The 57,671-nt window shown below is 47.2% G+C and carries 44 protein-coding genes and 1 pseudogene; 26 read left to right on the top strand and 19 right to left on the bottom strand.

Translation table 11 applies throughout. The annotated features are described in order from the left end of the window. Positions 1-39: 39 nt before the first annotated feature. Both B5F91_RS08530 and B5F91_RS08525 read right to left on the bottom strand, forming a co-directional pair. Positions 40-1,317 (bottom strand): peptidoglycan DD-metalloendopeptidase family protein, encoded by a 1,278-nt coding sequence (locus B5F91_RS08530; protein WP_087428669.1) that lies wholly within the window; start codon positions 1,315-1,317, stop codon positions 40-42. 12 nt (positions 1,318-1,329) lie between these two features. Further along, a complete protein-coding gene (locus B5F91_RS08525) occupies positions 1,330-2,997 on the bottom strand; it encodes a formate--tetrahydrofolate ligase (RefSeq protein ID WP_087428668.1) in 1,668 nt (555 codons plus the stop codon). A gap of 98 nt (positions 2,998-3,095) precedes the next feature. Here B5F91_RS08525 and B5F91_RS08520 point away from each other — a divergent pair, with 98 nt between their 5' ends. Together B5F91_RS08520 and B5F91_RS08515 are read left to right on the top strand one after the other, a co-directional pair. Next, the gene (locus B5F91_RS08520) at positions 3,096-3,959 is read left to right on the top strand and encodes a hypothetical protein (RefSeq protein WP_087428667.1); all 864 of its coding nucleotides are present in this window, start codon (positions 3,096-3,098) and stop codon (positions 3,957-3,959) included. After that, a complete protein-coding gene (locus B5F91_RS08515) occupies positions 3,956-4,858 on the top strand; it encodes a transglutaminase-like domain-containing protein (RefSeq protein ID WP_087428666.1) in 903 nt (300 codons plus the stop codon). The genes B5F91_RS08520 and B5F91_RS08515 overlap by 4 nt, the downstream gene beginning before the upstream one ends. Positions 4,859-5,018: 160 nt before the next feature. Here B5F91_RS08515 and B5F91_RS08510 read toward each other — a convergent pair whose 3' ends face one another. Next, a complete protein-coding gene (locus B5F91_RS08510) occupies positions 5,019-6,161 on the bottom strand; it encodes a M50 family metallopeptidase (protein ID WP_239416384.1) in 1,143 nt (380 codons plus the stop codon). Between the two features lie 148 nt (positions 6,162-6,309). Here B5F91_RS08510 and trxB point away from each other — a divergent pair, with 148 nt between their 5' ends. The 11 genes from trxB (at position 6,310) to B5F91_RS08455 (ending at position 19,659) form a co-directional block, all read left to right on the top strand. After that, positions 6,310-7,257, top strand: coding sequence for a thioredoxin-disulfide reductase (gene trxB, locus B5F91_RS08505; protein WP_087428697.1), 948 nt, complete (start codon positions 6,310-6,312; stop codon positions 7,255-7,257). A 17-nt stretch (positions 7,258-7,274) separates the two neighbouring features. Next, entirely contained in the window at positions 7,275-10,091 is a 2,817-nt protein-coding gene (locus tag B5F91_RS08500; RefSeq protein ID WP_087428665.1) for an insulinase family protein, read from the top strand. 15 nt (positions 10,092-10,106) lie between these two features. Beyond that, a complete protein-coding gene (locus B5F91_RS08495) occupies positions 10,107-11,594 on the top strand; it encodes a DUF5687 family protein (RefSeq protein WP_087428664.1) in 1,488 nt (495 codons plus the stop codon). Positions 11,595-11,677: 83 nt separating this feature from the next. Then, on the top strand, positions 11,678-12,391 hold the full coding sequence (locus B5F91_RS08490) for an ABC transporter ATP-binding protein (protein WP_087428663.1): 714 nt from the start codon (positions 11,678-11,680) through the stop codon (positions 12,389-12,391). A gap of 155 nt (positions 12,392-12,546) precedes the next feature. Further along, positions 12,547-13,053 (top strand): NlpC/P60 family protein, encoded by a 507-nt coding sequence (locus tag B5F91_RS08485; protein WP_087428662.1) that lies wholly within the window; start codon positions 12,547-12,549, stop codon positions 13,051-13,053. A 351-nt stretch (positions 13,054-13,404) separates the two neighbouring features. After that, positions 13,405-14,295: a DUF4858 domain-containing protein gene (locus B5F91_RS08480; RefSeq protein ID WP_087428661.1), complete on the top strand. Its 891-nt coding sequence runs from the start codon at positions 13,405-13,407 to the stop codon at positions 14,293-14,295. A gap of 61 nt (positions 14,296-14,356) precedes the next feature. Further along, positions 14,357-15,532 (top strand): iron-containing alcohol dehydrogenase, encoded by a 1,176-nt coding sequence (locus B5F91_RS08475; protein WP_087428660.1) that lies wholly within the window; start codon positions 14,357-14,359, stop codon positions 15,530-15,532. An 89-nt stretch (positions 15,533-15,621) separates the two neighbouring features. Beyond that, on the top strand, positions 15,622-16,104 hold the full coding sequence (locus B5F91_RS08470) for a pyridoxamine 5'-phosphate oxidase family protein (RefSeq protein ID WP_087428659.1): 483 nt from the start codon (positions 15,622-15,624) through the stop codon (positions 16,102-16,104). Positions 16,105-16,282: 178 nt separating this feature from the next. Next, the gene (locus tag B5F91_RS08465; RefSeq protein WP_087428658.1) at positions 16,283-16,714 is read left to right on the top strand and encodes a hypothetical protein; all 432 of its coding nucleotides are present in this window, start codon (positions 16,283-16,285) and stop codon (positions 16,712-16,714) included. Positions 16,715-16,819: 105 nt separating this feature from the next. Next, positions 16,820-18,931: a S9 family peptidase gene (locus B5F91_RS08460; protein ID WP_087428657.1), complete on the top strand. Its 2,112-nt coding sequence runs from the start codon at positions 16,820-16,822 to the stop codon at positions 18,929-18,931. A 95-nt stretch (positions 18,932-19,026) separates the two neighbouring features. Next, complete coding sequence (locus B5F91_RS08455) at positions 19,027-19,659, top strand: HAD family phosphatase (RefSeq protein WP_087428656.1); 633 nt, start codon at positions 19,027-19,029, stop codon at positions 19,657-19,659. A gap of 86 nt (positions 19,660-19,745) precedes the next feature. On the opposite strand, the gene B5F91_RS08450 is transcribed toward B5F91_RS08455, so the two are convergent. Then, on the bottom strand, positions 19,746-21,422 hold the full coding sequence (locus B5F91_RS08450; protein ID WP_087428655.1) for a putative transporter: 1,677 nt from the start codon (positions 21,420-21,422) through the stop codon (positions 19,746-19,748). 211 nt (positions 21,423-21,633) lie between these two features. Between B5F91_RS08450 and mutA the strand changes: the two genes are divergently transcribed. The 3 genes from mutA to scpA all read left to right on the top strand — a co-directional run bounded on the left by mutA (position 21,634) and on the right by scpA (position 26,183). Then, positions 21,634-23,505 (top strand): methylmalonyl-CoA mutase small subunit, encoded by a 1,872-nt coding sequence (mutA, locus tag B5F91_RS08445; RefSeq protein ID WP_087428654.1) that lies wholly within the window; start codon positions 21,634-21,636, stop codon positions 23,503-23,505. Positions 23,506-23,557: 52 nt separating this feature from the next. Next, entirely contained in the window at positions 23,558-23,950 is a 393-nt protein-coding gene (locus B5F91_RS08440; protein ID WP_087428653.1) for a GxxExxY protein, read from the top strand. Between the two features lie 79 nt (positions 23,951-24,029). Next, positions 24,030-26,183: a methylmalonyl-CoA mutase gene (gene scpA / locus B5F91_RS08435; protein ID WP_087428652.1), complete on the top strand. Its 2,154-nt coding sequence runs from the start codon at positions 24,030-24,032 to the stop codon at positions 26,181-26,183. Between the two features lie 63 nt (positions 26,184-26,246). Here the strand turns inward: scpA and B5F91_RS08430 are convergent, their stop codons facing one another. The 5 genes from B5F91_RS08430 to B5F91_RS08410 form a co-directional block, all read right to left on the bottom strand. Further along, on the bottom strand, positions 26,247-27,260 hold the full coding sequence (locus tag B5F91_RS08430) for a pyridoxamine kinase (protein ID WP_087428651.1): 1,014 nt from the start codon (positions 27,258-27,260) through the stop codon (positions 26,247-26,249). Positions 27,261-27,514: 254 nt separating this feature from the next. Next, positions 27,515-30,133, bottom strand: a complete 2,619-nt coding sequence (locus B5F91_RS08425) for a UvrD-helicase domain-containing protein (protein ID WP_087428650.1) — start codon at positions 30,131-30,133, stop codon at positions 27,515-27,517. Positions 30,134-30,143: 10 nt separating this feature from the next. Next, entirely contained in the window at positions 30,144-30,731 is a 588-nt protein-coding gene (locus B5F91_RS08420) for a hypothetical protein (RefSeq protein ID WP_087428649.1), read from the bottom strand. Between the two features lie 36 nt (positions 30,732-30,767). After that, on the bottom strand, positions 30,768-31,226 hold the full coding sequence (locus B5F91_RS08415; protein ID WP_239416383.1) for a hypothetical protein: 459 nt from the start codon (positions 31,224-31,226) through the stop codon (positions 30,768-30,770). 354 nt (positions 31,227-31,580) lie between these two features. Beyond that, a complete protein-coding gene (locus B5F91_RS08410) occupies positions 31,581-31,808 on the bottom strand; it encodes a hypothetical protein (RefSeq protein WP_087428648.1) in 228 nt (75 codons plus the stop codon). 181 nt (positions 31,809-31,989) lie between these two features. Between B5F91_RS08410 and B5F91_RS08405 the strand changes: the two genes are divergently transcribed. Then, positions 31,990-33,177, top strand: a complete 1,188-nt coding sequence (locus B5F91_RS08405; RefSeq protein ID WP_087428647.1) for a DUF418 domain-containing protein — start codon at positions 31,990-31,992, stop codon at positions 33,175-33,177. Here the strand turns inward: B5F91_RS08405 and B5F91_RS15520 are convergent. Then, complete coding sequence (locus B5F91_RS15520) at positions 33,171-33,293, bottom strand: hypothetical protein (protein WP_255376663.1); 123 nt, start codon at positions 33,291-33,293, stop codon at positions 33,171-33,173. The two genes, B5F91_RS08405 and B5F91_RS15520, sit on opposite strands and share 7 nt — an antisense overlap. Before the next feature lie 127 nt (positions 33,294-33,420). Between B5F91_RS15520 and B5F91_RS08400 the strand changes: the two genes are divergently transcribed. The 3 genes from B5F91_RS08400 to B5F91_RS08390 are packed head-to-tail and all read left to right on the top strand — an operon-like array spanning position 33,421 to position 39,931. After that, positions 33,421-37,950: a translocation/assembly module TamB gene (locus tag B5F91_RS08400; protein ID WP_087428646.1), complete on the top strand. Its 4,530-nt coding sequence runs from the start codon at positions 33,421-33,423 to the stop codon at positions 37,948-37,950. Between the two features lie 7 nt (positions 37,951-37,957). After that, complete coding sequence (locus tag B5F91_RS08395) at positions 37,958-38,986, top strand: agmatine deiminase family protein (RefSeq protein WP_087428645.1); 1,029 nt, start codon at positions 37,958-37,960, stop codon at positions 38,984-38,986. 57 nt (positions 38,987-39,043) lie between these two features. Beyond that, positions 39,044-39,931: a carbon-nitrogen hydrolase gene (locus B5F91_RS08390; RefSeq protein WP_087428644.1), complete on the top strand. Its 888-nt coding sequence runs from the start codon at positions 39,044-39,046 to the stop codon at positions 39,929-39,931. Positions 39,932-40,107: 176 nt separating this feature from the next. Here B5F91_RS08390 and B5F91_RS08385 read toward each other — a convergent pair whose 3' ends face one another. Together B5F91_RS08385 and B5F91_RS08380 are read right to left on the bottom strand one after the other, a co-directional pair. Further along, the gene (locus tag B5F91_RS08385; RefSeq protein ID WP_087428643.1) at positions 40,108-40,320 is read right to left on the bottom strand and encodes a hypothetical protein; all 213 of its coding nucleotides are present in this window, start codon (positions 40,318-40,320) and stop codon (positions 40,108-40,110) included. 67 nt (positions 40,321-40,387) lie between these two features. Continuing rightward, positions 40,388-40,948, bottom strand: coding sequence for a sigma-70 family RNA polymerase sigma factor (locus tag B5F91_RS08380; RefSeq protein ID WP_087428642.1), 561 nt, complete (start codon positions 40,946-40,948; stop codon positions 40,388-40,390). A gap of 146 nt (positions 40,949-41,094) precedes the next feature. Here B5F91_RS08380 and B5F91_RS08375 point away from each other — a divergent pair, with 146 nt between their 5' ends. Genes B5F91_RS08375 through B5F91_RS08350 form a run of 6 tightly spaced genes read left to right on the top strand, consistent with a single transcriptional unit; the run spans position 41,095 to position 50,730 of the window. After that, the gene (locus tag B5F91_RS08375; RefSeq protein WP_158099905.1) at positions 41,095-42,285 is read left to right on the top strand and encodes a FecR domain-containing protein; all 1,191 of its coding nucleotides are present in this window, start codon (positions 41,095-41,097) and stop codon (positions 42,283-42,285) included. Between the two features lie 2 nt (positions 42,286-42,287). Next, on the top strand, positions 42,288-45,632 hold the full coding sequence (locus B5F91_RS08370; RefSeq protein WP_087428640.1) for a SusC/RagA family TonB-linked outer membrane protein: 3,345 nt from the start codon (positions 42,288-42,290) through the stop codon (positions 45,630-45,632). Between the two features lie 23 nt (positions 45,633-45,655). Next, complete coding sequence (locus B5F91_RS08365; RefSeq protein ID WP_087428639.1) at positions 45,656-47,188, top strand: RagB/SusD family nutrient uptake outer membrane protein; 1,533 nt, start codon at positions 45,656-45,658, stop codon at positions 47,186-47,188. Positions 47,189-47,193: 5 nt separating this feature from the next. Continuing rightward, complete coding sequence (locus B5F91_RS08360; protein ID WP_087428638.1) at positions 47,194-48,030, top strand: DUF4843 domain-containing protein; 837 nt, start codon at positions 47,194-47,196, stop codon at positions 48,028-48,030. Positions 48,031-48,058: 28 nt separating this feature from the next. Then, the gene (locus B5F91_RS08355; protein ID WP_087428637.1) at positions 48,059-49,597 is read left to right on the top strand and encodes a PKD-like family lipoprotein; all 1,539 of its coding nucleotides are present in this window, start codon (positions 48,059-48,061) and stop codon (positions 49,595-49,597) included. Positions 49,598-49,632: 35 nt separating this feature from the next. Continuing rightward, complete coding sequence (locus B5F91_RS08350; RefSeq protein WP_087428636.1) at positions 49,633-50,730, top strand: thioredoxin family protein; 1,098 nt, start codon at positions 49,633-49,635, stop codon at positions 50,728-50,730. A gap of 101 nt (positions 50,731-50,831) precedes the next feature. On the opposite strand, the gene ilvC is transcribed toward B5F91_RS08350, so the two are convergent. From ilvC to B5F91_RS15565, 7 genes and pseudogenes are all read right to left on the bottom strand, one after another. Next, entirely contained in the window at positions 50,832-51,875 is a 1,044-nt protein-coding gene (ilvC, locus tag B5F91_RS08345) for a ketol-acid reductoisomerase (protein ID WP_087428635.1), read from the bottom strand. Between the two features lie 54 nt (positions 51,876-51,929). Next, positions 51,930-52,676 carry an acyl-ACP thioesterase domain-containing protein gene (locus tag B5F91_RS08340; protein ID WP_087428696.1) on the bottom strand — a complete coding sequence of 249 codons (747 nt, stop codon included), beginning with the start codon at positions 52,674-52,676 and terminating at the stop codon, positions 51,930-51,932. A gap of 21 nt (positions 52,677-52,697) precedes the next feature. Then, positions 52,698-53,255, bottom strand: coding sequence for an acetolactate synthase small subunit (gene ilvN, locus B5F91_RS08335; protein WP_087428634.1), 558 nt, complete (start codon positions 53,253-53,255; stop codon positions 52,698-52,700). A 26-nt stretch (positions 53,256-53,281) separates the two neighbouring features. Then, positions 53,282-54,985 carry a biosynthetic-type acetolactate synthase large subunit gene (gene ilvB, locus B5F91_RS08330; RefSeq protein WP_087428633.1) on the bottom strand — a complete coding sequence of 568 codons (1,704 nt, stop codon included), beginning with the start codon at positions 54,983-54,985 and terminating at the stop codon, positions 53,282-53,284. A 23-nt stretch (positions 54,986-55,008) separates the two neighbouring features. Continuing rightward, positions 55,009-56,811, bottom strand: a complete 1,803-nt coding sequence (gene ilvD / locus B5F91_RS08325; protein WP_087428695.1) for a dihydroxy-acid dehydratase — start codon at positions 56,809-56,811, stop codon at positions 55,009-55,011. A gap of 401 nt (positions 56,812-57,212) precedes the next feature. Continuing rightward, positions 57,213-57,314, bottom strand: coding sequence for a smalltalk protein (locus B5F91_RS15190; RefSeq protein WP_158099904.1), 102 nt, complete (start codon positions 57,312-57,314; stop codon positions 57,213-57,215). A gap of 91 nt (positions 57,315-57,405) precedes the next feature. Beyond that, positions 57,406-57,492 (bottom strand): annotated as a pseudogene (locus B5F91_RS15565) (DNA-binding protein); the annotation flags it as partial. Between the last annotated feature and the right edge of the window lie 179 nt (positions 57,493-57,671).

Here is a 57,671-nt window from a genome sequence, read left to right as displayed (position 1 = left end):
CCGGAAAAGTGCCGTTCGAGGGGGCGAATGAAGGTTGAATTATCTATTATCCACGGTATCCGCCTTCACTTCAATCGCTCCGAGCACCCGGAGGAGGGAGTCGCGGACGACGGCGAATTGCGGGCGGTTGGCTTCGCTTATCGGCTTCTTGGGCTGCGACTTAATGGTGAGCGGATTGACGGGCGTGCCGTTGTCGTAGACGCGGAAATCGAGGTGGGGACCGGTGGAAAGGCCGGTGCTGCCCACGTAGCCGATGACTTCTTTCTGCTTCACTTCCGAGCCGACCTTGATGCCTTTGGCGAAGCCCGAAAGGTGCATATAGGTGGTGGTGTAACGGCTGTTGTGACGGATTTTCAGGTAATTACCCGCCCCTCCGGCTTGGTATGCCTTGGCGATTACCTTGCCTTTCCCGATGGCATAGACGGGCGTGCCTTTGGGGGCGGCGTAGTCCACGCCGTGGTGTGCCCGATAGCGGCGAAGGACGGGATGAAAACGGCTGTTGGAGAAGCGCGACGAGATGCGGTAGTAATCGAGCGGGGCTTTCAGGAATTCGCCTTCCAAGCTGTTCCCGTCGGCATTGTAATAGAGTTCTTCGCCGTCCTGCACGAAGGGAATAGCATAGTAGACGCTGTCTTCGTGCGCGAACGAAGCCGCTAAGATGTGGAAGTTCTGCAAGGCTTTCCCTTCTACCGTTTCCTGCTCGTACCACACGCGGAACTCGTCTTCTTTCTGCAAGCCGAAGAAGTCGATGCTCCACCCGAAGATGTTCGAGAGGTCGAGCGCCAGTTGGGGATTCGTGCCGCATTGCTGCATCGCCACCCATAGCGAGGATTCCACCCGTCCGCCTACCGTTTTACGTTCCCACGTCACGGGATTCTCGCTGCGGGTCACTTGAAAACCGTTGCGCAAATCGAAGACGATGTACGACTTAGGGCTTTCCTCGTAGACGAAGTATTCTTTTTGCGGGATGCTGTCTTTCGTAGAGAAGACCGCATACGCCTGTCCGTCCTTTATCTTGCGCACGTCGAACACGCCTTCCGACTTTTCCGTCAGCTGATGCACCTCGGTCAGCGACAAGCCGTGCTTGCGGAGGATGACGGAAAGGTTCTGCCCCGGCTCTACTATCCCGTACTGGATTTGATAGTCCGAGACAGGTATTCCGTACTTGCGCACGATGTTGTCTACTTCGGCAGAGTCGGTCACTTCCACTTCGTCCAAGGGCTGTGCCAGGTAATTCATATAGTGCCTTACTCCGACAACGCCCAAAAACACGGCAACGACTACAGCCGCAATGATGTATCCTCTTCGTTTTTTCATTTCTGCTATTATTTACGATAATCCTTCTATCTCCCCGTTTACGATGTCGATGTGCAACGCTTGGGGCTCTTTGGGCAAGCCCGGCATACGCATTATTTCGCCCGCGATGACCACCAGCATTTCCGCACCGGCATTCAGCACAATGTCGCGCACGTGGAATTCGAAATCCTTTGCTACGCCATACTGTTTCGGGTCGGTCGAGAACGAATATTGGGTCTTGGCGATGCAAATCGGGAACTTTTCGTAGCCCAACGCTTCCGCCATTTTGATTTTCTTCCGTGCCGTGATGCTGTATGTCACTTCGCTTGCTCCATATAAATTGCAAGCCACCTTCGAAATCTTCTCCTCGATGCTATCGGTATCTTCGTATGCGAAATGCAAGGGTTGCGAAGGATGCTGCTCGACAGTGTCTACCACCAATTGTGCCAATTCAACGGCTCCGGCACCTCCTTCGACAAAAGCATTGTTTACGGCAAAGCCTACACCTGATTCTTCACAATGGTGGCGCACCAAGGCGATTTCCTCTTCGGTATCGTTCGCATAGCGGTTGAACGCCACAACCACCGTCTGCCCGAACGAGCGCAGGTTTTCGATGTGCTTATCGAGGTTGGCGAAACCCTTCTGCAAGCCTTCCATGTTCGGTTCTTTGATTTTATCGAGACTTACACCGCCGTGCATTTTCAAGCCCTGTGCCGTGGCTACAATCACGGTCAGCTTAGGCTGAAGTCCCGCCTTGCGGCACTTGATGTCGTAGAACTTCTCTGCACCCAAGTCGGCGCCGAATCCGGCTTCGGTAATGACGTATTCGCCGAACGTCATGGCAAGTTTCGTAGCCAAGACCGAATTGCATCCGTGGGCAATGTTGGCGAAAGGACCGCCATGTACAATCGCAGGCGTATGTTCGGTGGTCTGCACCAAATTGGGCGCAATAGCGTCTTTCAGCAAGACCGTAATTGCACCAGCCACGCCCAAGTCTTTCACCGTAAACGGTTTGTTATCCACGGTAAAACCTAACAGGATATTCTCGATGCGCCGACGGAGGTCTGCCTCGTCTTTCGCCAGGCAAAGGATTGCCATAATCTCCGAAGCGGGTGTGATGTCGAAACTCGATTCGCGAGTGATGCCGTTGGTCTTGCCTCCCAATCCGGTCACGATATACCGCAAGCCGCGGTCGTTCACGTCCAGTACACGGTTCCACAGCACTTCCTTCATCGCAAAACCATTGTCTTGATTCTGATACATATAATTATCGAGCAAAGCGGCAATCATGTTATGCGCCGAAGTAATGGCGTGGAAATCTCCCGTGAAATGCAGGTTGATTTTCTCCATCGGGAGCACCTGAGCGTATCCTCCTCCGGCTGCCCCGCCCTTCATTCCGAAACACGGTCCGAGCGAAGGCTCGCGCAAGGCACAAAAAGCTTTCCGCCCGATGCGGTTCAGCCCCAAGGCAAGCCCGATAGATACGGTGGTTTTTCCGATACCGGCTTTGGTCGGGGTGATAGCGGTCACCAATATCAGGTTGCTTTGCTTCACCTTCTCTTCATCAATCAATGCTTCCGAGACTTTTGCCATATAGCTTCCATAATGATGCACTTGGTCGGTCGGAATCCCATAATTCTGGGCTATCTGCTTAATTTTCATCAGCTCCGTACTACGAGCTATTTCTATATCTGACTTCATATCCAAGAATTTAAAATTGGAGTGCAAAGATAGAAAATTTCTTTCAAATGTCCGCCGCTTTCGCTATATTTGAGGCGGAAACCTAAAACCAGCAAAAGATGAAATACATTGTTATTTGCTTATTCACCCTTACCACTTTTACAGTTCAAGCCACATCATACGCAGGCGACATCATTCACATTAACGGGGAGGAATGGAATCTGTTGGCTAACCCGATAGAAGAAGATTCGGCCTTACTGGCACAAGTCTTGAACTTCTTGCCTGAAGAACGTGACCATAGTACGTCCAACTGGTATGGATATACCGCACATTGGGAAATGCGGGAAGGATGGCTTTACCTAACTGGAATTAAAACCGAACCATACGATGAAGTCCACCAAAGACATTCTAGCCTGTTTCTTAATGCGGACACACTAAGGCATATCTTCTCTCCTTATTATAATGCGGAACAAAAAGCCATCTGCGCCCGTTGGATTAGTGGAGAACTCCGGGCGGGAAAAGGAAAAATGATACGCTATTCCCATGCAGGATTCGACCGCAACTTAGAGATAGAGCTATTTATGGATGTAAAGAACGGACAAATCATCCGCACCAGACTTTATCATAACCACAAGACAGAAGGGGTTACACCTCTAAACGTTTCCGAAGAGTTGTCGGAACGCTTCCCGTGGAGCCGTTTCCCCGAATTGAGAGGAAAAGAACTTGCCGTAGAAGTGAAAAGCGTATGCATCGATGAAGACGGGTGTCTTTCAGATGCCACGATTTATGCGCTCCATGTCACCCATACCAATCAATCCTTTAAAGACCCTAATCATCCGCTTGTTAAAGCATTCATCGAAACAATGAAATCGGTTTATCCATGGCAAGTGCTTTATATCTACGACAAACGAATCGTTGAGTTCGATGATTCCCTTATTAAGTTAAGTGAAGTAAATAACATTAAAGATAAAACAGATTTATGAAAAAGACATTGAAAATTATTGGCTATACATTAGTTGGACTAATCCTTATCTTTATCACCGCTGCCTTACTCATCCGCTTCGTTTTCAAAGAGCAAATGATAGCATATACTTCTAAACTGGAAGAGACAGAACGTATCGAATTATTACGCAATGCCACGCCATACGCTTCTGATACGGCACATTATCATTTTGTGTATCAACAAGACACACTTCAAGCACAAAAGATACGCGCGTATTTTCGCCTTGACACCTTATTGACAGATTCTGCCGCAAATACTTGGGATAAGGCTTTAACATTGGCTAAGTTCGTAGCAAAGAATATCCCGCATGCCAACCAAACGAAATATCCCGAAAAGCGCAACGCCATCGACTTGTGGAAATACACCCGCGAAGTGGAACCGGCATTCAATTGCCGCCTGCACTCCATTTTATTGCATGAACTGATGCTCTCCGAAGGCATTACCAACCGTTTCGTCACTTGCCTTCCTGCAGATACGCTTGATTCGGATTGCCATGTGGTAAATCTGGTCTGGCTTCCCGAACAAAACAAATGGGCGATGATAGATTCGGACATGCAAGCCTGGATAAGCAATTCGGAAGGCACTCCCCTCTCACTGGCAGAGATGCGGGAACGGTATATCTCCGGTTCACCGATGCAAATCCATCCCTTATTCGATAGCCTGAAAGAAGACTTCAATTATGATTATTACCGTTCGTATTGGGCAAAAAACCTTTATTGGTTTATCTGTTGGGAAGAGACGGGATATGGCAAAGAGGATGCCATGAAAGGGCGTCAAATCACATTGGCACCAGCCGGATTCACCGACCCTGACGCAGGTCCTTCGGATATACACACAACGGATGCCGAACGGTTTTGGGCGGCTCCTGATTCGATATAAGCCATATCACTTCCCAGTCCTGCCAAGGTAGGACTGGAGTTTTTACCCAGTCAGGACTCCAGTCCTATGCAGGTGGGACTGCAGTCCTGCCCTATCGGGATTAAGGGAGGACTGGCATGCAGAGTACGGAGCATCTGTATGGATAATCCTGCTTAAATGCTTAACATTGGGAAAGCAACGATTCCATTAGGGCGAGATCCATATTCACTTCGCCCTGCATCAAGTAACTCTCCCGCTTTGCCTTCACGGTGCGGTAGATTCCTTCCGCCTTTTCTTTGTCGTGCTCCATATACAAAGCTATAGCGAAAAGCTGGCGTTGCTTGGCACTACTCACCTTGCTATATGTCCGGATATATGCCACTAATTTATCGATAGCAAGTTCGCGGGCACGTTCCTCCTTCCCTATGACCAATGCGGTAAAAAGCAGTTCGGCTTCTGCCTCTTGCTTCAAGATGCCTACCAGTTCCTTACTATGGCTTACCGCTTCTTCCAGCCGGACGTAAGCTTCCTCCCACTCTTCCCGGTCTTGCATCCGCGAGATTTCCATGAGCGCAACGGTGGCTTGCAACATATCGCTATAATCTATTTTCCCTTCCAAACGGAACCAAGCTTCAGGCATCTCCTTCGGGCGCATTCCTTCTTGTATCAACGCGTTTATCCGAAGCTGGAGGACGAGGGCACGCTTGGTGCCGGGATTCCGCTTCAAGAGACGGAGCGAATAGGCATCGTTCCCGATACCGCCTAACTTCATCGGGATGCCGTTGAGCAAGCCCAAGAATACCCCTATCCCCATAAACTGGATGAGAAACATTTTCCATAAAAACGGCATACCGTCTATAAATAAAAACGGGAACAATGCCGCAAATGCCGTCAGGAAATTCATCGCTACCCCACCTATATTATATAAGGTAACAGGAATCTCTTCATCGGGCTTTTCGGGAGGCACCAGCAAGCATTGACCGCCCGTCCCGCTCACGCTAAAGCGTTTCATGCGCACCTTCCCACCTTGGCGTATCCATGTAAAGCTGAAGATGCGGAACGATACGAAACGGTAGCCCGAAGCCAGCCCGCAAACCAAATGCCCCGCTTCGTGCAGGACGACTTGCAAGGAAACGGCTATCAGGAAGAAAACCAATGAAAGCAACGGGATGCCTATCACCTCCATCGCATTGAGCCGCAAAAACTTCCCGATATATTCCGAGAACGACATATCTCTGAACAAGACCAGCCCCACTCCCGCCACGACCAGCCCCATCAGGATTCCAATCAAGAATCCGCCTATGATTTTCAATACCTGTTTCATCTTCTTATCAATTTAATAAACACGAAGGTAAAAAGAATAATCTGAATCTGCAAATCGAAGTTTTTACGCCTCTCTCTTCATACTTCAATAAAAAACGCTATCTTTGGCACGAGAAATAACAAACAACACATAAAAACAAGGAATGAATATGACAACAGAACATGTGAAATGCCTGATCATCGGGTCAGGTCCTGCCGGATATACGGCAGCTATCTATACCAGCCGTGCGAATATCGCTCCGGTGCTTTACGAAGGAATCCAGCCGGGCGGCCAACTCACCATTACCACTGAGGTGGAAAATTTTCCGGGCTATCCCGACGGAGTGACGGGACCGGTCTTAATGGATGACCTGCGCAAGCAAGCCGAACGTTTCGGTGCCGATATCCGTCCGGGTATCATCACTAAAGCCGACCTGAGTAAGGCTCCTTATACTTTCGAAACGGATGAAGGAAAAGTAATCACCGCCGATACGGTGATTATCTCTACCGGTGCTACCGCTAAATACTTGGGATTGGAAGACGAAAAAAAATATGCAGGTATGGGTGTAAGCGCTTGTGCCACTTGCGACGGATTCTTCTACCGGAAGAAAACCGTAGCCGTAGTAGGCGGAGGAGATACGGCTTGCGAGGAAGCCATTTACCTTGCCGGACTGGCAAAACAAGTCTATCTTGTTGTGCGTAAGCCTTATCTGCGTGCTTCGAAAATCATGCAGGAACGGGTATTGAATCATCCTCATATTCAAGTGCTCTTCGAACACAATGCCGTAGGATTGTATGGCGAAAACGGTGTAGAAGGAATGCACGTGGTGAAACGTATGGGCGAACCTGACGAAGAACGTTACGATGTGCCCATTGACGGTTTCTTCCTTGCTATCGGACACAAGCCGAACTCGGATATATTCAAGCCGTGGGTAAAGACCGATGAAACGGGCTATATCTTGACCGAAGCCGGAACGCCGCGCACCGGAATCCCTGGAGTATTTGCGGCTGGAGACGTAGCCGACCCGCATTACCGTCAGGCGATTACCGCTGCCGGAAGCGGATGCAAGGCGGCTATCGAAGCCGAACGATACCTCTCAGCTAATGGAATGTTATAATTTATTGCTCAATACAAATGAAAAAGATTTTTAGAAAAGCATTAATCGCCGTGTTTCTCATTGGAAGCACAAGCGTTGCATTTGCCCAGCAGATGCCCCCTATCCCTACCGATCCGGATGTGAGGATAGGCAAATTAGAGAACGGATTGACTTATTATATCCGTCACAATGAATTACCCGAAAACCAAGCCGATTTCTATATCGCACAAAAAGTCGGCTCTATCTTGGAAGAAGATAACCAGCGCGGGCTTGCCCACTTCTTGGAACACATGTGTTTCAACGGAACCAAGCATTTCCCCGGTACCAGCTTGCGCGAATATTTGGAATCTATCGGTGTGAAGTTCGGAGCCAATCTGAATGCCTATACTTCAATAGATGAAACGGTGTACAACATTAGTAATGTACCCGTTATCCGTGACGGTATCATTGACTCGTGCTTGCTCATCCTGCACGATTGGGCAGATGACCTTACACTCGACCCAAAAGAGATAGACAAAGAGCGCGGAGTTATCCACGAAGAATGGCGTACCCGTCTGGGGGCAATGATGCGTATGTACGAAACGGCATTCCCCACCCTTTTCTCGGGAAGCAAATATGCGTATCGCTTACCCATCGGAACCATGGAAGTGGTGGATAATTTCCCTTATCAGGACTTGCGCGATTATTACGAGAAATGGTATCGTCCAGACTTGCAAGGCATTATCGTGGTGGGCGACATTGACGTAGACCAAATCGAGACTAAGATAAAGAATTTGTTCGGTCCTATCCAAATGCCTGCCAACCCTGCCGAGCGCACCTATTTCCCTGTGCCGGACAACAAAGAGCCTATCGTTTCGATTAATAAGGATAAAGAGCAGGAAATCACCCAAGTAATGGTATTCCATAAACACGAGCCTTTCCCAGCCGAGATAAAGAATACCGTGGGCTATCTGGCATATTCATTTATGGATTATGCGATATCTCACATGCTGAACGCCCGTTTAGGAGAACTTCTGCAAACCGCTACCCCGCCTTTCATCAATGCTGGAGTGCAAGATATGGACTTCATACTTGCTAAGACAAAGAAAGCGTTTACGGGCGTGGCTATCTGTAAGGAGAACGGCATTGAAACAGGCTTGGAAGCCTTGATGCGTGAGATAGAACGGGCACATCAGTTCGGATTCACCGCAAGCGAATTTGCACGTGCAAAAGCCGATTACCTGAGCAATCTGGAAAACGCATACAACGAGCGCAACAAGATGCGTAACGAACAGTTCGTAAGCCAATATGTATCTAATTTCATCGATGGAGAACCTATCCCAAGCGTGGAATATGAATACACCATGATGAACCAACTGGTGCCGAATATCCCGCTGGAAGGCGTGAACGACCTTTATAAGCAATTGGTGAGCGACACCAACATGGCGGTATGCTTGTTCTGTCCGGATAAGCCCGACATGAAATACCCTACCGAAGCCGCTATCAAGCAAGTACTGGCAAAGGTAAGTGCCGAAAAACTGGAGCCGTATGTAGATAAGGTGTCCGATGAACCGTTGATGAAAGAAACACCTGCCGGAGGGAAAGTGGTAAATACCGAAAAAGGACAATACGAATCGACCGTACTGACCCTGAACAACGGAGTGCGTGTGGTGTTGAAACCCACTAATTTCAAGGCAGACGAAATCCGGATGCAAGCGTTCAGCGCAGGAGGAAATTCATTGTTCGATGATAAGGATGCCTTGCAATTCAAGGTGCTCAATGATGTCGTATCGTTGGGCGGACTGGGCAACTTCAGTGCAACCGACCTACAAAAAGTCTTGGCAGGCAAAGTGGCTTCGGTATCTGCTTCGGTACGCACCCTGAGCGAAGCCGTAAACGGAAGTTGTGCACCGAAAGACTTGGAGACTTTGCTCCAGCTCACCTACCTTACTTTCACTGCACCACGTGCCGACCAAGCCGCGTTCGAATCATTCAAGACCCGTATGAAAGCAGCTCTCGCCAATCAGGAAGCCAATCCGAATACAGCATTGAGCGATACGGTGACTCAGATGTTATATGGAAATAATCCGCGTGTCACACGTCTGAAAGCCGAGATGATAGACCAAATAGACTATGCGAAAGTGATGGATATGTATAAGGATCGTTTTGCCGACGCGAGCGATTTCACCTTCATCTTCGTAGGCAATATTAACCCGCAGGAAGCTACTCCACTCATCGAAACCTATTTAGGAAGCTTGCCCGCTACAGGACGCAAAGAAAGTTTCCGCGATGTAAACCTTGACATCCGTAAAGGCGAATGGAAGAATGTCTTCCACAAAGACCTTCAGACCGAAAAAGCGACCGTACTCATCGTAGAAAGCGGAACGTGTGATTATACGTTGAAGAACAAGCTGATGATGAACATGCTCTCGCAACTCCTCACCATGGAATATACTGAGACCGTACGCGAAGAAGCCGGAGCCTCATACGGCGTAAGCGTACAGGGCAGCATCAGCAAATACCCGAAGGTAGAAGGTGTCTTGCAAATCTATTTCGATACCGACCCAACCAAACGTGCTGAAATGAGCAAGCTCATTGATAAGGGCATCGAAGACTTCATTGCTAACGGACCGAAAGCGGAAGAACTTGCCAAGGTGAAGGAATACATGCTCAAAACCTATGAAGCCAACCAAAAAGAAAACGGATATTGGCTGGGGCTTTTGCATGGATATTTGTGGGAAGGTTTAGACTCACGCACCGGATACACCGACTTGGTGAACGGAATCACGGGCGCCGACCTCCAACAATTCGCCAAAGCGTTTGTTTCTCAAAAGAACCGCATCGAAGTGAGCATGACTTCGGGTGATATTAACTAACGTCTGAAAATAGATATGACACACCTGTTCTTCGATATCCGAAAATTACAGAAGCTTGACGAAAAGCGAAGTCCGATGTTCGAGAAGAACCGCTTCGCTAAAGTCATGGTATATATCGGAATCGCATTTTGGGCAGCATACCTCGTTTTATTCGGGGTATTGCTGCCCTCGGCTTTTTCCGAAGGTTTCCCCGGCATGGAGCCTTACCACATCCTCAACAAAGGATTACTCATCGTGCTTACGCTCGATTTCTTGGTAAGGTTCTTGTTCCCTACTCCCATTCAGGAAGTCAAGCCTTTCCTCTTGCTTCCCGTACCGAAACGAAAGGTAATGGCAGCACTTCTCCTACGCGAAGCCATAAATCCGTTCAACTTCTTTTGGCTCTTCTTCTTCGTGCCCTTTGCCCTGCTAAGCGTCACCCGCTTCTACGGACTGGCAGGCATCGTGGGATATGCGCTCGGTGTGTGGCTCCTCACCGTGATGAACTCCTACTGGAGTATGCTCATCCGCGTATTGAAACGCCAAAGGTTCATTTACATCTGCTGGTGCCTCCCCGTCTACGGACTGCTTGCCCTGTTAGAGTTCCTTCCCGACACGCATTGGGTCAGCACTTTCACCATGAACTGGGGCGAAGGCTTTATCTTGTGGAATCCCTTCGCCTTTCTTGGCGCATTGACGGGCATCGGGCTAATGGGTTTCATCAACTACAAGGTGCAACTCCGCCTGATTTATAACGAACTCTCGCGGGTAGAAGACACCAAAATCAAGAAAATCAGCGATTACGCCTTCCTTGACCGCTACGGGAACGTGGGTGAATATATGCGTCTGGAATTAAAGATGCTTTTCCGCAACAAAAGCCCCCGAAGCCAGTTCTGGAGTCTGATTGTCATCACCGTATTGTTTGCTCTTGCCCTAACCTTCGGCTTGTACGAAGAAAGCGGTATGAACGGTTTCATCTGCCTTTATTGTTATTGCGCATTCGGGCTGGCAACGCTTAGCCAGATTATGGCGATAGAAGGCAATTATATCGACGGGCTGATGGTGCGTCGCGAAAGCGTTTACAATATGCTTCGTGCCAAGTACTATGTGCAATGCGGTATGCTGGCTATTCCGTTCATTTTTTGCTTAGTACCCGTATGCAACGGAGAGATAACCTTGTCTATGGACTTAGCGTATCTCTTTTTTACGGCAGGAATCATTTTCCCCGGCATGATGCAAATGGCGGTGTACAACGACAAGACCGCCCCGCTTAATACGGGGTTAATGGGGAAACGCCAGAACAACAATGTGTACCAAACGGTGATTGTAGTTGCCTCGCTCACTGTCCCGCTCCTCGTTAATAGCGGGCTGGAACTGCTCTTAGGGACTACAGGAAGCTACATCACGATGAGCGCATTAGGCTTAGCCGGCTTCCTCACCCACCGCCTCTGGATAAATAACATCTACACCCGCTTCATGGCACGGAGATACCGTAATATGGAAGGGTTCCGGAACACGAGATGATGATTAATGAAAAATTAATAATGAAGGGTTAATAACGTACTTCCCCACTATTCACTATTAATTATTAACTATAAACTAACGACATGGAAATAACAATCACAAACCTGAAGAAAATATACGGCACACGCACCGTACTCGACATTGACGCCTACACCGTCCGCACGGGCGAAATCCTCGGATTGGTGGGCAATAACGGAGCAGGAAAGACCACCCTGTTCCGCCTCATTCTCGACCTCCTGAAAGCCGATGAAGGCAATGTACATATCGGCGATATCGAAGTGAGCCAAAGCGAAGCGTGGAAAGACACTACGGGCGCTTACATGGACGAAAGTTTCCTCATCGATTACCTCACCCCCGAAGAATATTTCTATTTCGTAGGGAAAATGTGTGGGCTCGACAAGGCGACTGTAGATGAAAGACTCATACCCTACGAGCGTTTTATGAACGGTGAAATCTTAGGACAAAAGAAACTCATCCGAAACCTCTCGGCGGGCAATAAGCAGAAGACGGGCATCCTTGCCGCCCTGCTCAACCGCCCCCAACTCTTAATATTAGACGAACCGTTCAACTTCCTCGACCCCAGTTCGCAATCTGCCTTGCGCCACCTGCTCCAAGCTTACAACCAAGAAACAGGTGCCACCATCCTCGTGTCGAGCCATAACCTGACCCACACGATAGAAATCAGTACCCGCATCGCCCTCTTGGAACACGGACGCATCATCCGCGACATCGCCCCGATTAACGAAGAAGCCCAACACGAACTGGAAAGCTATTTCGAAATCAGAGCCGAAGAATGATTAGTTTTCACTCACCACAGATTACACAGATTTTGATAATTAATAATTAAGAGTGAATAATGAATAACGACAAGCGTTTCCGCCTACCAAACTATTAATTATTCATTATTAATTATTTAATTCTGTGTAATCTGTGGTGAAAAAATACACCCACCATGAAAAAACAGATACTCCTTTTAGCGGCACTCCTCGCCCTTCTCACCTCCTGTGGTACACGTGCCCCACACTATGATTACCGCGAACTGGCACAAGCCGCCTTACGCCTCGATATAGACATCGATATGGACGATAATCACCGCCTCTATATTGAATCGGCACGCTGGATAGGTGTACCTTACCGTTCGGGAGGAACCACCCGGCGCGGCGTGGACTGCTCTGGATTTACCAGCAACATCTACCGCACGGTCTACCGCAAACGCTTAAAACGAAGCTCCGACCGCCAGCGCACCGAGGATTGCCGCAAGGTGCGCAAAGCCAAGCTGCGCGAAGGCGACCTCGTCTTTTTCCACAATGGGCGTAACAAGCGACGTGCCACCCACGTAGGCATCTATTTGAAAGACGGACGCTTCATTCATGCCAGTACCAGCCGAGGGGTTATCGTAAGCTGCCTGAACGAGCCTTACTACAAACGCTGCTGGATGCAAGGTGGAAGGGTGAAATGAAAAATAAAAAAACTACAAGCGAAAAACAATGTTTGTCAAGGAGTCCGTCGTCTATCAGTTTTCGTATCAAAGAGTGGACTTCAGGGGTATCTGCTGCCCTGAGCGGTGCAGCTATGTATCTTCACGGTTGCAATCTGCTGACATGACTTATGTATATATATGCGCAAAATAAGAAATCCATTGCCACGTGGAGAGGATTGTGTACCTTTGCTTAGTTCATAGTTGATAGTTAAGCCGGCATTATCAACTACCAATTATCAACTATTAACTATCATCTATCCGTTGTTCCGCTTTTTATGCTTACTTTTGTTCCGCTTTTACACTAAAGAAGCATGATTATTGGAATTAGAAATGAATTTGCGTTATCATACATTATTTATATTATCCGTTTTATCCGGCACATTGCCTCTGTATGCCCAACATGAAAAAGAACAAGAAATCCGATTGAACGAAGAAGCTATCCGGATGATTCAGTTCGACTTTAGCGGCATGGAAAAGCCTCGTGAAGAGATGAAAGCTGTTACGCTAGACAAGCCTTGGATGAAATTTAAAAAAGACTTGCGTCTTCCGCGAAGCCTTACAGACACAACCAAGGTGAAGAAACCTACAGGATATATACGGATGCTGCCTTATAGCATTTGGACCCGCTTTGGCGAAGATCCTATTTACGACGTGCTGGTGTTGGGACGGACTGAAAAATGGGAAATGCACTGGAAGCTCAATCCGAATGCGATTTATACGGAAGAATACGGACGGAGCTTGACGCCGGGGACAGGTATGATGTTTGAACGCGCTGTGGGACGCGCCGGAGGGAACGTAGGAGCAGGAGCCGTCATCGGGGGACTGGACTTTTTGGGCGTCATCTATGACAACCTTACTCCGCGCGGACGGATGCTGAAGCACAACCGCAAACATGCCAACGCCTGGAAGATTTACAAGGATTATCAGCCAACACGCGAGGACAGCCTGAAATTCCCTACTTATTATCGGTTGCTTCCTATTTATGCTCCGGCAGATAGCGGTACGGTAGTGCGCTCCGAAATACCAGACTCCCTGTCCCAACATCCAGCGGACACAATACCTCCGCCTGCACCCGATGAAGATCGTTTCTACGAGCTTATTCGCCAACGTCAAGCAGAAGACTCTATCCGGCGTCAGGAATTTTTCCGCAAAGACAAATCGCGTGGAAATGCGTATGACATAGACAAGCAAATCCGACGAATGCGGGAAGAACGGAACTAACGGATTCAGATAATCCGACAATATATTTTTTACGCATTTAAATTGCTAAAATAAAAAAGATATGAATAACTTTACGTTTTATAGCCCTACTGAGTTTGTGTTTGGAAAGAATACTGAGCAACAAACAGGTGAATTGGTAAAGAAATACCACGGAACAAAAGCCTTGATTGTGTATGGCGGAGGTTCAGTCATACGAAGCGGTTTATTAGACCGGGTAAAGAAATCGCTGGAAGAAGCGGACATTGCCTACATTGAATTAGGAGGCGTACAACCGAACCCTACCGACCCGAAAGTATATGAAGGCATCGAATTGGGAAGACGGGAGAAGGTGGATTTCCTCTTGCCTGTAGGAGGAGGCTCGGTCATTGATACCGCCAAAGCCATTGCAGCCGGAATCCCTTACGAAAGTGACTTTTGGGATTTCTTTACTGGAAAAGCGATACCGCAAACAGCTTTGCGCATCGGTGTGGTGCTCACTATCCCTGCCGCCGGAAGCGAAGGCTCGGGCAATTCGGTTATCACAAAAGTAGACGGACTGAAAAAACTCAGCCTGCGTACTCCCGAAGTGCTCCGTCCGGCATTTGCCGTAATGAACCCAGAAGTGACCTATACACTTCCTGCATGGCAAACCGCAAGCGGCATCACCGACATGATGGCGCACATCATGGAACGATACTTCACCAATACACCCGATACAGAAGTGACCGACCGCCTGTGTGAAGGCACATTGAAAGCCATTATCAAAGAAGCCCGAACCGTAATGAAAGAGCCGCACAATTACGGTGCACGTGCCAACATCATGTGGGCAGGCACCATTGCACACAACGGCATTTGCGGTACCGGACGTGAAGAAGATTGGGCTTCACACTTCATGGAGCACGAAATAAGCGCACTCTACGACGTGACTCACGGGGCAGGACTTGCCGTCATCTTCCCCGCATGGCTGACTTACATGGCTGACTATAACGTAGGCAAAGTTGCCCAATTCGCCGAACGGGTATGGGATGTTCCTGCCTCGACCGACCTGAAGGTCGTAGCATTGGAAGGCATCGCCCGATTTAAGGCATTCTTGCACGAAATAGGTATGCCTACTACCTTTAAAGAATTAGGCATCGAGCATCCCGACATTGATTTGCTTGTAGCTCATCTGCACGAGAACAAAGGTGAACTGGTAGGCGGTTATGTCCGGCTCGACCGCCAGGCAAGCCGGGCAATTTACGAAATAGCTAATAGTTAAACTTTAAACACAGAGACACGAAGGCACAGAGCTTTTTTATTTTCCCTCTGTGTCTCTGTGCCTCTGTGTTCAATAATAACATCAGATATATGAAATTCGATAATTCAACCATCCGCCGTCAAGACCGGACGTTGGAACAAGAACGGGCGTTCGAGATATTAAAAGACGGCGAATACGGCATCCTCTCGATGCGTACGGAAGACGGTGAAGGAGCCTACGGCATCCCTATCAGCTATGTATGGGACCGTGGCAATTCCATCTATATCCATTGCGCTCCCGTGGGACGGAAACTGAAATGCATCGACGCTTGTCCGCAGGTTTCTTTTTGCGTGGTAGGACGGACACAAGTGAAGCCCGCACAGTTCACCACCGCATACGAAAGCGTGGTGTTGCAATGCACCGCTCATCATAGCCTGCACGAAGCCGAGCGAATGTCGGCACTCTCGCTCCTGCTGAGCAAGTATTGCCCTGACGATAAGATACGCGGCATCGACTATGCACAAAAATCGTTCCACCGCACGGAAATCATTCGGCTGGACATCGAGACCGTAAGCGCAAAGAGACGAATATAGTTAATAGTTAATAATTAATAGTGAATAGTTACGGCTACTATTTCATTCACTATTAACTAAGGAAAATCCCTATCACAAATAGGAATCTTCCTTGCCTGATTTAGGAAAAACAATTTGCCGGAACGGGACGGACCGCTTATCTTTGTAGTACGAAATCAAAACAAAAAAGGAGGCTATTATGAAGACTAAGAAGAACGCACTGTACCGCATATTTTTCCTGTTGGCAATGACATTGGCATTCACGTCTTGCGAGTACGTAGGATTAGGAATCGAATTCGGAAACGGTTCATACGATTATCGGGAACGTACCGACTATCTGTGCAGCCGGGTATGGGTAGACGAATGGTATGACGATTATGATGTATACCACTACCAAGAGCTTCGCTTCTATCCCGACAACACGGGCGAGGATTACCTCTACACGCAAGACCGTTACGGGAACCGGGAAGAATCGAATCTGGTATTCGGCTGGGATTGGTGGAACGCATCTTATACGAGCCTCCGCCTTGCTTACCGCGACGGATATTCGTATATGGATAACATCCAAATGGGAGGAAACCAGCTGAATTGCCTGTTTGATAATTATCCGGCTTATTTCACCGGAAAATGAATTTTTTATCGAACACAGAGACACGGAGACACAGAGTTTATTATTTTCCCTCTGCGTCTCTGTGCTTCTGTGTTCAAGCGAACATCAAATAAATAACACATAACAATGAACAAAACAAACTTAATGACCATGACCGCCGCCATGCTGCTCGCCGCAAGCGGGCAAGCCAATGCCGGCACACCGACCGAAAAAACCTTTATTGGGAAACAGGATATAACCATTAAAGACGGACGGATGACTCCCGAAGCCCTGTGGGCTATGGGACGCATCGGAGGCACGAGCGTGTCGCTCGACGGGAAACAAATCGCTTACACCGTATCGTATTACAGCGTGAAAGACAACGCCAACCATACGGTTATCTACGTGATGAACGCCGACGGAAGCAATAACCGCCTGCTCACCACATCCGCAGCCAGCGAAAGCGAACCCGCTTGGATAAAAGGAGGCACGAAAATCGCTTTCCTCACCGCACAAAGCGGAAGCAACCAGCTGTGGGAAATGAATCCCGACGGAACCGGACGCAAGCAACTCTCGGAATACCAAGGAGACATCGAAGGTTTTAAGTTCTCGCCCGATGAAAGCAAGGTGCTCTTTATTGCACAGGTGAAATGCGGCGAACGCACTTCCGCCCTTTATCCCGACCTCGACAAGGCAAGCGGACGGGTGATAGACGACCTGATGTACAAGCACTGGGACGAATGGGTAGAAACAATCCCGCATCCGTTCGTGGCAAGTTTTGACGGAAATAAAGTGGGCGAAGCCACCGACATCTTGGCAGGCGAACCCTACGAATCGCCCATGAAGCCTTTCGGTGGCATCGAACAACTGGCGTGGAGCAACGACTCGAAACAGATTGCTTATACCTGCCGCAAGAAGACGGGCGTGGCGTATTCGCAATCGACCGACTCGGACATCTACCTTTATAATATAGCAACCAAGCAGACCCGAAACCTGTGTAAGGAAGATGCCCAAGACAAGAACATGGGCTACGACACCAACCCGAAATTCTCGCCCGACGGCACTTGCATCGCCTGGCAAAGCATGGAGCGCGACGGATATGAAAGCGACCGCAACCGCCTGTGCGTAATGAATCTGAGTAACGGCGAGAAGACCTACGTCACCGAAGCCTTCCAGTCGGGTGTGGACGATTATTGCTGGGCGCCCGATAGCAAAACCCTTTATTTCACGGGCGTATGGCACGCCACCAGCATGATTCACAGCACCAACCTGAAGGGAGAAGTAAAGCAACTCACCGAAGGCATGTACGACTATGCATCGGTGAAAATGCTGAACGACAAGCAGCTGCTCACCATGCGCCATTCGTTGAGCGAAGCCGACGAACTCTTCACGGTAGACCTGAAGAAAGACCACAAAGTGACCCGCATCACTTCGGAGAACGACCATATCTTCAGCCAACTGAAGAAAGGCAAGGTAGAACCGCGCTGGACCAAGACGGTAGACGGCAAAGACATGCTTTCGTGGGTGGTCTATCCCGTCGATTTCGACCCGAACAAGAAATACCCTACCCTCCTCTTCTGCGAAGGCGGACCGCAAAGCCCCGTCAGCCAGTTCTGGAGCTACCGCTGGAACTTGCAGATTATGGCGGCTAACGATTACATCATCATCGCTCCCAACCGCCGCGGATTGCCGGGCTTCGGCATGGAATGGCTGGAAGAAATCAGCACCAACTACGGCGGACATTGCATGGATGATTACCTGAGCGCGATAGACGACATCTCGAAGGAACCTTACGTAGACAAAGACCGGCTGGGATGCGTAGGAGCCAGCTTCGGAGGCTATTCGGTGTACTGGCTTGCCGGACATCACGACAAACGCTTCAAGGCATTCATCGCACACGACGGATTCTTCAACATGGAGCAACAATACCTGGAAACCGAAGAGCTTTGGTTCACCAACTGGGACTTGGGCGGCCCGTATTGGGAAAAGGACAACCCTGCCGTGCAACGCAGCTACGCCAATTCGCCCCACCTTTTCGTAGACAAATGGGACACGCCTATCCTCTGCATCCACGGCGAAAAAGATTTCCGCATCCTCGCCTCGCAAGGCATGGCGGCATTCAATGCAGCGAAACTGAGAGGCGTGCCCGCCGAACTGCTCATCTTCCCCGACGAGAACCACTGGGTGCTGAAGCCTCAGAACGGCGTGTTGTGGCAACGCATCTTCTTCCGCTGGCTGGATAAGTGGCTGAAAAACTGATTTAACCGAACGCAGAGACACAAAGACACAGAGTATTATTTAAAGAAATTCTCTGTGTCTCTGTGCCTCTGCGTTCTTTTTCCCTTTAATAAAACATGATTAAAAACATTGCATTCGATTTCGGCGGGGTCATCGTAGACCTCGACCGTGAAGAAGCGGTACAGGCATTTATCCGGTTAGGACTGGAAAATGCCGGCCGCATCCTCGACAAATATCATCAGACAGGAATCTTCCAGGAATTGGAAGAAGGAAAGCTCAGTGAAGAATCCTTCCGGGAAAAGCTGGGCATATTGTGCGGCAAGCCGCTGGAACGCGAAGAAGTGCGGCAAGCGTGGATGGGCTTCGTAAGCGGAATGGACATCCGTAAGCTGGACTACATCGCCCAATTACGCCAAAGGGGCTACCGCACCTTCTTGCTCAGCAACACCAATCCCTACTTAATGGACTACTGGGCACGCACGCCACAATTCACTCCGCAGGGAAACAGCATAGACGCATATTTCGACAAGCTGTATCTTTCATTCGAAATGGGCTGCATGAAACCGGAACCGGAAATCTTCCGCCAGATGATAAAAGATGCGCAAATCCGCCCCGAGGAAACGCTTTTCATCGACGATAGCACATCGAACATCACCGCAGGGAAAAACGCAGGGTTGCAAACCTTTCAGCCCGAAAACGCTTCCGACTGGCGGGAAGAAGTAGAAGAATTGCTTGCACGGATTGATTAATTGTAAAAAAAGCAAAGACGCAAAGGCGCAAAGAATATAAATAAAAACTCTGCGCCTTCGCGTCTCCGCGTTCAATTATAACATATCTAAGCCATAAACAAGATGAAGAGCTGAGCGGTCAGGATACGCAAGAACATTACCAACGGATATACCGTAGAATAACCTACCGCCGGAGCGTCGTTGCCCGACACCTGATTAGAATAAGCCAATGCGGGAGGGTCGGTGGTACTACCGGCTATCAGACCGATAAGCGTATAGTAATTAATCTTGTAATACAACCGCGCTATCAAGCCGATAATCATCAGCGGGAGCAACGTTATCAGGAATCCCACGCCTACATAGAGCAAGCCGTCTCCCTCGACCACCGTCTGCACGAAATTCTCGCCCGCCTTGATGCCGACACTCGCCAAGAAAAGCACAAGCCCCACTTCGCGCAGCATCAGGTTGGCACTCATCGTGGTATAAGTCACCAGACGTACCTTATAGCCGAAACGTCCGATTAAGATGGCGATAATCAACGGACCGCCTGCAAGACCTAACTTCACCGGAGTGGGGACACCCGGAAAAGCGATAGGAATACTTCCGAACAAGATACCGCACAGAATGCCGACAAAGATAGTCACGATATTCGGATGGTCCAGACGCTTCAACTGGTTACCCAGCATACCCGCCACACGCTCGATGGCATCCTGCGGCCCTACCACCATCACACGGTCGCCTACCTGCAAGGTCAGGCTCCGGGCGGCGAACAAGTCCATACCCGAACGGTTGACACGCGTCACGTTCACGCCATACATGCTGCTGAAATGCAACTCACCCACCGTCTTGCCGTTAATAGAAGGCTGCGTCACCAAAATACGGCGTGACACCATCGGCTTGTTTTCAGTGTTTTGATGTTCCCAATCGACTTCAATCTTCGAGCCGATAAAAGCCTCGATGGCTTCCGCATCATCTTCCGCGCACACAATGTTCATCTCGTCACCCGTGTGAAGCACCGTCTTCGAAGTGGGGATGTTCACTTCCCCGTTCTGAAGGATGCGGGAGCACACCAAGTTACGTGCCAGAAAATTCTGCAACTGCAGGATGGTCTTTCCGTTCAAAGCCGGATTCTCCACACGGAGCTGGATGCGGAAAGGTTTCAGGTGCGGATTGGCTTCTTCAGCCTGCTGGATAGCTTCCGACTCTTTGTCTAAGTCTACCCGGCAGATGTAGCGGATGAGAATCATCGAAAGGATGATGCCGATGACACCCAACGGATAGGCGCAGGCATACCCCATGGCGATTTCCGGACCGTCGTAGTTCAACTGCTGCAATGCCTCGTTGGCAGCACCAAGCCCCGGCGTGTTCGTCACGGCACCGCAAAGGATACCGACTATCATCGGCACCTCGATACGCCCCTGCAACGCATAATAAATAATGAGTGCGACAATGATATTGAATGCCACAATGCCCGTCGCCAGCAAGTTGAGCCGGATTCCTCCCTCCTTGAAAGAAGAGAAAAACGACGGTCCCACCTGCAAACCGATGCAGAAGACAAACAATATCAATCCGAAGTCTTGCAAGAAAGAAAGAATGGCAGGATTACCCGTAAATCCGAAATGTCCCACCAAGATTCCCACGAACAAGACGAAAGTAACCCCCAGCGAGATGCCGAAGACCTTGATTTTCCCCAATAACACTCCGCCCGAAATCACAAAGGCATATAACGCCACAATATGCGCTATAGAGTTAGGATTCGTCAATAAATCTTGTAACCAATTCATGATATTATAGTTTTAAAGTTGCGCAAATGTAGGCAAATCAAACAAGAAGTCAAAACTTTTCCAACCAAAAAATACGAAGCCAGTAAGATAAAAGCCACAAAAACATCACACTTTTGCCTGTTATGTGCAATTTATTTGTATATTTGCCACTGCATGCACTTCCAACCGGCATGCAAATGAACTTGAATCGTAATCATTAAAAACACAAAGTATGGCAGATAAAAAAGAAAAACTCTTTTCTGATTTTCCTGAAGTCTCGACTCAGGAATGGATGGACAAAATCCAAACCGACTTGAAAGGAGCCGATTATGAAAAGAAATTGGTATGGAAAACCAACGAAGGTTTCAAAGTAAAACCGTTCTACCGCCAAGAAGACATAGAAGGCCTGAAAACCCTCGATGCTCTTCCCGGAGAGTTCCCTTATGTAAGAGGAAATAAAAAGAATGACAATACTTGGTACATCCGCCAAAACATTCGAGTGGAAAATCCAGAAGAAGCCAACCGCAAAGCATTAGACCTTCTCAATAAAGGAATAGACTCTTTAGGCTTCCACCTGAAAGGGAAAGATGTCAGCCGCGAACTTCTCGATACATTATTGAAAGACATCCATTGCGATTGCATCGAACTGAATTTCACCACATGCCAACGGCATACGGTAGAACTGGCTCAATTACTGGCTGCATATTTCAAGGAAAAAGGATATGACCCGAAGAATATATACGGCTCTGTCAATTTCGACCCTATCAGCAAAATGCTCCAAAAGGGCAAGGACGTAAGCCCTATCATCGGTTTAGCCTCGGAAGTGGTAAACGCATTGGCTGAATGGCCTCACTTCCGTTGCATCGGTGTCGACGCGCTCCGGTTAAACAATTCGGGAGCCTATATTTATCAAGAATTAGGATATGCCTTGGCTTGGGGAAACGAATATCTGAACCGGCTCATCGATGCAGGTGTTCCCGTTGACCTTGCCGCCCGTAAAATCAAATTCAATTTCGGCATCAGTTCCAATTATTTTATGGAGATAGCCAAATTCCGTGCGGCACGTATGCTTTGGGCAGATATCGTAAAAGCTTACCAGCCGAAAGAAGACAGCGCATGCCAGATGAATGTACATGCCACCACTTCTTCCTTTAATCTGACTTTATTCGATTCATACGTGAACCTGCTCCGTTCACAAACCGAAGCCATGAGTGCCGCTATTGCCGGAGTAGACTCTATGACCGTCACTCCTTTTGACTCGGTATACGAAACGCCCAATGAATTTTCGGAACGTCTGGCACGGAACCAACAATTATTATTGAAAGAAGAATCTCATTTCAACCGCATCGTAGACCCTGCCGGAGGTTCGTATTACATCGAAAATCTTACCGTATCGATCGCTAAAGAAGCATGGAATCTTTTCCTGAAAACAGAAGACGAAGGCGGTATGGTAAAAGCCGTATTGGGAGAAAGTGTGCAGAACGCTATAAACCAAAGCAACAAGGCACGCCATGAAGCCGTATCGCGCCGCAAGGAAATCTTGCTGGGAACCAACCAATACCCGAATTTTACCGAACTGGCAGGCGGCAAAGCTCCATTGGAACATGTATGCGGATGCGGAGGAAAAGAACATCACCACGATGAAGAAGCGTCTTTCGCCAAACTGGATACCGCCCGTGCGGCAAGCGAATTTGAAGCGTTACGCCTCGAAACGGAACATTCGGGCAAACGTCCGAAAGCTTTTATGCTGACCATTGGAAACCTTGCCATGCGCCAAGCCCGCGCCCAGTTCTCATGCAACTTCTTGGCATGTGCCGGATACGAGGTTATCGACAATTTGGGTTTTGCATCAGTAGAAGAAGGTATCGAAGCGGCATTGAAAGCTCAGGCAGATATCGTAGTTCTCTGTTCCAGCGATGATGAATATGCACAATACGCCATTCCGGCTTATCAAGCCTTGGCGGGCAGGGCGATGTTCATCGTTGCAGGTGCTCCGGCATGTATGGAGGAACTGAAAGCCGCAGGCATAGAAAACTTCATCCACGTCCGTTGCAACGTACTGGAAACCTTACGTGAGTTCAACAAACAATTATTAGTTAAATAAAAACGCAAAGGCGCAAAAACGCCGAGATTCTTTTTTAGAGTTTTTCAAAGACATGGAGAGTAAATATGACATACATAATTTCTTAAGTCGGGAAATCATAGGTGCAGCCATTGAAGTTCACAAAGAACTGGGTCCCGGTTTATTGGAATGTGTCTATGAAGCCTGTCTTATTCAAGAATTACGAAATAGAGGATTGCATGTTGAAAACCAAGTATCCATTCCACTTTATTATAAAGGAGAAAAACTTGATAAAGAGTTCCGTTTGGATCTTTTGGTAGAAGACAAAGTTATCGTAGAATTAAAGGCGGTAGAGGAATTAAAAGACATTCACGAAGTGCAATTAGTGACTTATTTAAAACTTACAAAAAAGAAATTAGGTCTACTAATAAACTTCAATGTAGCTTATCTTACAAAAGGAATCAAACGCAAAGTAAACGGACTTTGATACTCTGTAAACTTTGCTCACTCAAAAAAGATAAACTCTGCGTTTTTGCGTCTCTGCGTTTAAATGATACATACAAACTATGAAACCGAATTTTAGAAACATAGACATATCTGCCGGATTCCATCCGCAAAACGGAATGGAATGGCAAAAAGCCAATGGCATTACTGCCAATTGGAAAACACCCGAACAAATACAAGTAAAACCCGTATACACCAAAGAAGACCTCGAAGGAATGGAACACCTCAACTATGCCGCAGGTATTCCCCCTTACCTGCATGGTCCCTACTCGATGATGTATGCCTTCCGCCCGTGGACTATCCGCCAATATGCCGGATTCTCTACCGCAGAAGAATCAAACGCCTTCTACCGGCGCAATTTGGCATCGGGACAAAAAGGCCTTTCCGTTGCTTTCGACCTCCCCACACACCGTGGTTATGACCCCGACCATCCGCGCGTAGTAGGCGATGTAGGTAAAGCCGGTGTATCTATTTGTTCGCTCGAAAACATGAAAGTATTGTTCGACGGCATTCCTTTAAATAAAATGTCCGTTTCCATGACCATGAACGGTGCCGTATTGCCCATTATGGCATTCTACATCAATGCAGGGCTGGAACAAGGAGCTAAATTAGAGGAAATGGCTGGTACCATTCAGAACGATATCCTGAAGGAATTCATGGTGCGCAACACGTATATTTATCCGCCCGCATTCTCGATGAAAATCATTTCCGACATCTTCGAATACACTTCACAAAAGATGCCGAAGTTCAACTCCATATCCATTTCGGGTTATCACATGCAGGAAGCCGGAGCTACAGCTGATATTGAATTGGCATATACGCTTGCCGACGGATTGGAATACCTTCGTGCAGGTATCACTGCAGGAATCGACATTGACGCTTTCGCTCCCCGCCTCTCCTTCTTCTGGGCTATCGGCATGAACCACTTCATGGAAATAGCTAAGATGCGTGCCGCACGTATGTTGTGGGCGAAGATTGTAAAACAATTCAATCCGAAGAATCCTAAATCACTTGCCTTGCGTACCCACTCGCAAACTTCGGGTTGGTCGCTCACCGAACAAGACCCGTTCAATAATGTAGGACGTACTTGCATCGAAGCTATGGCTGCTGCACTTGGACATACCCAATCGCTCCACACCAATGCACTGGATGAAGCTATTGCCTTGCCTACCGACTTCTCGGCACGTATCGCACGCAATACGCAAATCTATATCCAAGAAGAAACCCAGATTTGCCGTGGAATAGACCCGTGGGCAGGTTCTTATTACGTAGAATCGCTTACCAACGAACTGGCACACCGTGCTTGGGAACATATCCAAGAAATCGAGAAATTAGGCGGTATGGCAAAAGCGATTGAGACCGGCATTCCCAAGATGCGTATCGAAGAAGCAGCCGCACGTACTCAGGCACGTATCGACTCAGGCGAACAAACCATTGTGGGTACGAATAAATACCGGTTGGAGAAAGAAGACCCTATCGACATCTTAGAAGTGGACAACACCGCCGTGCGTCAAGAACAGATAGAGAACTTACGCCGTCTGCGCGAAGGACGCAACCAAGCGGAAGTAGACAAGGCATTGGAAGCTATTACCGAATGCGTCCGCACCGGAAAAGGCAACTTGTTGGAACTGGCTGTAGAAGCAGCCCGTGTGCGTGCCACATTAGGTGAAATATCCGATGCGTGCGAAAAGATTGTAGGAAGATATAAAGCAGTAATCAGAACTATTTCAGGCGTGTATTCATCAGAAAGTAAAAAGGATGCAGATTTCGCACGGGCGTGCGGACTGACCGAAGAGTTTGCAAAGAAAGAAGGAAGACGCCCGCGTGTCATGATAGCCAAGATGGGACAAGACGGACACGACCGTGGTGCGAAAGTAGTAGCGACCGGCTTTGCCGATTGCGGATTTGATGTGGATATGGGACCTTTGTTCCAAACCCCCGAAGAAGCGGCACGCGAAGCCGTAGAAAACGATGTACACGCCGTAGGTGTATCATCGCTTGCAGCAGGACACAAAACGCTTATTCCGCAAATCATCGCCGAACTGAAACGCCTGGGACGTGAAGACATCCTCGTATTTGCCGGAGGAGTCATCCCCCCGCAAGACTATGATTTCCTCTATCAAGCAGGCGTCATGGCAATCTTCGGACCGGGTACTTCGGTTGCTAAATCAGCATGCCAAATCATGGAATTATTGCTGGAATCGGAAGAAGAGTAAGTAAATGAGGGTGTCTCAAAATGAAAGCTAAATTTCATTTTGAGACACCCTCATTCCCCCATACTATTCCACCAATTCGTAACTGCTTACTTGAATAGGCATATCAAGATTGTGAAGCACTTTCTCCAGCATAATGCCTTCCAAATTATTATATTCATAACCGAATGTCGCACGGATACCTTGAAGGATAAATTGGGTGGCACGGTCAAGCGCAATGGGCAAACTATCTCCTTGCATCAACGAACCGGTAATGACACTGGTAAACGTATCACCTGTTCCGGGATAATGGGCAGGAAGATAAGGGCAGGTCACTTTCCAATAACGTCCTCCGAAACGGTTATAAGCATACACAGAAGTAGAATGCGGATCATCTTTCACAGGCACACTGGTCACAATAACAATACTCGGACCTTTATCGGACAATGCTTTTAAAGCTGCTTTCAAATCTGCATCACTAATGTTTTCTTGAAAAGGAAGGTCAAGCAAACGAAACAATTCCGTCATATTCGGAGTAATGATATCTGCCAGACAAATCAGCTTTTTCATCTCGGTCACCATTTCTTCAGATATCCCCTTATACAAACTTCCGTTATCCCCCATAACCGGATCAACTACCACCAAATCTGTCGGACGCCGGAACTTTTGGATAAAGTCTTCTACAATCTGCGCTTGTCGGGGCGAACCCAAATAGCCCGAATAAAATGCATCAAAACGGATATCCAATTGTTCCCATTTCTCTATGATGCTTTTCATTTCATCGGTCAAATCAAGAAAAGAATAAACCGGATACTGGGTATGATTGGAAAGGATAGCCGTAGGAAGCGGACATACCTGAAATCCCATGGAAGTAAGAATCGGAATTACCGCCATAAGCGAAACACGCCCTACGCCCGAAAGGTCATGCACAGCCACAATTTTCTTCCCATGATTATGAAAAAGCCGTTCACATGGATGATTAGCAGAGCTTCCCGATGTTTGGTGAACCGCTTTTTTCCGTTTATATTTGCTCTCTTTCTCCCAAGCAGCCTTCCGTGCCTGATATGACTCGAATTGCTTCTCAATATAATTGTCTGCCATAATCTTTCTTTTTTAGTTATCGCCTGCAAAGGACGTTACTTTTTGCGGAATGAACAAACATTTTTCCTGAAAATTTGGATATTAAAATAGGAATAAATTAGAAATAAGCTACTTATGAGCACTTCTCAAAAGACAAGTAATGATTTGGCAACGGTCACAAATTCTGCGATATACGCTGCGTTTCTTTCTGTCAAACACCCCTTGTTATCCAAAGGTAGTACAATTTATCGAATGAAAGGCGGAATGAGCGTTTTTTATTTTTGCTTACCTTCTAATTTTCCTATTCGCATAGCGATAGAGGTTTGGCTTCTTCCCATTTTCTCCGCGATATACTTTATACTCTTTCCTTCATGGTAAAGAGTAATTAGGAATTTGTCAGCACTGCGTGTCCATTTCTTATTGGCATTGGGGTGCTTGGCATAACTTTCTTCCGTGACCTTTTCGGGATGTAAGAACTCGTCAACAAAAACAGAGGGAAAGCGTTTGTCGTAAAGTACATATGTCTTTATTTTCGCTCTGGTAATAGCCACATAAAACAACCTACGTTCTTCACCATACGGGTATTGGTCGCTTTTGGTCAAGACATAATTTAGCACAGGGTCATCGCTTACCATTGAAGGAAATCCATAGGTGTCCTTGTTGCATTGAAGTATTATCACATAGTCCGCTTCAAGACCTTTGGATTTGTGTACAGTTAGGAATTCAATTTTTCGGTCTCCAATGAAGTAGTAAAAGCGATTGCCCTCTTTCACTGATTTGTACAGAAATGATAAATAGTAGTCATCAAATGAATACCGTCCCAACAAAAAAATGGATTTATCCGCAGGGATAGAAGCAACCAATTGTCCGATAGTGTTACAATAATCACGTCGTTCATAAGCGCAGAATTGTAATTCGGTTTTGGCTTGTGGATCGAATGAGTGTATATCCTTTTTTAGCTGTGCCTTATTCCGCTGGATGAATTGCGATGACAGGTTTACCAAAGGCTCTCCAAAACGGTATGTTGTCTCGATTCTATTGATTTCTGTGGAACCGAAATAATCTGAGAATTGATTGAAAAGAGCCATGTCACTTCCTGAAAAGCGGTATATGGATTGCCAATCATCGCCCACGCAATACAATTTTGCAGGAGGATTGCCTTCTCGGAGTACTTTAAGGAAATTGTAGCGGTCAACTGATATATCTTGGAACTCATCAACGATGATATACTCATACTTCACAGGATGGGAGGAACGGCATATTTCCGTGGCTTGCAGAATAGCGTCGGTAAAGTCTATCTGATTGCTGTTTTTCAGTTCTTCAATATACCGTTCATAAACAGGTCGGAATATTCTCTTGATAATAAATGTACTGCGCTCGTCTCCAACATTTTTAGCCTGTTTCAAGATCTCTTGTATGGACTTGCAACTGGACTTAATCAATGTCACAAAAGTTACAACAAGTCGAATGAAAGCCTTTTCCTGTTTGCTATTTGGAGGAAGAACCATATCATATAATTCGGCATCCGTTTTTTCTTGAATAGGAACACCTGCTTTTTCCAATGACGCTTTTAATGTATGTTGAATATCTGAATAATGGAAATCAGCACTTGAAGTTGTCAGTAATATAGTCCCAAACTTCTCATGGGCTGCTTTTTTCCATGTTATTCCGTCATTGTATTTTTGGTTTGCTTCTTCATAAGTAATACCTTTGTCTTTTGCAAACCATGTGGGAACAAGCCCATGTTCGTCCACACCAAAATGCTCTAAATAAATACGTTTTGTTTTGCCATCTTGCTCAAAGTAAATGGAAAAATCGGGTTTGTATTGTGAGTGCATTTCATCTACCAATGGATGTTCATAAGGCTCTTCATACCTGAATTTCACGCCCAAAGAAGATAATACAAAACAGATTTTCTGCTCCTGCTCACTCCGAACATAAATAGTTTCCCCGTTCATGTCGGGGAATTGGGCTTTCAAGCGTACTTCTTTCAATTCGGAGAGTTGCTGTCTGCGTTCATTCTTACGATGTTCCCAATCCGCTTCTTGCGCCTGATAGTCAACAAAGTATTCGACGATGCTCTTTTTGAAATCCTCATCTTCCAATAACTTATGATAGATTTTCACAAACAGTGCGTCTGTGTTATCGCAAATAGAAGGCTTCTGTCCTGTCGCTTTCCCGATGATGTCAATGGCAAGTTTATGAAAAGTATACCCTCTTAGTCCTGCAATATTCATCCTCTCCGTCAATTCAGCAGCAGCCTTGTTTGTATAGCTGATAAGAAGAATGTTTTGAGGATTGATGTGTTTAATGTCAATCAGATACCTAACCTTTCCTACAATGGATGATGTTTTTCCACTTCCAGCACTACTAACCACCAAACAATTATCTTCTTCAGACACGATTGAACGCCTTTGTTGCTTGTCTAATGGATATTTAAGACAATGGTCGAAAAAGTCTTTATGGGTATCGAGAGTGTCTTGGATAACCTGCTCATTATGTCTTTTGACAATTGAGTGGATGTTTCCGAAATCATGTGTAAATTTTGAGATTGTCTCGGACGGTTCTATATGGAATGCTTCAAGACTTTTCAGCAAGGAATTGACTTCATGGAAAAACTCTATATAATATTTCGTAAATTGTTCTTCTTCCGAAGAGGATATTATATGCCCATTAAAACTATTCCTTAAATCAGTTTCAATGTCAATGAAAAAACTTTCATTGCTTTGCTTTAATTCCTTTTCTCTGCTTTCTTGTATATTCTTATAAGGAGTAATGGTTGCAATTCGCTCTGATAGTTCATTTGACCTCTTTTTTAGCAATAACCGTATCGCCACTATGATTATACCTATCACAGTAGCGATACTTAATATCAAAACAAGAAATGACGGCATAAATTGATAATTATAGGTCATCCATAGCCTGTTTTCTTACAGCATCTGTATTTATCTTATCAAAATAGCGAAGAAGAACATAGCAACTCATAACGCTTTGATTATCTATTGATAATTGAATGTCACCTTTGGAAGTACTAAAAATCGTATACCATGTGCAATTATCCATTTTTAGTCTAAGCAATTTTTCACTATCTGTTTGAGGTGAACCATATCCTTGAAATGTCTCTACACAATCAGAAGGCTCCCCATACTTTTCCGTAAGCATAGATTTCAAGTGCTTATAGTTGTTTTCAAGTGAAGCCCAATCGTCTTGCTCAGGAAATATCACTCCAATAGTATTAACTTTATTAGTCGTTTTAAGAGTTGCAACACCTATCGTACATCCTTTGAACCCAGCAAAATCACCTTGCAGAACTGCAGTACCATCTTGTGTGCTGATGTGAGTAAAACCTGCTTGCTTCATTTTTGCCACATACTCATTCAATGTGCCATCAATTGGTACACCTTTGAATGTAAGATGTTCTGATTCTTCTTGGGCAAATGCTGTTGCAACTATTGTAAATGCGAGTAACAGCGAAAAGAAAACCTTTTTCATAATTTAAATCGTATATAAAGATTATCAAATTGCATTTTATTTATTAATAGGAAGAACGGCACGATTTTCTTCGTCAAACGACCATTGAACCTGCCATGCTTTTCCATCTATTTTGTCAAGAAGGATAAAGTTGTAAATGTTTTTAGTTGGGTAAAGTTCAAAGCGACCATTAACTTTCTTGTCATTAACAACAAGTGCATTAGGATTAAGGTCATACTCAAACCGTCCTTTATCATCATTTACACTATATTGCAATTGCCACATTTGACCTGTTTGTGTGTCAAGTTTAATAAATGTCCACATGTTTTGCGTTGGAAAGAGTTTATACCGTTCTACGGTATATGTCTCCACAAGTGGCTCTTGTGCTTCTACTTTTTGGGAATCCGTCTTAGGCACATTGCCCGTACATCCACCTATTGCAAAAAGGGGAAATAACAAATAAGGTAACATAAGTTTCTTCATATTCCATCCTCCATTTTTTCCTTCAGCTTCCACAAGGACTTTTATTAAACCACGAAGCGTGGAACTGCAATGCCACGTCTTCGAGTGTAGGCCCTGAGAAAACCTATGTATGACGATATGGTAATAGCAGCCCACGCTATAGCGTGAGAACCACTATGCCTTCTTGTCATACGATTGTTCAGTTTCTCAGGCTTTACACTCGCAAGAAAAGCACAACGCTTCTTTAAATTAACATGTCTTAGACGGAGTTATCTCCACCCGAATACAAAGATAAGGGATTTTTCCGATAATCCCCTACCTTATAGTGCTTTTATTTGTTTTTGGAGTGAATTTTAGAAAACATCCTATATTTTTTCAGTCCTTTATCCTGCTTTCCGGCTGCAATCCTCAACCCATTTCTCCATTCACGTGCTTTCTGTCTGAACCATTGCACAAGCGAAGCAACAGCTTCTCCACATGAGGGAAGCACCGCTGTATCTTATCCATATACTCGTTGAACTTGGTGCGTTCTTCCTTATGCTCCCGTTCCATTGTTTCAATATACCGTACCAACTCTTCGTTCTGACATTCAAGTGCGGATACGCCCTGATGCCATTCTGCACCAATCGAAACCAAACTCTCTGACCGTCAGTGAGAATGCTCAAATTCGCTTTATTCTGCGTTTTATCCTATTATTTTTCCTGAAAATTTGGATATTCCGCGGATATATGCAATCTTATTCGCATATTTTAAATAAATGTCGTAAGTTTGCAACCCGAAATCATTTTATTAACCAATCAAACTTTAAAAACGACACATGGGAAACGAACTTTTGCGCTCCAAGGAGCGTATCTTGGCAATTGACGCACTTCGCGGATTCGCCGTTATGGGAATCATCCTTTTGCATAACATCGAGCATTTCAACTATTATTCTTTTCCGAAAACGGACTCTCCCCTGCTTGCCAGCCTCGACAAGCACCTATGGGACATGCTGTTTTTCATTTTTTCAGGGAAAGCATACGCTATCTTTGCCTTGCTCTTCGGCTTTACCTTCTACCTGCAAAGCCGTAATTGCGAGAAACGGGGCGAAGACTTCCGAAACCGGTATATGTGGCGGCTCGTCCTCTTGTTGGGATTCGGGTTTATCAACGCTTCTTTCTTCCCCGGCGAAATCTTGGTGCTTTACGCCCTCTTGGGATTCGTATTGGTTCCGGTGCGGCATCTGTCGGACAAGACGGTCTTTTGGATTGCCTGCTTCTTGATGCTCCAACCATTAGAATGGTGTAAAGTAATCTATGCGTTAATCAATCCCGAAGCCAACCCGCAACAGATGATTTACTCTTTAGGCGATGTTTACCCGCAACTCGGAGGAAGCTCATGGTGGGAAATGGTAAAGGTGAATTTCGTGACAGGCCAGCTTGCCAGCCTCAATTGGGCATGGTGCTACGGACGTGTGTTCCAAACCGCCTCGCTCTTTATGCTGGGCATGCTGATAGGGCGGAAAGGCTTGTTCCGCATGACCGACGAGACACACGACCGGGTAATGGGCTTCTGGCAACGGGTAGGCATCTACGCTCTGCCCAGTGCGGTCATCCTTTATTACCTGAAAGACTTTATCTATTCGCAAATCAAGAACCCGTTCCTGAAAGCTTCGATGGAAACCATTTGGAACTCATGGTACAACTTGGCTTTCATGCTCGTAATGGTCAGCGCGTTCCTCATTCTCTATTGGGTCAATAAAGGGAAAGTGCAACAGATATTGGTGCCTTACGGCAAGATGAGCCTGACCGACTATATCACCCAATCCATTATCGGAAGTTTCATTTATTACGGATACGGGTTGGAGATGCACCGCTATTGCGGCACCACGCTGAGCCTCTTGATTGGCATCGCCTTCTTCCTGCTCCAACTGGCATTCGCGCATTGGTGGTTCCGACACTTCAAACGCGGTCCGCTGGAAACCGTTTGGCACCGCCTCACGTGGATAGGCAAGAAACATCAATAAATGCATCCGTATGCCTTGAAAAACGAAGCCTGCTTCATCAGCCCATGAAGCAGGCTTCGTTGCCTTATGAAGCAGGCTTCGTAAGCCGATGCACCTATATGCATTTTTGTCATCACTTTGCTGACAATTTGGCATGTATCTGAAGATACGCCGATATTCATATTAAAAATCATAAAATGCAGGCAAGAATAGAGATTATCTCAGCCGATATTTGTACCTTTGTTACATTTTAGAGGCTGCTGAATGAGAAAGATAATTCACATAAAACATATTGTCCGGACGACAATCATCTTGGTGCTGGTATGCTACTTCGGATTGATTGCCATCCTGAACCTGTCTTTTATCCAAAAGCAACTATCCGATATCGTGTCCGATGAACTGAGCCAGCTCATGCATACCGAAGTAAGCATCGGCAACATTGATTTAGGGCTTCTGAACCGGATTATCATCCAAAATGTAACGCTGAAAGACCAAGAGAGCCGCGAATTGCTCAAGGTGTCCCGCCTGTCTGCCAAGATAGAAATCTCACTCCTGTTTCATGGGCAAATCCGCATCAGTAGCGTACAACTCTTCGGACTCCATGCACGCCTGAACCGGAAAACCCCTGAATCGCCCACGAATTTCCAGTTCGTATTGGATGCCTTTGCTTCGAAAGACACAATAAAGAAAGATAAGAAACCCATCGACCTCCGCATCAATGCGGTGCTTATCCGTCGTGGGCAAATCTACTACGATGTCTTGTCGGAACCCGAAACCCCGAACCGCTTCAATGCTAAACACATCGGAGTGCAAAACCTCTCGGCTACCCTCTCTTTGAAAGCCTTGACCAACGACTCGGTCAATGCGCAAATCCGGCGCATGAGCTTCAACGAGGCAAGCGGGTTCAAGCTGAAGAAAATGACGATGAAATTCATCGCAACCCCTCGCCGGCTGGCTCTCAATGACTTGGAAATCCAGTTGCCCGAAACTTCGCTTGTAATAGACAGCCTTAGCGCAAATTATGACAGCATCCCAAAATTTCCGGTCTTGGACAAGAACACAACTTACCGTATGCGCCTCGAAGCCCATATTACTCCGGCAGACCTTGCCATGTTCGTACCGGCTTTTAGCCATTTCCATAGTCCGGTGGATTTCCGGCTGGCTATGGAAGGAGAAGGCAACCGCACCCGATGCAACGAAATATACCTCGACGGAAACGATAAAACCCTGCTTCTCAAAGGGAAAGGCATAGCCAACCATTGGCACGAAAAGGACGGAATGTTCCTGTTCGGGCAAATCTCCCAACTGGATGCCGATGCCCAAGGACTGGCATGGCTGTTTCGGAACCTTACGGGGAAAGAAGAGCCTCCAGGCATCGTAAAACGCCTGGGAGATGTGCAATTCACCGGAAATGTATCCGGATACCTCCGCCAACTCACCACATACGGCATGATTACGTCTGATGCCGGAACAGTACAAGCCAATATAACCATGCACAAAGCCACCGGCACTTCGCCCCGTTCGTATTCAGGCAAAATCAAGAGCGAGACATTCAATCTCGGAACGCTTTTAGGAAACGAACAGACATGGGGGAATACAGTGTTCGACGTCGAATTAGAAGGGTTCAGATACCAAAACGGGAATGCCCAGTCGTATATTAAGGGCGTGGTTTCTTCGTTGACGTATAAACAATACGAATACCACGACATCCGGCTCGACGGCCAATATGCACCGGGAGGATTCGATGGGAAAATCACACTGAATGACGCCAATGGAAACATCGAAATCAACGGGCATGTAGCCACCCAGCGGCAAGTTCCGGATTTCAATGTAGCGATAAACGTACGCAATTTCCGCCCGAACGCGCTTCATCTGACCGAGAAATACCCGGATACCGATTTCTCTTTGAAAGTACTGGCTGACTTTACGGGACATTCCATTGACGATGCACAAGGAATCATCCATATAGATAGCGTATCGGTCAATGCACCTGATAAAGACAAGTGCTATTCGTTTGACCATTTCGATATTGCCGCAAGCACCCTTAGCGGAAGCCAGGAGAAACGGATTGAAATTCGCTCGCCTTTCCTCAACGGTGACGTTCAGGGTAATTATTCATACCGTACCCTCCCCACCAGCATCCTGAAGAATGTGCAACGGTATATCCCTGCCCTATTGGCTCAAGACAAGAAAATGCCGGAAACAAACAATAATTTCCGCTTTGATATCCAACTGGACAACACCGACCTCTTATCGAAAGTGCTCGACGTTCCTTTGGATGTCACTATGCCCGTATCGCTAAAAGGATATTTCGATGATAGCCAGACACGGATGCAAGTACGTGCATACGCGCCCGAATTTACCTATAAAGGCGCTTATTACGAAGCGGGTACCTTCCTTTGTGATAATACGGACGAAGGGCTTCAATGCCAACTCCGTGCCAACAAGCGGATGAAAAAAGGAACCATGGTCAACCTTGCGGTACAGGCTTTGGCTCATGATAACCAACTTCAGGCAATGGTTAACTGGGGAAATAATACCGAAGCTACATTTAGCGGAAAACTGCAAGCCATAGCGCACTTTCAAAAATCAGAAGAAGAAAAACAATTGAACACCCGGATTCAAATCCAGCCTAGCCGGATTATCCTGAATGACAGCATTTGGCACATACACCCCTCGGAAGTGGTCATCAACAAGGGCATCATCGACATTCATGATTTCCGCTTCGAACATCGCGACCAATATGTACGGGCAAACGGACGGATAGGAAAAGCCGAAACAGATAGTTGCCTGGTAGACTTGAGTAACATCAACCTGCAATACATCATGGATATCATCCAGTTCCATGCCGTAAAATTCAACGGGCTGATTACCGGACGGGTTCATCTGCATCACGTGTTAGACAAACCTGTCATGTACACCCGTCTGGACGTGAAAAGCTTCTCCCTGAACGATGCGTTATTAGGCAGAGGAGACATCAAAGGCGAATGGGATAACGAACTGGGCGGTGTGCGTCTCTTGGCAGATATCAAGGAGAATGAGCAATATTCCACTTTCGTAGACGGATACGTCTCTCCCAAAGAAAAAGGACTAAACTTGAACATCCGTGCAGGAGGCACGAACTTAGCCTTTCTCCAGCCGTTTATCGACGGTATTTTCACCAATATGCAGGGGCGTGTATTCGGGAATGTACGCCTTTACGGACCATTTTCCGGTCTGGATTTGGAAGGAGACGCACGGGCTGATGCCAGTATGAAAGTGGATATCCTGAACACTTCTTTCAAAGTGCATGCCGATTCGGTACATATCCGTTCGGGGCATTTCGGGTTTGACAATGTGCAGATAGCCGATATGGAAGGAAATACCGGACTTGTAAACGGTTCTTTAAACCACCGGAAACTCAAGAATCTGACCTATAATTTCCGCTTTAATACCAACAACATGCGGGTGTTCCACACCGAAAAAGAGACGCCTGAATTTCCTTTCTATGGCACTATCTACACCACCGGTGAAGTCTTGCTTCGGGGCGGGAACAATGCATTAAACGTAGACGGAACTTTACGGACCGACCCTCATACTTCGTTTACATACGTGACCGCAACCGCCGCCGAAGCCACCAGCAACCAGTTTATCGAATTCGTAGACCGGACTCCCAAACGTCAACAAGAAAACATACATACCGAGCTCTATCACCCGCTGAACGAGCGCGAAGAGGAGGAAGAAGACGATACACCGCTGGATATGCATCTGAACTTTCAAATAGAAGCCACACCGGACGCTACCATGCGGATTGTCATGGATCCGATTGCTGGAGACAACATTTCAGCAACCGGAACGGGAAACCTGCGTATCAATTTCTATAATAAAGGCGATTTTTTGATGTTCGGGAACTATAATATCGAAGACGGAATCTATAAGATGAGTATGCAGAACGTTATCCGGAAAGACTTTACCCTGCAATCGGGAGGTATGGTTTCCTTCAACGGAAACCCACGCCAGGCAAACCTGAATGTACAAGCGGTCTATACGGTTAACTCGGCTTCGCTAAACGATTTGGTAGCAGATGCTTCCAGCTCGCGGGGCAATGTACGGGTCAATTGCCTCTTGAATTTGAGCGGAAACCTGACCAGCCCGACCCTGAAATTCGACCTTGACCTGCCTACCGTAAGCGATGAAGACCGTGAACTGGTACGGAGTCTGACCAGTACAGAAGAACAAATGAATACCCAAATCATCTATCTGCTGGGTATCGGGAAATTCTATACATACGACTATAACAACAACGCTACCCAGTCGGATGCCACCAGTTCATTGGCTTTCAGTACTTTATCGGGACAATTGAACAACATGCTCTCGCAAGTCATCGACAATCAGAACTGGAATGTAGGAACCAACTTAAGCACAGGCGAAAACGGATGGAGCGATGTGGAAGCCGAAGCCATTTTGTCCGGAAGGCTATTGGATAACCGGCTCATCATCAATGGAAACTTCGGCTATCGGGACAATGCTCTGCAAAACACAAACTTCGTAGGAGACTTTGAAGCGATGTGGATGCTGACCAAAAACGGAGAATTGCGTTTAAAAGGATATAATGAAACCAATGACCGCTATTTCACCAAATCGACCTTGACTACCCAAGGCATCGGACTGATGTATAAGAAAGATTTCGATAATTGGCGGGAATTATTCGACTGGATGCTGTTCCGCAGAAGAAAGAAAAAACAAGCCCAAGAAGCTGAAGAACAACAATCCTATGTACAAGAGAAACGGAATAAAGAAACAACTAAAGACTAAATAACGAATGGAACGTACGTATTATTTACCTGCCGAATGGCATAGACAAAGCTATATCCAACTGACCTGGCCACATGCCAGAACCGATTGGAACTACATGCTGGAAGAAGTGGAAACGTGTTTCCTCAATCTGGCACGGGAAATCGCAAGCCGCCAGCCTTTATTGCTGGTTGCTCCCGAATTTCCCAAAGCACTCGAAGAAACGGAATACAAATCCAATATCCGTTTCGTCCCCTGCCCCACCAACGACACTTGGGCACGCGACCATGGCTTTATCACCTTGCTTCAAAAAGACTCATCCCCTTTGCTGCTGGACTTTTGCTTCAACGGTTGGGGAATGAAATTTGCAGCTTGTAAAGATAATCTGATTAATACCCACCTCTATAAAAGCGGCTTACTGAACGGGCATTACGTCAATTGCCGCAATTTTGTATTGGAAGGCGGGTCAATAGAAAGCGACGGAGAAGGCACTTTGCTCACCACTTCCACCTGTCTGTTGGCTCCGAACCGGAACGACACTTTATGCCGGGAAGAAATCGAACAATACCTGAAAGAACGGTTCAACCTGCTTCAAGTTCTATGGTTGGATTACGGCTTTTTAGCAGGAGATGATACTGATAGCCACATTGATACACTTGCCCGCTTATGTCCGAACCACACCATTGTCTATGTGCAATGCACCGACATCGAAGACGAGCATTACGGAGCATTGCATGCCATGGAGGAACAACTAAAAACCTTCCGTACATTAAATGGCGACCCATTCCGTCTGCTTCCGCTTCCGATGCCCGATGCCATTTATGATGCTGAAGGAGAAAGATTGCCTGCTACGTATGCCAATTTCCTGGTTATGAATGAAGCTGTGCTATATCCTACATACGCCCAACCGGAAAAGGACCGTCAGGCAGCCCAAGTGCTGGTTAAAGCTTTCCCCGGAAAAGAAATAGTAGGAGTCGATTGCCGGGCATTGATACAACAACACGGGTCACTGCATTGCGTCACCATGCAATACCCCGAAAGTGTTTGTTCCTTTTAATGCACCAAAGAGAGCATAAACTAATTATTAATTCTCAATTTTTAATTTTCAATTTATATGACAAGAATCATCCGCGCAGGTATCGTTCAGCAATCGTGCTCTACCGATATCAAGACTAACTTAGAGAAGCTGCACCGCAATATCGCTTCTTTGGCTCAAGCCGGAGCCAATCTGGTCGTATTGCAAGAACTTCACAATACACCCTATTTTTGCCAAACCGAAGACACCTCTTTGTTCGATTTGGCAGAACCTATACCCGGACCTTCTACCGGTTTCTATAGCGAAATAGCTTCCGCTTACCACATCGTATTGGTCACCTCATTATTCGAACGCCGCGCACCGGGACTGTATCACAATACAGCCGTTGTATTCGATACAGACGGAAGCATAGCCGGTATCTACCGCAAAATGCACATTCCCGATGACCCTGCTTATTACGAAAAATTCTATTTCACTCCCGGAGACATCGGCTTCGAACCGATTCAGACTTCTATTGGAAAATTAGGCGTACAAGTTTGTTGGGACCAATGGTATCCCGAAGGAGCACGGCTCATGGCATTGAAAGGGGCTGAAATATTGATTTATCCAACCGCCATTGGGTGGGAAAGCACTGATACCCAAGAAGAGAAACTGCGCCAAATCGGTGCTTGGATAACGGTACAACGAGGACATGCCGTAGCCAATGGCTTACCCGTCATAGCCGTAAACCGGGTTGGTTTAGAACCTGACCCGTCCGGACAAACCAATGGTATCTTGTTTTGGGGGAATAGCTTCGTTGCCGGACCTCAAGGCGAACTATTGGCTCAAGCAAGCAATACGAAAGAAGAGAATCTGATAGTAGACATCGATATGGACCGGAGTGAAAATGTACGCCGTTGGTGGCCCTTCCTCCGAGACCGGCGCATTGATGAATTCGAAAACCTTACCCGCCGGTTTATCGACTAATCTTTATGAGGCTGTCTCAAAATGGTAATTGAGTATCAAAAAGTAATGTCATCCAGCAAAGCGAAGAAACAACGTTCGACGAAGTCAATCTCGTGTGCATCAGCTTGTGTTTTCGAGATTCTTCACTACGTTCCCTTAGACAAAATGAAAGCCTATTTCTATTTTGAGACAGCCTCTTAACATATAAGTGTTTCATGATTGGCTATTTCTCTTTCGGCATGAGTTAGTTTCAGCGATAATGCCTCTATATCGGCTACCAATTCTTTTATTTTACTAAGAGCCGATTCCAATTCCTGCTTTTTACGAGCATTGTCTTTAAATAGCTGACGTTCTTTTTGCCTAACATCATATCCTGCTATCAATTTTATTAAAAAATCGGACGTTTTCATATGTCAGAAGTTATTTTATTATTAAATGTCAGAATAATTTACAAGCCGCTGTCACACAAGCCAGTCCTTACTCATACAAAAGAATCAACAACAAAAATCCTAAGAAATCTTTATCTGTCCTGCGCATCATCTCTTCCCGAACCATCTTAATCAGACCGGCTTTCTGTTTCTTTACCGCACTTTCTGACACATTCAGCAACTCGGCTATCTCCGCATTCTTCAACCCTTGTTCGAAACTCAAATCAAACAAACGACGATGCTTTTCGGGTAAAGAGCGAATGGAGTCGAAAAGCAAGTCAAGCACCTCTTGCTCCATCAGACTGTTCTGAAAATCCTCTTCCTCCCGATTAGCCAAATAATTCTCTTGAGCCATTTGCTTGCGCAAGATAGAAACAGACTGATTGTGCACACAAACATAGAGAAATGACTTGAACGCCGCAGCCGAAAGGAAAGTGTCACGCTCTTGATAAGCCTTGAAAATAGCATCCTGCACACAGTCTTCAGACATAAAAGACATTTCCCCGCCCAAACAACGGGAAGCGTATAAAATCAATTTGCTATACATATATTTATATAACGAATCAATTTTACCCTGCTGGAAGTCGATAAATATCTTTTCGTCTGTCATCTTTACCTCATATTTACGGGGCAAAAGTATAAAAACCGAGAAGATTATTTAAATTTTTCCTTAAAAAAAATGCACATTCCTGCTGTCCTTTTTGCTTTTGATTGCGTTTTATGGATAAATGTGATTTAAAAAAAACAAAAAACGGCATGAATACACCTATTGATTACGAACGTATCGTTTTGCTCATCTACAAACGAATCACCGGAACAATTCGTACGGAAGAAAGCGCCGAGCTTGAAGCGTGGCGGAAAGCCACTCCTGAAAACGATGCCGTCTACCGAAAATTGACCGACATACGTTTCTTGGAACATGAATACCGCCGACTGCATATCATCGACCCCACCCGCCCGCTGGAAGACATGAAAGCGCGTATCCGCAAAGCATCGCGCCCGAAACGACACCGCAACCGTATCGTCATGCTGCTAACCGTCACTTCTATAGCAGCCATGCTCTGCTTCGGTTACTTCGTGAATATCCATCCGTCGCACGAAGAAGTACCCCTTACCATCGCCCGTCAGTTGGAAGCCGCCAACATTACCGTAGGCAAGACACAAGCCATCCTCACGTTGGACGACGGAACAGAAATCAACCTCGATGATGATTCCCTGCGCAACATCCATCTCATCGCACAACGACAGGCGCAAGAGAAACCCGCCGATGACTTGAAGACACGCATCAACAAACTGACCACTCCGCGAGGAGGAGAGTTCAAAATCACATTAGAAGACAGCACCGAAGTATGGCTGAATGCCGAATCACAACTTGTCTACCCCGAAAACTTCAACAACGGCGAACGCCGAGTGACCGTTACAGGCGAAGCATACTTCAAGGTAGCAAAAGACAGCCTGCGCCCCTTCTACGTGAAATCGGGCGACATGACCGTACGGGTGTACGGCACGGAATTCAACATCAATGCCTACACCGAAGAAAACCGCATTTACACCACCCTCGTATCGGGCAGCATTGCTCTGCAGCCGCACGACGGAAGCAAGGCCGAGCTGGTGCTGACACCGGGACATCAAGCGATATTCCTGAAGAACGACCGCTCAACCAGCATACGGAGCATAGACACACGCACCGTGACCGGCTGGCATAAAGGACGGTTTATTTTCGAAGAACAAAATCTGGAACAAATCATGCGTGCCCTGTCTCGCTGGTACAATTTCGATTACGAGTTCGAAGATGCCAGTCTGGCTAACATCGTATTCAAAGGCAGTGCACCGCGTTATGCCGACCTGTCGGAAGCCTTATCCATCTTAGAGAAAAGCGGCGGAATCGGCTTCCGTGTACAAAACGAGAAAATCATCATAACTAATAATAACAAACAAAATGACTAATCATGAACAGTAGCAAACGAAAGCTATTCAGCTTAATCCTGCTGGGTATCTTAGGCATGCCGGTATCGGCACAAGACATCAACACAGTGTACAAAGATACACCTATCGAGAAAGTCTTTTCCGACCTGAAAGAAAAGACCAACCATGAGTTCGTCTACCAAAAGCAAATCTTGCAGGGCGTGCGCCCCGTCACCTGCACGCTGAAAGACAAACGGCTGGAAGAAGTACTCAACCAAGTGCTGAAAGGCACGGGACTGACGTATGAAATTGTGGACAACACTGTAATCATCCGCAAATCGGAAACCTCCGCCAAACAGCCGACACATCGCATCTATGGTACCGTCATTTCCAAAGATGATGGTTTGCCAGTCATCGGAGCCTCGGTCATCCTTTTGGACAATGACAATCAGAAAACGACGTTCGGTACAATGACCGACGTAGACGGCAAATTCGAAATTAGCGGCTTCTCATTCAACAAAGAATTTAAAGTACAAGTATCTTATATCGGAATGAAAACAACGGTGGTCGACGGTGAACCGAACCTGCACATCGTAATGGAAAGCGACGCACACATGCTACAAGACGTCGTGGTGACCGGTATCTTCAAGAAATCGCGCGAAAGCTACACAGGTGCCGTATCGACTATCACCGACAAAGAACTGAAAATCTACCGCGGACAAAACCTGTTGCAAACGTTGAAGAACATTGATGCCTCGCTGAACTTCGCCGTAAATAATCTTGCGGGAAGCAACCCGAACACCTTGCCGCAAATCAACATCCGCGGTAACTCATCACTTCCGATGAGCGTAGAAGAATTCAACGAAAACGCATCCAACGCTGTTAACACACCACTCATCATCATGGACGGATTCGAAATCTCCCTTGAACGTCTGATGGACTATAATGATGAGGAAATCGAATCTATCAACATTTTGAAAGATGCCGCCGCCACTGCCATTTACGGTTCGCGCGGCTCAAACGGTGTCATCGTGGTTGTGACCAAACAGCCCGAACCAGGTAAACTCCGCGTGAACGCGGAAGTGGGTATCGACCTGAATATCCCCGACCTCAGTTCGTATGATTACCTCAATGCTGCCGAAAAACTGGAACTGGAACATTCATTAGGTATGTACAACTCTAGCGACACAGACCAAGACCGCATCTACCAACAAATCTATAATGAACGATTGCTCCGCGTCCAGTCCGGACAAACCACCGACTGGCTCAGCAAGCCCATACGCAACGCCGTAGGCTCACACTACAACATCCGCCTGGAAGGCGGTAGTGAAGAGTTCCGCTGGAGTGCCACTGCCAACTACAAGGACAGCGAAGGTGCAATGAAGAACAACTCACGCCGCACATTCACTGGTGGTATCACGTTGCTGTATAAAGTGAAGAACTTCACATTCAAGAACTATACCTCATACAGCATGATACGAGCCAGAGAAAGCAATTACGGCTCCTTCAGCGATTACGTAGCTCAGCAACCTTACAACATACCTTACGATGAAAACGGACAAGTGGTGGAATTCTTCGAAGGCTTTTATGGATCCAGCCGGGGACGCGGCGAATCCAACCCGCTGTATGATGCGTCATTAGGATCGTTCGACAAGAACGGTTATGAAGAACTGACCAACAACTTCGCTGCAGAATGGAACATTATAGAAGGGCTGACATTGCGCGGCCAGTTTGGTATCACCTCCACAACCAATCACAGCGATACCTTCCTCTCTCCGAAGGACTCTTATTTCACTTCCGATGAAGCTACTGCAGACGAATTCGCCACAGGCGAAGGATACTTCCGCCGCGGTTCTTATACGTATGGAACAGGCAGGAACTATAACTACAACGGAAACGTGACCCTCTCTTATTCAAACGTATTTTTAGATAAGCACCAGCTCTATGTCGGTTTAGACTACTCAGTAAACGAGACAAACGGATACGACTATCTATTTAAAGTGGAAGGTTTCACCAATGAACAAATGAGTTTCTTGGGCAATGCCCGCCAGTACGCACAAGACGAGATTCCTTCCGGCTCAAAAAGCCGCACCCGTCGTTTGGGTTTCACTAGTAACGTGAACTATACATACGACGGACGCTACTATCTGGATTTGTCTTACCGTGTGGACGGTAGTTCAACCTTCGGTACAGACAAGAAATACGCTCCTTTCTGGAGTGCCGGTATCGGTTGGAACTTACACAACGAGAAATTCCTTGCAGGCAATCCGGTACTGAACATCATGCGTCTGAAAGCGTCTTATGGTGAAACTGGTTCGCAACAAGGTTCCGGTTCAGGAGCTTCCACACTGTATGTTTATCAGACAGGCAACAAATATATGAACTGGACTGGTGCCACCTTGCAGGAATGGGGTAACCCGCGCCTAACCTGGCAGACCACCAAAGAATTCAATGTTGGTACAGAATTCGGTCTATGGAACGGACGCATCCGTGGTGAGTTCGACTTCTACACTAAGACTACTTCTAACCTGCTCTCCGCTATGTACACCCCACTCTCTATGGGATTCCCTTCATACATCGCTAATGTAGGTGAAGTGAAAAACAAAGGTTTCGAAGCATCGCTAACGGCTTACGTCATCCGCGACCCGCACCGCGAATTCAACTGGATTCTGAGCGGCCAGCTGGCATACGATAAGAACTGGATTTCTGAACTTTCGGACGCTGTGAAAGAACAAAATGAAGCCATGCTGCAAAATGAAGATTATGAGGTAGCCAACCTGTTCTACGAAGGACGTCCGCAAAACGGAATATACGCCGTCCGCTCTTTGGGCGTTGACCCAAGTACCGGTCGTGAGATTTTCTTAGACAAAGACGGTAACGTCACCGATGAGTGGAAAGCAGGAGACAAAGTTTATTTAGGTCCCGGTTATCAGCCCTACCACGGCAATTTCGGCACCATGGTGATGTGGAAAGGCTTCACCCTCAACGTTTCATTCAATTATTATTGGGGCGGAAAGAGATACAACTCAACTTTGGTAGACCGCGTGGAAGTGACGACAAACACACTGATGACATCTAATGTAGACCGACGCGCCTTAACAGACCGCTGGATGAATCCGGGCGATGTGACCTTCTTCAAAGGATTCAGCAATGACATCACTCAAGCTTCCTCACGTTTCGTAATGGACGACAACGTGCTGGAACTGTCATCCGTCAGCCTCCAATACCGCTGGGACAACGACTGGATACGCAAATATGCCGGTGTGCAGTCCGTAACGTTTGCCGTGAATATGTCCGACCTCTTCCACTGGGGAAGCATCAAGCAGGAACGCGGTATCAACGACCCGTATGCCCGTAATATCCAAGGCAGTGTGAAATTTTTATTCTAATCACGACTAAAAACAATTTAAAGATGAAAAAACAATTTATATCCCTATTTTTGCTAACGCTGACACTCTTCAGCCTCTCGTCCTGCAACGACTGGTTGGATGTACGTCCTGATACAGAGCAGAAAGACGAAGACCAATTCTCTACGGCACAAGGTTTTTATGATGCCCTTATCGGAGCTTATATGGAAATGGCAAGCCGTGACATCTACGGCGAACGTATGACCATGACCAACATCGAGTCATTAGCCAATCAATGGTCGCTTTCAGAAAGGGAAACATCACGCAACGAAGACCTCCACTTGATGCAGCATGACTACGAAAATGTAGCATACGCTCAAGCAGCCGTTAAGACTATCTACGCCAAACTATTCAATGTGATAGCCCAAGCCAACATGATCATTAAAAACATCGAGGAAAACGGCAATGCGATTCCCGACCCTGCTATACGATATACCTTGCAAGGGGAAGCATACGCCATGCGTGCTTATTGCCAACTGGACCTGCTACGTCTGTTCGGCGAAGTGCCAGGCGGAACCATCAAGGTAGAATTGCCTTATTCCGAAACCACGGGGATTGAAGAAATGCCCGCTTACTACAATTTCAACGCTTACGTGGAAAAACTGAAAGCCGACATAGCCCAAGCGGAAGAACTGCTCCGGGACAACGATCCCGTGATGACTTATTCGTTTGATGACTTGAATGGTAATAACGATGGGACAGTTGACGACAACATGCTTTACCGCCAGTCACGGTTGAACTATTGGGCTGTGAAGGCATTGGAAGCCCGTATGTATCTTTACATCGGCGACAAGAGTAAAGCGGCTGAAATCGCACGGGAAATTATCAATGCCCAAGTGAACGGAGCACCTGTTATGACCATGAGTGGCGCTACCGACTTCACCACCGGCTACAAGCTCTGCCCCTCGGAATGCCTATTCTACTTAAGCAAATGGGACGTGATGGATTATTCGCGCAGCTTTTTAGTAGGTGGCCAAAGCAGCTTCAGCAATAACAGCAGTTTAGGAATCACCACTTTCAAACGCGATGCAATGTATACCGGTCAAAACATAACCACACACAACCGTTATAAAAACTGTTGGAACGACAAAGCCATAGACAACTACGGTCAGTCGAAAGTCGTAACCACCAAATATTATTGGGACGAAAATGCGCTGACATCAACCCAACAGATGTTCGGTTGCCAAATCATTCCGATGCTGCGAATGTCTGAAATCTATCTTATCGCGATGGAAGGGGCAACCTCACTAACGGAAGCCAACGAATTGTATTACGAGTACCGTCTGGCACACGAAGTGCCGACCGACCCCGACTTCTCTTCACTGCAAGAAGTGGCAGACTATATGATACCTGAATACAGACGGGAATTCTTTGCCGAGGGTCAGTTATTCTACACATACAAACGCTTGAATGCTACCAACATAATGGGCAGTGTGCTGAGTGCTTCTGAAAATCCTGTCCCTATGACCGAAGAAGACTACATCGTACCCCTACCGACTACGGAATACAATCCTAATAACCCTGATAAAACCGAATAAGCCTTATGAAACGACATATTGTACTCAAATCATTGATAGCATGCTGCTGCCTGCCTCTTTTTACGGCTTGTGAAAAAGAACTGAAACCTTTCGATAGCAACGATGCCTGGCTCAACTTCCACTACATCAATTGGTCTGGCGGACGTGAAGAACTGATGCAGGATGACTCTTATTACTCGTTTGCCATGCGTAGTGCCTCACTGGGCGTAGACTTGGAGCAAGACACCGTGTGGCTGGAGGTGGAAACCATGGGATACGTATACGACCAAGACCGCACCATTGAACTAAAACAAGTGCCCATAAGCGATGAAGACCTGCAAGAATACGGAGAAGCCGAAGCACAGGCAGGCGTACACTATGTACCTTTTGACGACGCGACCTTGCTGAGCAAAAGTTATGTCCCTGCAGGAGCCACAATAGCCAAAGTGCCCATTGTGGTCTTGCGCGACCCTTCTTTGGATACCCAAAGTGTGGCTCTGCGAATCACGTTTAAAGACAACGGTATCTTTCAACCCGGCTATCCAGCTTACAATACCCATACGTTGCACATTTCCGGTCGCTTGACCAGACCGTCTCAATGGGATTTGAATTACTGGGACTATAACTTCGTTGAATATACCGAAACCATACACGAACTGATGATTCAATGGACCGGCAATGCATGGGATGACGATTATATCAAAGAATTGGCAGCCGGCGATTCGGCTTATCTAGACTACCTGAAAGGTTATTTCCAGGAAAAACTGGCTGAACTTAATGCCGAACGTCAAGCACAAGGCTTGGATATTTTACGAGAACCCGACGGCACCCCCGTCAAATTCGAACCTAAATCATGGGCTTAATCTATTAATCCTCAAAATAGTATAAACAATGAAAAAAACTATATTTATCGCACTTTTAACCGGCTTATCACTAAGCTGGTCGGCTTGTACGGACGACAACTCGTCCATGGGTAATGAAGTGGTCGGAATTGTGGTGGAAGGCTTAGCCGAAGACCTGAATGTGGCCTCTTATCAAGGAGTGAACCTCAAAGACCTGATTCATCCGACAGTTATGACCACTATCCCCGAAGAACAACTATCTTATGCGTGGTATCTTTACTCCAATGAAAACAGCGAAGGGCGCTACAAAAATTACTTGATAGCTTCGGGTAAAGAGCTGGACTATGAAGTTAACCTGCCCTCAGGCACTTATACCCTCGTATTCGAAGTGACCAACACAGAAACAGGCTATGCCAAAATCGTCGAGTCAACTATCCGCACATCCACTTCCTTCTCTAGAGGATTCTATATCCTCAAAGAAACGAATGAAGGCAATACAGACCTTGATATGCTGAACGACGATGGTCTGCTGGAAGACCTGATTACCAACATTTCCGGAAGCCCGTTGCAAGGAAAGCCCTATAACCTCACGATGATGTACGGCGGGGCATACATTGATGAAGAGACAAACGAAATGTCAAGCACCAATCTGATTTATGCCATAAGCGACGAAGGGAAAATCAAAGGATACCGCACGGAGGATATGCTTGAAGTGTTCAACAACGATAATATGTTCTATAGCGGAACAATGCCCGCATCCGAACAACCCGGTACATTCGTAACAGGTCCGACAGGTAATTTCTATTTCTCAAATACCGGCGTACGCTATTATGAGACTATGTTTAATAGCAGTACCGGCAAGTATGGCTATCCGGTAGGTGCCGGAGCCAGCAAATATGTTCAAGTGGTCAATGCCATGGCTGGATATATTTATTGGAGCGATGACGAGCATGGCTTGAAAATAGTCGATTACAATTGTATGGGTTCTAACCCGTTGGAACCGGCAGAAGGCGTCACATTCCCCAATGACTTGGAATGCATCTCTTCCAGTCTGAGCGTCACGGCGGGCACCATGGCATGGTTCCTATGCGAACAACCCTCTACGGGCGACCGCTATCTATTGAAAACTACTAGTAGCCAATACGTAGACGAAGCTACACAAATAGCTCCGGATTCTCATTTGGGACGCAGCACCATACAGGGTGGGAACGGTCATTCAGCCTCTTATATTTATTGCGTGGATAACGGGAAAGTATATGCCTATAGCTTGACGGAAGATTCGGAGATAGAAGTGCCTCTGCCAAGCATCCCTTCCGGCGAAACCATTACTTTCATCACTAACCAGTGGTTACAGTTCAGTTCTTTCTATCCTACCGAATATAATTTCGATAATCTGGTTGTAGGTACGCAAACAGGTGACACCTATAAGTTATACTTCTACGATGGATTGAACGGCGGTATTCCGGTCAATGCTCCTTACAAGACAGCTACCGGAACCGGAAAGGTGAAATGCATACGTTTCGCTTCGCCTGTGATTGTCGACATGTATATAGCATACGAAACAAATCCGTTCCCGATGGCTGATTAATAAGAACATATACATAATCAAATATAAAACATAAAATGAAAACAACTGTACTTTTTATCCTGGCAGCCCTCTTGGCATTGCCAGGCTTGGCACAAACCAATTTCCGCTCTATCACATACGATGAAGCTATCGCTGCGGCTAAAGCAGAAAACAAACTCGTATTCATGGATTTCTATACCGACTGGTGCGGTCCGTGTAAAAGAATGGCACGCGAAGTGTTCCCGCAAAAAAAAGTGGGCGACTACATGAACGAAAAGTTCGTGTGCATCAAACTGAATGCCGAAAAGGAAGGCAAAGAACTGGCAGACCTGTACAAAATAGAGGCTTATCCCACATTCATCGCCATTGATGCCGACAAGAACATCGTGCTTACGAAAGTAGGAGGAGGAGACGCTGATGATTTCATTGCAGACATCGACCGTATGCTCGACCCGGACAGAACACCCGAACGCATGAAAGCCCGCTACGAAGGAGGCGAACGTACCCCCAAGCTCATCGCATCGTATGCCGCCTACCTGAAAACAGAAGCCTTCAATCAACGCGATAAATTTGCAGACCTGATAGGACAGGCAAACAGAATGGTACACGACTATTTCAACGGTCTGACGGATGCGGAAAAATTATCGCCCGAAAACCTGTTTGTCTATACGGAATACGCGATGGCCATCAACGATGAAATCACCCAGTATATGATAGCGCATCGGAATGAATTCGATGAAGCGTCTCAAAAAACGTTGATTCCCATCATCGATAGGCTATATGCAACGGAAATAGGCAATTACTTAGGCGCAAAGATTCCGTATGACGCTACGGCTTACGATGCGTTGAAACAACAGGCCAATGAACTGGGGCTGAACAAAGACAAACAATACGACCCTTGCTTCCGCCTGATTGAATGCTATGCGCAAGGCGACATAAAAGCATACCTGGCTCTTTGCGAAAAAGAATATCCGATGCTGAACGACGTCATGAAAAACGCGCTGATCGCGAATTTCGGCAACTTGTTTAAAGAACAGGACGAAGCCATCCGCCAACAAGCGTCCAAGTTCCTGCGTTGCCGGCTTGAGAATATGGACACCAACGACATGATGTTCGCCGTTTATCAGATAATAGAACTTGAAAGCAAAAAATAAGCGCATTAATTACTCCATGCCGAGATAATAACTAACGCCCCCTTTCCCGTTGAGAAGAATCAGGAAAGGGGGCGTTTTTTATGTCATTCCGCTGAGGGGGATCAATTGTTTTCAGGGCGGAGCTTGCGCACTACCATACCCGTCTGCCACATTTCGCTTTCGCGCAATGCTTTCAACTCTTCATTCAGCTTTTCACGATAGTCGGGCTGAGAGTTGGAATCGATAGAGCGTTGTGCTTCCAAACCGTCGGCTACTGATTTATACAATTTCTCGAATACGGGCTTGGTGGCATCGTGGAACGGAACCATCCAGTCGAGCGCACCGCGTTGGGCTGTAGTAGAGCAATTGGCGTACATCCAGTCCATACCTTTAGCTGCAAAGAGCGGCATCAACGATTGAGTGAGTTCTTCTACGGTTTCATTGAATGCTTCGGAAGGAGTATGTCCGTGTTCGCGCAGGGTTTCGTATTGAGCCAAAAGCAAGCCTTGGATAGCTCCCATCAACGTACCGCGTTCACCGGTCAAGTCGGAAGTGGCTTCACGCTGGAATGTAGTTTCAAACAAATAGCCCGAACCGATACCGATACCCATGGCGATAACGCGGTCCCAAGCCTTGCCCGTAGCGTCTTGATAAATCGCATACGAAGAGTTCAAGCCACGTCCTTCGAGGAACATCGTGCGGAGCGAAGTGCCCGAACCTTTCGGAGCCACCATAATCACATCCACGTCTTTCGGAGGAACTACACCTGTACGGTCATTCCATGTGATAGCGAATCCGTGAGAGAAATACAATGCCTTGCCTGCAGTAAGATGCTTCTCGATAGTCGGCCAGCAAGCGATTTGCGCCGCGTCGGAAAGCAACACCGCGATGATAGTAGCGCGTTCGCAAGCCTCTTCGATGCCGAAAAGGGTTTCGCCCGGCACCCAACCGTCTGCCACGGCTTTATCGTATGTCTTGCCCAGACGTTGGCCCACGATGACGTTAAATCCGTTATCGCGCAGGTTCAATGACTGGCCCGGTCCCTGTACGCCGTAACCGATTACGGCTATGGTTTCGTTTTTCAATACTTCACGTGCTTTTTCCAAAGGAAATTCTTCGCGGGTCTCTACGTTTTCGATTACCCCGCCAAAATTCATTTTTGCCATAATTACAATCTTTTTATCGCGGTCCTGACCGACCGCAGGTTAATATATACATGTTTAATAAAATACTACTTTACTCCGAATCGCGGTTTCGGCACCGTTCTTCTTGACTTCAATGTCGTACTCGTTTTCGGATTTTTGTTCGCGGTAAAAGCTCAACACATCGCCGTAATGGCTCTCGGCGGCGTATGCCACTTCGAAACGGCGCAACGTCTTCTCACGGAACATATCCAACGGGAACAGGTCGAGGATATGCTCGATGTACTTGATGCTGTTCACGTGCCCGTTCAGGTCGATATCGCTGTATTTGGTGTGATATTCCGCCACGGGTTGCGTCTCGTTCACCTTCACCCTGCCCGCCTTCTCGATAGGGCAAGGCTTATCGGCACACACGTACCCCGTGATTTCATCGCCGTGCAAGAGGAACAAGTCGGCGGGCTTGCGGGTCTCCATGCTAATCATCGCCCATACCGAACGCGCATACCCGATGGGCTTGCCTTCCGCGTTCAGGATTGCGAAATTGCGGTCGGTAAAGAGCCGGTACACGTTTTCCACCCACGTTTCGATGCTGAACTTCTCGTATGCTTTCGGCATCTCGGTCATCTCTACCGCCAGGCGCGAAAGCACCCACGTATAATGGTTTTCGTTCAATACGGCTATCCCGAAACCACGGTCGGCGGCATGGAATCCGGCACAATTCAACAGATGATTGCCCAAGACTCCCATCGTAAGCCTTCCCGTAAAATCCACGTGGAAAGGCTCTGCCACAAACTCGTATCTGCCTATTTTTTCTTTTGCGTCCATATCCGTCAAGATTTTTATGAATCAACCTTTCTGCTCCTTCAAATAACGCTCTTCGCGATGTGCCAAGTATTCGTTCACCCGCTCGAAGCAACTGGTGGATACGGCTATCCGTCCCGAACGGACAAACTGAAGCATACAGTTCAGGTCTCTCAGTTTCTCATAAAGGTCGGTGATTTCATTGCTCATCGCCGTCAGTTCCACAATGCAGAACGTGGGGTTCACTTCCACGATGTGCGCACTGGCACGGCGCACCACCTTCGATGCTTCGGGATTCGACTGGAATTCGGGCGTGGAGACTTTGTACATCGCCACCTCGCGCTGGAAGATTTCCTTCTCGGTGAAATAATGCGCCTGAATGACATCGATTTTCTTCTCTATCTGACGCACCACTTTTTCCACAATGTCGGGAGTGGTCCAGCAGGTTATCGTATATTTATGCACTCCCTTAATCGAGGAGGCCGAAACGTTCAAACTCTCGATATTGATTTGCCGGCGCGTGAATACAGCCGTTACCTGATTCAGCAATCCGGCTATGTTTTCAGAGTGAACGATGATTGTATATAAGGTCTTATTATCCATTTGCTATCATTTTAAGTTACAACAAATCAGCAATCCAATTCAAGCAACATATCGTTTACCGAGCTTCCCGGAGGGGTCATCGGAAGGACATTGCCTTCTTCTACCACACATACTTCCAATAAGAAAGGCCCGTCGGTATCCAGCATCTCGCGGATGCCTTCTTCCAGCTCCTCACGCTCCATTACCCGGCGTCCCGGAATGCCGTATGCAGCGGCTATCTGCATATAGTCGGGATTCATCATCGGCGTAAACGAATAACGCTTGTTGAAGAACATCGCCTGCCATTGGCGCACGTTGCCTAAGTAATTGTTGTTCATCAAAACAAGTTTCACGGGGGCTTGTTGCTCCATTACCGTACCTAATTCTTGCAAAGTCATCTGCAAACCTCCGTCGCCCATAAAGGCACACACCGTACGTCCCGGACATCCGAACGTAGCGCCGATAGCCGCCGGAAGGCAAAAACCCATCGTGCCCATGCCGCCTGAAGTGACAATGCTCCGTTGCTTAGCAAACTTGAAATAGCGGCACGCCATCATTTGGTTCTGCCCTACATCGGTCACGAGAATGGCTTCGCGGCGGGTAGCCTCGCTCACCGCATTCACCACCTCGCCCATATTCAGCGGTCCTTTGCCCGGAAACACTTCGGGACGGATAACCTGCTCGTATTCTTTCTCGGCATACGGGGCGAAGCTGTCTATCCACTCCGTATGCTTATGGCTCTGCATCAGCTCGGTGAGCAATGCTAATGTGCGCTTGCAATTGCCCAAGATAGGGACATCCACCCGCACGTTCTTGCCTATCTCCGAAGGGTCTACATCCAGGTGAATCACCTTAGCCTGACGTGCGTATGTCTCTAATTTACCCGTTACGCGGTCATCGAAACGCATCCCCACGGCTATCAATACATCACACTCGTTGGTCTTTACGTTTGGAGCCAAATTGCCGTGCATACCCAACATCCCTTTGTTCAGCCGATGGTCGGAAGGCAATGCCGAAAGCCCTAACAACGTACATCCGCAAGGCAGATCGGCTTTCTCTACGAACGCCTTCAGTTCCTCTTGCGCATTGCCCAACTCGACCCCCTGCCCTACTAATACCAGCGGGCGTTGGGCTTCGTTAATCAGCTTCACCGCCTCTGCCACCATCTTCGGATCGGTCTCCGGGTCGGGGTCATAGCTTCGGATAAAGTCTACATCCAATGGTTCGTAATCGGTCAGTTCGGTCTGCGCATTCTTCGCAAAGTCGAGCACCACCGGACCGGGACGTCCGCTCCGTGCGAGGTAAAACGCGCGCGATACTGCCCACGCCACGTCTTCCGCCCGGCGTATCTGATAACTCCATTTCGAAATCGGCTGGGTCACACCTACCAAATCCACCTCCTGAAACGCGTCTGTACCCAATAACGAAGCACCTACCTGTCCGGCTATCACCACGATAGGCGTACTGTCTATCATCGCGTCCGCCACACCCGTAATGGTGTTCGTCGCTCCGGGACCGCTCGTCACCAGGCACACACCCACTTCGCCCGATACCCGTGCAAAGCCTTGTGCGGCATGAGCCGCTCCTTGTTCGTGGCGCACCAAAATGTGATTCAACTTATCGCGATGGTCATACAACGCATCAAATACCGGCATAATGGCTCCTCCGGGATAACCGAAAAGGGTCTTTACCCCTTCGTGTTCCAACGAGCGCATCAATGCTTCCGAGCCTGTTATTCTTTCTTTTGCCATATATCTTTACTCCTCTATTTTCCTTATTCTATGATTCTCACTCCGCCCTTATCTGCCGAGCTTACCATTGCGGCGTAGGCTTTGAGGGCTTTCGATACCTGACGGTCGCGCGTGACGGGAGCCATCGGACGGGCAGCCAATTCCTCATCGCTCAGCTTCACGTTGATCGTACGGTTAGGGATATCTATCTCGATAATGTCACCGTCTGTTATCTTGCCGATGTTTCCTCCTGCGGCGGCTTCGGGCGAGATGTGTCCGATGCTCAGCCCCGATGTGCCTCCGCTAAAACGCCCGTCGGTAATCAGGGCACATTCCTTGCCCAAATGCTTCGATTTGATGTACGACGTGGGATAAAGCATTTCCTGCATGCCCGGACCTCCTTTCGGTCCTTCGTGGGTGATGACCACCACATCTCCGCTCACCACCTTACCGCCCAAGATGCCTTCGCAAGCCGCTTCCTGCGAGTCGAACACCTTGGCAGGACCCGAAAACTTCCAGATGCTTTCGTCCACTCCTGCTGTCTTCACCACACATCCGTCTTGCGCGATATTCCCTTTCAATACCGCCAGCCCGCCGTCCTTTGAATAAGCGTGTTGCAGGTCGCGGATGCATCCCGTGGCACGGTCGGTATCGAGCGTATCGTACATCGCGTCTTGCGCGCCTAAGGTGATGCAGAACTTTCCGCCCGGCGCACTCCGGTAGATGCGCAACGCTTCTGGGTCGGGATTCTCCTTGTTTATATTATAATGCTCGATAGCTTCCGCCAGCGTCGTTCCGTCTACCCGGCGCACCGATGTATCCAGCAAGTCTCCCTTTGCCAGCTCGCCTAAGATGTTCAGGATGCCTCCCGCGCGGTTCACGTCCTGTATATGGTATTTCTGCGTATTGGGAGCCACCTTGCACAGGCAAGGCACACGGCGTGAAAGGCGGTCGATGTCGTCCATGCAGAAATCCACTTCCGCTTCGTGGGCAACCGCCAACAGGTGGAGCACCGTGTTGGTAGAGCCTCCCATGGCGATATCCAGCGTCATGGCGTTCAAGAAAGCCTCGCGGGTGGCAATGCTTCGGGGCAATACGCTCTCGTCCCCGTCGCGGTAATACTTATAGGCATTTTCCACGATGAGCCGCGCCGCATCCTCGAAAAGAATCTTGCGGTTGGCATGAGTGGCAAGAATGGTGCCGTTTCCGGGCAGAGCCAAACCGATAGCCTCGTTCAGGCAATTCATCGAATTGGCGGTGAACATACCCGAGCAGCATCCGCATCCGGGGCACGCATGACGCTCGATTTCAGCCACGTCGGCATCGCTCACGCTCGTGTCTGCCGACTTTATCATCGCGTCAATCAGGTCGAGGTGCATGCCTCCCCACTCGCCCGCTTCCATCGGTCCGCCCGATACAAAAACGGTAGGGATGTTCAGCCTCATGGCAGCCATCAGCATCCCCGGCGTAATCTTGTCGCAATTCGAAATGCAAATCATCGCGTCCGCCTTGTGCGCGTTGACCATATACTCGATGCTATCGGCGATGATGTCGCGCGAAGGCAAGGAATAAAGCATCCCGTCGTGCCCCATGGCAATACCGTCATCAATGGCAATGGTGTTAAACTCGGCGGCAAAGCATCCCAGACGCTCTATCTCCGCCTTTACCATCTGCCCGATTTCGTGCAGGTGCGTATGCCCGGGCACAAACTGGGTGAACGAATTGACCACCGCTATAATCGGCTTACCCATCATCTCTTTCTTCATTCCGTTGGCTACCCACAACGCACGTGCGCCTGCCATGCGCCTGCCTTCGGTACTCATCGAACTACGTAACTCGTGTTTCATATCTGCGTTCTCCTTATTAGTCATTAAGTAAAAAGCCTCTCTCAACTCAGGTGAGAAAGGCTTTCTAACGTATATCCACATTCAACTACATACACGAACCTTCCTCACCTCCTGGTACCACCACGACGTGAATCAAATGCAGGACTGCCAAGTTAATTCGTATATCCGTTGTCATAATCTATCTGTTTTTATCGGTTTTCATTTGCAAAGGTAAAGTCTTTTCCCGAATAAACAAATAAAATGAAAGTTTTTTATCGAAAAAAATTATCATTAGTTGAAAATTGAAAATGGAAAATGGAGAATTGAAAACTTTGATAGTTAATAGTGAATAATGAACAATTAATAACAGAAAGTGTTTCCACCAGCCGCTATTAACTGTTCATTATTAATTATTCATTGCCTTACATGCAGCTGGTTACTCCCAGCGACGTCCCGATAGCGGTCAGAATCGTAATCAAAGTCTGGATGATAATCCCCCAAATGTTTTTCTTCTTGTTGTCCATGTCAATAGTTAAGAGTTAATAATTAAGAGATTTCTTCAGTTGATAATTAATAGTTAAGCCGGCGTTATTAATTATTAATTATTAACTAATTTCACCCTTTCGCCGCCTCCAGGTCGACGGTACTCAGCCCCTCTTTCTCGGCTTTCAACGTAGCTGCCTGTGCCGTGCGGCTGGCTACGGCGCCATTTCGTCCATCGGGTTCCCTGTCAAATAAACAGAATAGTCAATCATAGCTTAGTCTTTAGTTTTTTCACCACAGATTACACAGATTAATAAAATTATTTTCTCTGTGTCCGTGGTTTGGTTAATAATAAATTGTTCAAATCTGTGTAATCTGTGGTGCACCTTGATTACGTG

The organism is Bacteroides sp. An322 (assembly GCF_002161765.1).
Classification (GTDB): domain Bacteria; phylum Bacteroidota; class Bacteroidia; order Bacteroidales; family Bacteroidaceae; genus Phocaeicola; species Phocaeicola merdavium.
This window is presented reverse-complemented; position numbering and strand designations above follow the sequence as displayed.

Bases quoted from the DNA above. Each gene is read 5' to 3' on its own strand.
- B5F91_RS08370 (WP_087428640.1), top strand. From the start codon at position 42,288: ATGAACAGTAGCAAACGAAAGCTATTCAGCTTAATCCTGCTGGGTATC.
- B5F91_RS08450 (WP_087428655.1), bottom strand. From the start codon at position 21,422: ATGAATTGGTTACAAGATTTATTGACGAATCCTAACTCTATAGCGCAT.
- ilvN (WP_087428634.1), bottom strand. From the start codon at position 53,255: ATGGATAATAAGACCTTATATACAATCATCGTTCACTCTGAAAACATA.
- B5F91_RS08455 (WP_087428656.1), top strand. From the start codon at position 19,027: ATGATTAAAAACATTGCATTCGATTTCGGCGGGGTCATCGTAGACCTC.
- B5F91_RS08375 (WP_158099905.1), top strand. From the start codon at position 41,095: ATGAATACACCTATTGATTACGAACGTATCGTTTTGCTCATCTACAAA.
- trxB (WP_087428697.1), top strand. From the start codon at position 6,310: ATGACAACAGAACATGTGAAATGCCTGATCATCGGGTCAGGTCCTGCC.
- ilvC (WP_087428635.1), bottom strand. From the start codon at position 51,875: ATGGCAAAAATGAATTTTGGCGGGGTAATCGAAAACGTAGAGACCCGC.
- B5F91_RS08510 (WP_239416384.1), bottom strand. From the start codon at position 6,161: ATGAAACAGGTATTGAAAATCATAGGCGGATTCTTGATTGGAATCCTG.
- scpA (WP_087428652.1), top strand. From the start codon at position 24,030: ATGAAACCGAATTTTAGAAACATAGACATATCTGCCGGATTCCATCCG.
- B5F91_RS08460 (WP_087428657.1), top strand. From the start codon at position 16,820: ATGAACAAAACAAACTTAATGACCATGACCGCCGCCATGCTGCTCGCC.
- B5F91_RS08520 (WP_087428667.1), top strand. From the start codon at position 3,096: ATGAAATACATTGTTATTTGCTTATTCACCCTTACCACTTTTACAGTT.
- B5F91_RS08390 (WP_087428644.1), top strand. From the start codon at position 39,044: ATGACAAGAATCATCCGCGCAGGTATCGTTCAGCAATCGTGCTCTACC.
- ilvD (WP_087428695.1), bottom strand. From the start codon at position 56,811: ATGAAACACGAGTTACGTAGTTCGATGAGTACCGAAGGCAGGCGCATG.
- mutA (WP_087428654.1), top strand. From the start codon at position 21,634: ATGGCAGATAAAAAAGAAAAACTCTTTTCTGATTTTCCTGAAGTCTCG.
- B5F91_RS08440 (WP_087428653.1), top strand. From the start codon at position 23,558: ATGGAGAGTAAATATGACATACATAATTTCTTAAGTCGGGAAATCATA.
- B5F91_RS08495 (WP_087428664.1), top strand. From the start codon at position 10,107: ATGACACACCTGTTCTTCGATATCCGAAAATTACAGAAGCTTGACGAA.
- B5F91_RS15190 (WP_158099904.1), bottom strand. From the start codon at position 57,314: ATGGACAACAAGAAGAAAAACATTTGGGGGATTATCATCCAGACTTTG.
- B5F91_RS08425 (WP_087428650.1), bottom strand. From the start codon at position 30,133: ATGCCGTCATTTCTTGTTTTGATATTAAGTATCGCTACTGTGATAGGT.
- B5F91_RS08380 (WP_087428642.1), bottom strand. From the start codon at position 40,948: ATGACAGACGAAAAGATATTTATCGACTTCCAGCAGGGTAAAATTGAT.
- B5F91_RS08490 (WP_087428663.1), top strand. From the start codon at position 11,678: ATGGAAATAACAATCACAAACCTGAAGAAAATATACGGCACACGCACC.
- B5F91_RS08500 (WP_087428665.1), top strand. From the start codon at position 7,275: ATGAAAAAGATTTTTAGAAAAGCATTAATCGCCGTGTTTCTCATTGGA.
- B5F91_RS08470 (WP_087428659.1), top strand. From the start codon at position 15,622: ATGAAATTCGATAATTCAACCATCCGCCGTCAAGACCGGACGTTGGAA.
- B5F91_RS08360 (WP_087428638.1), top strand. From the start codon at position 47,194: ATGAAACGACATATTGTACTCAAATCATTGATAGCATGCTGCTGCCTG.
- B5F91_RS08420 (WP_087428649.1), bottom strand. From the start codon at position 30,731: ATGAAAAAGGTTTTCTTTTCGCTGTTACTCGCATTTACAATAGTTGCA.
- B5F91_RS08340 (WP_087428696.1), bottom strand. From the start codon at position 52,676: ATGGACGCAAAAGAAAAAATAGGCAGATACGAGTTTGTGGCAGAGCCT.
- B5F91_RS08465 (WP_087428658.1), top strand. From the start codon at position 16,283: ATGAAGACTAAGAAGAACGCACTGTACCGCATATTTTTCCTGTTGGCA.
- B5F91_RS08350 (WP_087428636.1), top strand. From the start codon at position 49,633: ATGAAAACAACTGTACTTTTTATCCTGGCAGCCCTCTTGGCATTGCCA.
- ilvB (WP_087428633.1), bottom strand. From the start codon at position 54,985: ATGGCAAAAGAAAGAATAACAGGCTCGGAAGCATTGATGCGCTCGTTG.
- B5F91_RS08365 (WP_087428639.1), top strand. From the start codon at position 45,656: ATGAAAAAACAATTTATATCCCTATTTTTGCTAACGCTGACACTCTTC.
- B5F91_RS08355 (WP_087428637.1), top strand. From the start codon at position 48,059: ATGAAAAAAACTATATTTATCGCACTTTTAACCGGCTTATCACTAAGC.
- B5F91_RS08430 (WP_087428651.1), bottom strand. From the start codon at position 27,260: ATGGCAGACAATTATATTGAGAAGCAATTCGAGTCATATCAGGCACGG.
- B5F91_RS08485 (WP_087428662.1), top strand. From the start codon at position 12,547: ATGAAAAAACAGATACTCCTTTTAGCGGCACTCCTCGCCCTTCTCACC.
- B5F91_RS08395 (WP_087428645.1), top strand. From the start codon at position 37,958: ATGGAACGTACGTATTATTTACCTGCCGAATGGCATAGACAAAGCTAT.
- B5F91_RS08405 (WP_087428647.1), top strand. From the start codon at position 31,990: ATGGGAAACGAACTTTTGCGCTCCAAGGAGCGTATCTTGGCAATTGAC.
- B5F91_RS08385 (WP_087428643.1), bottom strand. From the start codon at position 40,320: ATGAAAACGTCCGATTTTTTAATAAAATTGATAGCAGGATATGATGTT.
- B5F91_RS08475 (WP_087428660.1), top strand. From the start codon at position 14,357: ATGAATAACTTTACGTTTTATAGCCCTACTGAGTTTGTGTTTGGAAAG.
- B5F91_RS08525 (WP_087428668.1), bottom strand. From the start codon at position 2,997: ATGAAGTCAGATATAGAAATAGCTCGTAGTACGGAGCTGATGAAAATT.
- B5F91_RS08530 (WP_087428669.1), bottom strand. From the start codon at position 1,317: ATGAAAAAACGAAGAGGATACATCATTGCGGCTGTAGTCGTTGCCGTG.
- B5F91_RS08400 (WP_087428646.1), top strand. From the start codon at position 33,421: ATGAGAAAGATAATTCACATAAAACATATTGTCCGGACGACAATCATC.
- B5F91_RS08515 (WP_087428666.1), top strand. From the start codon at position 3,956: ATGAAAAAGACATTGAAAATTATTGGCTATACATTAGTTGGACTAATC.
- B5F91_RS08480 (WP_087428661.1), top strand. From the start codon at position 13,405: ATGAATTTGCGTTATCATACATTATTTATATTATCCGTTTTATCCGGC.